Annotated in this window: 49 protein-coding genes (1 of these 49 cut by a window edge); 30 read left to right on the top strand and 19 right to left on the bottom strand. The window is 58.5% G+C overall.

What is annotated here, in order from left to right; translation table 11 throughout:
* Positions 1-77 precede the first annotated feature (77 nt).
* The 9 genes from queC (at position 78) to ybgF (ending at position 7,445) form a co-directional block, all read left to right on the top strand.
* Entirely contained in the window at positions 78-764 is a 687-nt protein-coding gene (gene queC, locus R2940_18060; GenBank protein ID MEZ4601699.1) for a 7-cyano-7-deazaguanine synthase QueC, read from the top strand.
* 3 nt (positions 765-767) lie between these two features.
* Positions 768-1,565 (top strand): GTP cyclohydrolase FolE2, encoded by a 798-nt coding sequence (gene folE2 / locus R2940_18055; GenBank protein ID MEZ4601698.1) that lies wholly within the window; start codon positions 768-770, stop codon positions 1,563-1,565.
* Positions 1,546-2,277 (top strand): TIGR04282 family arsenosugar biosynthesis glycosyltransferase, encoded by a 732-nt coding sequence (locus R2940_18050; protein ID MEZ4601697.1) that lies wholly within the window; start codon positions 1,546-1,548, stop codon positions 2,275-2,277. Before folE2 ends, R2940_18050 begins: the two co-directional genes overlap by 20 nt.
* A gap of 86 nt (positions 2,278-2,363) precedes the next feature.
* Complete coding sequence (tolQ, locus tag R2940_18045) at positions 2,364-3,038, top strand: protein TolQ (protein MEZ4601696.1); 675 nt, start codon at positions 2,364-2,366, stop codon at positions 3,036-3,038.
* Positions 3,039-3,476, top strand: coding sequence for a protein TolR (tolR, locus tag R2940_18040; GenBank protein ID MEZ4601695.1), 438 nt, complete (start codon positions 3,039-3,041; stop codon positions 3,474-3,476).
* 20 nt (positions 3,477-3,496) lie between these two features.
* The gene (locus R2940_18035; GenBank protein MEZ4601694.1) at positions 3,497-4,462 is read left to right on the top strand and encodes a TonB C-terminal domain-containing protein; all 966 of its coding nucleotides are present in this window, start codon (positions 3,497-3,499) and stop codon (positions 4,460-4,462) included.
* A 4-nt stretch (positions 4,463-4,466) separates the two neighbouring features.
* The gene (tolB, locus tag R2940_18030) at positions 4,467-5,759 is read left to right on the top strand and encodes a Tol-Pal system beta propeller repeat protein TolB (GenBank protein MEZ4601693.1); all 1,293 of its coding nucleotides are present in this window, start codon (positions 4,467-4,469) and stop codon (positions 5,757-5,759) included.
* 264 nt (positions 5,760-6,023) lie between these two features.
* Complete coding sequence (gene pal, locus R2940_18025) at positions 6,024-6,596, top strand: peptidoglycan-associated lipoprotein Pal (protein ID MEZ4601692.1); 573 nt, start codon at positions 6,024-6,026, stop codon at positions 6,594-6,596.
* Between the two features lie 57 nt (positions 6,597-6,653).
* The gene (ybgF, locus tag R2940_18020; protein MEZ4601691.1) at positions 6,654-7,445 is read left to right on the top strand and encodes a tol-pal system protein YbgF; all 792 of its coding nucleotides are present in this window, start codon (positions 6,654-6,656) and stop codon (positions 7,443-7,445) included.
* A gap of 366 nt (positions 7,446-7,811) precedes the next feature.
* Here the strand turns inward: ybgF and ltrA are convergent, their stop codons facing one another.
* Positions 7,812-9,080, bottom strand: a complete 1,269-nt coding sequence (gene ltrA, locus R2940_18015; GenBank protein ID MEZ4601690.1) for a group II intron reverse transcriptase/maturase — start codon at positions 9,078-9,080, stop codon at positions 7,812-7,814.
* A 493-nt stretch (positions 9,081-9,573) separates the two neighbouring features.
* Between ltrA and R2940_18010 the strand changes: the two genes are divergently transcribed.
* Entirely contained in the window at positions 9,574-9,894 is a 321-nt protein-coding gene (locus R2940_18010; GenBank protein MEZ4601689.1) for a hypothetical protein, read from the top strand.
* Here R2940_18010 and R2940_18005 read toward each other — a convergent pair.
* The 3 genes from R2940_18005 to R2940_17995 all read right to left on the bottom strand — a co-directional run bounded on the left by R2940_18005 (position 9,883) and on the right by R2940_17995 (position 14,155).
* Entirely contained in the window at positions 9,883-11,580 is a 1,698-nt protein-coding gene (locus R2940_18005; protein ID MEZ4601688.1) for a hypothetical protein, read from the bottom strand. The two genes, R2940_18010 and R2940_18005, sit on opposite strands and share 12 nt — an antisense overlap.
* Positions 11,581-11,776: 196 nt before the next feature.
* Positions 11,777-13,147, bottom strand: coding sequence for an alginate export family protein (locus R2940_18000; GenBank protein MEZ4601687.1), 1,371 nt, complete (start codon positions 13,145-13,147; stop codon positions 11,777-11,779).
* 489 nt (positions 13,148-13,636) lie between these two features.
* Positions 13,637-14,155, bottom strand: a complete 519-nt coding sequence (locus R2940_17995; GenBank protein MEZ4601686.1) for a TlpA disulfide reductase family protein — start codon at positions 14,153-14,155, stop codon at positions 13,637-13,639.
* A gap of 277 nt (positions 14,156-14,432) precedes the next feature.
* Here R2940_17995 and R2940_17990 point away from each other — a divergent pair, with 277 nt between their 5' ends.
* The 3 genes from R2940_17990 to R2940_17980 all read left to right on the top strand — a co-directional run bounded on the left by R2940_17990 (position 14,433) and on the right by R2940_17980 (position 17,224).
* Entirely contained in the window at positions 14,433-15,512 is a 1,080-nt protein-coding gene (locus R2940_17990; GenBank protein MEZ4601685.1) for a hypothetical protein, read from the top strand.
* Between the two features lie 132 nt (positions 15,513-15,644).
* A complete protein-coding gene (gene mqnB / locus R2940_17985; protein MEZ4601684.1) occupies positions 15,645-16,394 on the top strand; it encodes a futalosine hydrolase in 750 nt (249 codons plus the stop codon).
* The gene (locus R2940_17980; GenBank protein MEZ4601683.1) at positions 16,394-17,224 is read left to right on the top strand and encodes a 1,4-dihydroxy-6-naphthoate synthase; all 831 of its coding nucleotides are present in this window, start codon (positions 16,394-16,396) and stop codon (positions 17,222-17,224) included. The genes mqnB and R2940_17980 overlap by 1 nt, the downstream gene beginning before the upstream one ends.
* Positions 17,225-17,378: 154 nt before the next feature.
* Here the strand turns inward: R2940_17980 and serA are convergent, their stop codons facing one another.
* On the bottom strand, positions 17,379-18,989 hold the full coding sequence (gene serA / locus R2940_17975) for a phosphoglycerate dehydrogenase (protein ID MEZ4601682.1): 1,611 nt from the start codon (positions 18,987-18,989) through the stop codon (positions 17,379-17,381).
* 189 nt (positions 18,990-19,178) lie between these two features.
* Positions 19,179-21,203 (bottom strand): diguanylate cyclase, encoded by a 2,025-nt coding sequence (locus R2940_17970; protein MEZ4601681.1) that lies wholly within the window; start codon positions 21,201-21,203, stop codon positions 19,179-19,181.
* A 298-nt stretch (positions 21,204-21,501) separates the two neighbouring features.
* On the opposite strand from R2940_17970, the gene R2940_17965 reads away from it, so the two are divergent.
* The 7 genes from R2940_17965 (at position 21,502) to R2940_17935 (ending at position 30,962) form a co-directional block, all read left to right on the top strand.
* Positions 21,502-23,139: a PocR ligand-binding domain-containing protein gene (locus R2940_17965; GenBank protein ID MEZ4601680.1), complete on the top strand. Its 1,638-nt coding sequence runs from the start codon at positions 21,502-21,504 to the stop codon at positions 23,137-23,139.
* Positions 23,140-23,155: 16 nt separating this feature from the next.
* Positions 23,156-23,794: a response regulator transcription factor gene (locus R2940_17960; protein ID MEZ4601679.1), complete on the top strand. Its 639-nt coding sequence runs from the start codon at positions 23,156-23,158 to the stop codon at positions 23,792-23,794.
* Positions 23,795-24,206: 412 nt separating this feature from the next.
* Positions 24,207-24,953, top strand: coding sequence for a TorF family putative porin (locus R2940_17955; GenBank protein MEZ4601678.1), 747 nt, complete (start codon positions 24,207-24,209; stop codon positions 24,951-24,953).
* 87 nt (positions 24,954-25,040) lie between these two features.
* On the top strand, positions 25,041-26,180 hold the full coding sequence (locus tag R2940_17950) for an ABC transporter substrate-binding protein (protein MEZ4601677.1): 1,140 nt from the start codon (positions 25,041-25,043) through the stop codon (positions 26,178-26,180).
* Positions 26,181-26,261: 81 nt separating this feature from the next.
* On the top strand, positions 26,262-28,529 hold the full coding sequence (locus tag R2940_17945) for an ethanolamine ammonia-lyase (protein ID MEZ4601676.1): 2,268 nt from the start codon (positions 26,262-26,264) through the stop codon (positions 28,527-28,529).
* A 170-nt stretch (positions 28,530-28,699) separates the two neighbouring features.
* Positions 28,700-29,521, top strand: coding sequence for a hypothetical protein (locus R2940_17940; GenBank protein ID MEZ4601675.1), 822 nt, complete (start codon positions 28,700-28,702; stop codon positions 29,519-29,521).
* Positions 29,522-29,798: 277 nt separating this feature from the next.
* Entirely contained in the window at positions 29,799-30,962 is a 1,164-nt protein-coding gene (locus R2940_17935) for a hypothetical protein (GenBank protein MEZ4601674.1), read from the top strand.
* Here the strand turns inward: R2940_17935 and R2940_17930 are convergent.
* The 3 genes from R2940_17930 to R2940_17920 are packed head-to-tail and all read right to left on the bottom strand — an operon-like array spanning position 30,956 to position 33,506.
* Positions 30,956-32,155, bottom strand: a complete 1,200-nt coding sequence (locus R2940_17930; protein ID MEZ4601673.1) for a hypothetical protein — start codon at positions 32,153-32,155, stop codon at positions 30,956-30,958. The two genes, R2940_17935 and R2940_17930, sit on opposite strands and share 7 nt — an antisense overlap.
* A complete protein-coding gene (locus tag R2940_17925; GenBank protein ID MEZ4601672.1) occupies positions 32,156-33,043 on the bottom strand; it encodes a 3-keto-5-aminohexanoate cleavage protein in 888 nt (295 codons plus the stop codon).
* Positions 33,036-33,506: a GNAT family N-acetyltransferase gene (locus R2940_17920; protein ID MEZ4601671.1), complete on the bottom strand. Its 471-nt coding sequence runs from the start codon at positions 33,504-33,506 to the stop codon at positions 33,036-33,038. Before R2940_17920 ends, R2940_17925 begins: the two co-directional genes overlap by 8 nt.
* Before the next feature lie 205 nt (positions 33,507-33,711).
* Here R2940_17920 and R2940_17915 point away from each other — a divergent pair, with 205 nt between their 5' ends.
* Complete coding sequence (locus tag R2940_17915; protein MEZ4601670.1) at positions 33,712-34,944, top strand: bifunctional alpha/beta hydrolase/OsmC family protein; 1,233 nt, start codon at positions 33,712-33,714, stop codon at positions 34,942-34,944.
* Positions 34,945-35,156: 212 nt separating this feature from the next.
* Here the strand turns inward: R2940_17915 and R2940_17910 are convergent, their stop codons facing one another.
* The 4 genes from R2940_17910 to R2940_17895 are packed head-to-tail and all read right to left on the bottom strand — an operon-like array spanning position 35,157 to position 40,393.
* The gene (locus R2940_17910; protein ID MEZ4601669.1) at positions 35,157-35,729 is read right to left on the bottom strand and encodes a CAP domain-containing protein; all 573 of its coding nucleotides are present in this window, start codon (positions 35,727-35,729) and stop codon (positions 35,157-35,159) included.
* Between the two features lie 34 nt (positions 35,730-35,763).
* Positions 35,764-36,219, bottom strand: a complete 456-nt coding sequence (locus tag R2940_17905; protein MEZ4601668.1) for a response regulator — start codon at positions 36,217-36,219, stop codon at positions 35,764-35,766.
* Positions 36,216-38,474 (bottom strand): PAS domain S-box protein, encoded by a 2,259-nt coding sequence (locus tag R2940_17900; protein MEZ4601667.1) that lies wholly within the window; start codon positions 38,472-38,474, stop codon positions 36,216-36,218. Before R2940_17900 ends, R2940_17905 begins: the two co-directional genes overlap by 4 nt.
* Before the next feature lie 44 nt (positions 38,475-38,518).
* Positions 38,519-40,393 (bottom strand): ATP-binding protein, encoded by a 1,875-nt coding sequence (locus R2940_17895; GenBank protein MEZ4601666.1) that lies wholly within the window; start codon positions 40,391-40,393, stop codon positions 38,519-38,521.
* Between the two features lie 474 nt (positions 40,394-40,867).
* Here R2940_17895 and R2940_17890 point away from each other — a divergent pair, with 474 nt between their 5' ends.
* The 4 genes from R2940_17890 to R2940_17875 all read left to right on the top strand — a co-directional run bounded on the left by R2940_17890 (position 40,868) and on the right by R2940_17875 (position 42,892).
* Positions 40,868-41,251, top strand: a complete 384-nt coding sequence (locus tag R2940_17890; protein ID MEZ4601665.1) for a hypothetical protein — start codon at positions 40,868-40,870, stop codon at positions 41,249-41,251.
* Between the two features lie 83 nt (positions 41,252-41,334).
* Positions 41,335-41,865, top strand: coding sequence for an RNA polymerase sigma factor (locus R2940_17885; protein MEZ4601664.1), 531 nt, complete (start codon positions 41,335-41,337; stop codon positions 41,863-41,865).
* On the top strand, positions 41,862-42,320 hold the full coding sequence (locus R2940_17880) for a hypothetical protein (protein MEZ4601663.1): 459 nt from the start codon (positions 41,862-41,864) through the stop codon (positions 42,318-42,320). The genes R2940_17885 and R2940_17880 overlap by 4 nt, the downstream gene beginning before the upstream one ends.
* An 89-nt stretch (positions 42,321-42,409) precedes the next feature.
* Entirely contained in the window at positions 42,410-42,892 is a 483-nt protein-coding gene (locus R2940_17875) for a DUF3106 domain-containing protein (GenBank protein MEZ4601662.1), read from the top strand.
* Positions 42,893-42,930: 38 nt separating this feature from the next.
* Here R2940_17875 and R2940_17870 read toward each other — a convergent pair whose 3' ends face one another.
* Genes R2940_17870 through zupT form a run of 3 tightly spaced genes read right to left on the bottom strand, consistent with a single transcriptional unit; the run spans position 42,931 to position 46,586 of the window.
* Complete coding sequence (locus R2940_17870) at positions 42,931-43,356, bottom strand: tetratricopeptide repeat protein (protein MEZ4601661.1); 426 nt, start codon at positions 43,354-43,356, stop codon at positions 42,931-42,933.
* Complete coding sequence (gene mrcB / locus R2940_17865) at positions 43,353-45,659, bottom strand: penicillin-binding protein 1B (GenBank protein ID MEZ4601660.1); 2,307 nt, start codon at positions 45,657-45,659, stop codon at positions 43,353-43,355. The genes R2940_17870 and mrcB overlap by 4 nt, the downstream gene beginning before the upstream one ends.
* 21 nt (positions 45,660-45,680) lie before the next feature.
* On the bottom strand, positions 45,681-46,586 hold the full coding sequence (zupT, locus tag R2940_17860) for a zinc transporter ZupT (GenBank protein MEZ4601659.1): 906 nt from the start codon (positions 46,584-46,586) through the stop codon (positions 45,681-45,683).
* A gap of 195 nt (positions 46,587-46,781) precedes the next feature.
* Here zupT and R2940_17855 point away from each other — a divergent pair, with 195 nt between their 5' ends.
* From R2940_17855 to R2940_17835, 5 genes are all read left to right on the top strand, one after another.
* Entirely contained in the window at positions 46,782-47,669 is an 888-nt protein-coding gene (locus tag R2940_17855) for an alpha/beta hydrolase (GenBank protein ID MEZ4601658.1), read from the top strand.
* Between the two features lie 175 nt (positions 47,670-47,844).
* Positions 47,845-48,744 carry an alpha/beta hydrolase gene (locus tag R2940_17850; protein ID MEZ4601657.1) on the top strand — a complete coding sequence of 300 codons (900 nt, stop codon included), beginning with the start codon at positions 47,845-47,847 and terminating at the stop codon, positions 48,742-48,744.
* Positions 48,650-49,036, top strand: a complete 387-nt coding sequence (locus R2940_17845; protein ID MEZ4601656.1) for a pyridoxamine 5'-phosphate oxidase family protein — start codon at positions 48,650-48,652, stop codon at positions 49,034-49,036. The genes R2940_17850 and R2940_17845 overlap by 95 nt, the downstream gene beginning before the upstream one ends.
* A gap of 164 nt (positions 49,037-49,200) precedes the next feature.
* Positions 49,201-50,496: a radical SAM protein gene (locus tag R2940_17840; protein ID MEZ4601655.1), complete on the top strand. Its 1,296-nt coding sequence runs from the start codon at positions 49,201-49,203 to the stop codon at positions 50,494-50,496.
* Between the two features lie 12 nt (positions 50,497-50,508).
* Positions 50,509-51,657: a beta-ketoacyl-ACP synthase III gene (locus R2940_17835; GenBank protein MEZ4601654.1), complete on the top strand. Its 1,149-nt coding sequence runs from the start codon at positions 50,509-50,511 to the stop codon at positions 51,655-51,657.
* A gap of 112 nt (positions 51,658-51,769) precedes the next feature.
* On the opposite strand, the gene R2940_17830 is transcribed toward R2940_17835, so the two are convergent.
* From R2940_17830 to R2940_17820, 3 genes are all read right to left on the bottom strand, one after another.
* Positions 51,770-52,330, bottom strand: a complete 561-nt coding sequence (locus R2940_17830) for a hypothetical protein (GenBank protein ID MEZ4601653.1) — start codon at positions 52,328-52,330, stop codon at positions 51,770-51,772.
* Positions 52,331-52,404: 74 nt separating this feature from the next.
* Positions 52,405-52,680 carry a phosphopantetheine-binding protein gene (locus R2940_17825; protein MEZ4601652.1) on the bottom strand — a complete coding sequence of 92 codons (276 nt, stop codon included), beginning with the start codon at positions 52,678-52,680 and terminating at the stop codon, positions 52,405-52,407.
* A 58-nt stretch (positions 52,681-52,738) separates the two neighbouring features.
* Positions 52,739-53,043: the 3' end of an ABC transporter permease gene (locus tag R2940_17820; GenBank protein MEZ4601651.1), read on the bottom strand. Its footprint extends 1,027 nt past the window's final position; the window shows 305 of its 1,332 coding nt (coding positions 1,028-1,332); the start codon falls outside the window, past its right edge; it ends in the stop codon at positions 52,739-52,741.

Below are 53,043 nucleotides of genomic sequence, written 5' to 3'. Positions count from 1 at the left end.
GCGCGGGGGCGCAACCCCGCGGTTCTGACGCAGTTTAGCGGAAGCGAAACTGCGCGGTATTGAAAGAAAGGCCTTTCATGGATAAAAAAGCTGTCGTCCTCTACAGCGGCGGACTCGACTCAGCCACCGTGCTGGCCATCGCCCGCGCCGAAGGCTTTGCCCCACACACCCTCAGTTTCGACTACGGCCAGCGCCATAACATCGAGCTGGACCGGGCCGCCGAATATGCCACCCGGCTCGGCGCCGTAGACCATCAGGTGCTTCGCATCGACCTGCGCCAGATCGGCGGCAGCGCCCTGACATCCGACCTGGATGTCCCCAAGGACGGATCTGCCGCAGACCAGATTCCCGTCACCTACGTCCCGGCCCGCAACACCATTTTTCTGTCCTTCGCGCTGGCCAAGGCCGAAGTCCTTGGGGCTTTCGACATCTTCATCGGGGTGAACGCCCTCGATTATTCGGGGTATCCCGATTGCCGGCCGGAATATATTTCGGCCTTTGAAAACTTGGCCAATCTGGCCACCCGGGCAGGCGTTCAGGGTGGCCGGTTTCACATCCACACGCCCCTGATCCGGCTCACCAAAGCCCAGATCATCCGCCGCGGTCTGGAGCTGGGAGTGGACTATGGCCTGACTCATTCCTGCTACGATCCCCGGCCCACAGGCGAAGCCTGCGGCCTTTGCGACTCCTGCCGACTGCGATTGAAGGGCTTCCGTGAAGCCGGCGCCGAGGATCCCGTTGCCTATGCGAAAGAAGAACAGTAAACGATGAACGATATGCGCGACATGCAGATGGAGCGGGATACCCGCAACATCCCCATAGACAAGGTTGGCGTCAAGGATATCCGCTATCCGATCGTGGTGATGGACAAAAGCAGGGATCAGCAGCACACTGTGGCCCGGATCAACATGTACGTCGATCTGCCCCACCACTTCAAGGGCACCCACATGAGCCGCTTCATCGAGATCCTGAACCAGTACCGCGGCGAAATCACGATGCGCAACATGGGCAGCATCCTCCAGGAGATGAAGGATCGCCTGGAAGCCACCAGCGCCCACCTGGAGATGGAATTTCCCTATTTCATCGAAAAGGAAGCCCCCGTCTCCCGGGCGCGCAGCCTGATGGAATACCGCTGCCGGCTGCAGGGTACCCTGGGTGAGAAAAAGGATTTCGTCCTCGGCGTGGAAGTGCCGATGACGTCGCTCTGCCCCTGCTCCAAGGAAATCAGCCAGCGGGGAGCGCACAACCAAAGGAGCGCCGTGCGGGTGGAAATCCGGTCGAAAAAGTTCATCTGGATCGAGGACCTCATCGCCCTGATCGAAACCTGTGGCAGTGCTCCCGTCTATTCCCTGCTGAAGCGGGAGGACGAGAAATCGGTCACCGAACAGGCCTATGACAATCCCATGTTCGTTGAGGATATCGTCAGGGCGGTGACCGAAAAGCTGCAGTCCCTGGAAGAGATTCTCTGGTTTCGGGTCGAGTGCGAAAATTTCGAGTCGATCCACAATCACTCCGCCTACGCCCTGGTTGAACATTCCTCCGGACATGACGACGCGGCCGAATGAACAGGGTGCCGTGACCGGCAACGCTCTCGGCATCTTCGCCAAGGAACCCTTGCCCGGCCTGGTAAAGACCCGCCTCTGCCCTCCGTTGACGCCGGAACAGGCAGCCCTTCTCTATCGCGAATCGCTCATGGAAACAGTGGAGGCCGTGGTGGCCCACGTGCCGGCCGAGCCGGTTTTGTTCTATGAGGGGGATGAAGGTTTTTTCAAGACGTGCTTCCCCCGGCTGAAGTGCATTCCCCAAAGGGCCGGCGACCTCGGACAGAGAATGAGCCAGGCCTTCGCCTACCTGTTTGCCGCCGGTTGCCGCACCGCCGCACTGATCGGCAGCGACAGCCCCGATCTTCCTCCTGCTCTGATCACCGAGGCCCTCGTCTACCTGGAACGGACCGATCTGGTGGCCATTCCGGCTGTGGACGGCGGCTACGTCCTGATCGGAACCCGGCAACACCGGCCGCAGCTTTTTCTGGATATTCCCTGGAGCACATCCGGGGTGTGGCCGGCGACACGTCAGCGGGCCGATGCCCTCGGTCTGTCCTGGCGCCTGGTCGAGCAGTGGTTCGACCTGGACCGTTCGGCCGATCTGCTTCTCCTCATTCACCGCTCCCCCTCGAGCAGAACCGCCAGACTGGCCCGCCGGCTGCTGAATTCGGTGCCGGATGAAGATTCTTTTTCCGGAATGACTGTTGACTTGCCTGGCGGTGATGACAGATAATCGGCCAGAACTTTGACACTCCCGGTTCACCTCAGAACACACTTTTCCGAAGCCGGTCATCAATCAGGAATAAGGAGGGATCACCCTTGGACCTCATTTTTGCAGCGGGGCCTGTCGTCAAGCTGGTGCTGCTTGTTCTCGTTTATTTTTCCGTCGCCTCCTGGGCCATCATCTTCTTCAAATACCGCGTCATCAGCCGTGCCAGCCGCGATTCCGAAAGGTTTCTCAACTATTTCTGGACGCAGAAACGGTTCGATGCCATCAACAAGGGGCTGAGCAACTTCGCCCACTCCCCCCTGACCGTGCTCTTCCGGGAAGGGTACCAGGAACTGCTCCACAGCCAGCGCCCGCGCAACGGCGAAGAGGATACGTCCCAGTTCACCGCCGAAATGGGCAAGGCGGACAATGTTGCCCGGGCCTTGCGACGCGCCACCACGCAGGAAACCCATCGCCTGGAAAAGTATCTCACGTTCCTGGCCACCACCGGCTCCACGGCGCCTTTTATCGGTCTTTTCGGCACGGTTTGGGGGATCATGGACTCCTTCCACGGCATCGGCCAAACCGGAAGCGCATCCCTGGCCGTGGTCGCTCCGGGCATTTCTGAAGCCCTGGTCGCGACCGCCATCGGCCTGGTCGCCGCCATTCCGGCTGTTATGGGCTACAATCATTTCGTCAACAAGGTCAATGTTCTGACCGGCGAAATGGACAATTTCAGCCAGGAGTATCTCAATATCGTCGAGCGCATGCTGCGGAGGGGCTAGATGGAAGTCGGCCAGAGAGACAGCGGCAAACGCAGCAGTCTGTCCCAGATCAACGTCACTCCCTTCGTGGACGTCATGCTGGTGCTGCTGATCATATTCATGGTCACTGCTCCCATGCTGGAGCAGGGGGTCGAGGTCAACCTTCCCGAAGTGGCCGATTCCCCCGGACTCGAAGCCGCAAATGAACCCGTAGTGGTCACCGTCACCAAAACCGGCGCTATCTCCATCGGCCAAACGGCCGTTGATGATGCCGCCAAGCTCGGCCCCGTCCTGCAGCAGATTCTAAAAGCGCGCAAGGAAAAGCAGGTTTTTCTGGAAGCCGACCGGGATGTTCCCTACGGCAGGGTGGTGCAGGTCATGGCCGCCATCAAGGGTGCGGGCATCGAAAAACTGGGCATGGTATCCCAGCCTCCGGACCCGACCCAATCCTCGAAATGATTTAAGAACGATCTGCCGATATGAGCACCAAACAAAAACATAGGGCCGATGCGAATGTCCGTCGCGAACCGAATTTCGCGCGGTTCGCCCTGCTCTCCCTGGTGCTGCATCTGGCGACTGCGCTCTTTTTTTCCGGCGTGCTGAAGCCCCGCCCGGTGCTGGAACACCGTCCGGTCTATTTCGTCGACCTGAGCAAGATGCCGGTGGCCAATCCCCGTGCCGGCCGTCCCGACGGCGCGGAAAAGCCCGACGGAAAACCTGCGGCCCCGAAACCCGCGGCCACGGCCGCGCCAAAGGCGGCAGCGCCTCCTCAAAACGTCCCGCCGCAGAAACCAGCCGTATCGAAGCCTGAGAAACCGGCCAGTAAGGCCCATCCGGATAAGGCCGTCGCGGCACCCAAGCCGAAGGCTGAAAAGGCAACGGCGGCTACTGCGAAAACGGGAAAAACCGCTTCAGAAAAACCGAAGCCGACGGCTCAGAAAACGGCGGGAAACTCCAAAGCGGACGTTGAAAAGAGCTACCAGGAAACCCTCGGCGCCATCCAGGCCCTGCAGGCCAAAGCCGAGCGGGAAGCCATCAAGGAAAGACTGGCTGCTTTGGCCAGCATGGATACGCGGAATACCGGAGGCTCCGGCGGAACGGGCGGCCGAAATGCCGGAGGCACCGGCGAAGTCCCCCTCGGCATGCCCGACGGCACGGGGAATGAAGCCGGGGTCAGCCAGGAGCTCTGGCTGCAGACATTCCTGAAGCAGAACTGGAGTTTTTCCAAATACCAGGCCAGCCGTCGCGATCTCGAAGCCACAACCCGCATCATCTATGGCGCCGATGGCAAATTGATCAGCTATGAATTCCTGAAGAAATCCGGAGACAGCAACTTCGATGATTCGGTCACCAAAGCGATTTTGAAGGAAAAACAGCTGCCCTTTTCCCCAAAACGCCAGGTCAACGTCGAAGTCGTATTCAACCTTAAAGACCTTATGGACTGACATCATGCGTCGACTTTTCCTGTTGTTCGCCATCCTCTTCCTGATACCCGCATCAGCCCTTGCCCAGATCGAAATCAGGGCACCTGGCCAGCAGACCATTTCCCTGGCCCTGACCACACTCCTGCCCGGTCAGGGGCAGCAGCCGCCCCCAGGGCTGGCCGCCGATTTCAACAAAACCCTGGCCAGCCTGCTCGACCTCAGCGGCCTGTTCTCCCTGGTCAATCCCGCTTCCTTCCTCTCCGACGCCCGCCGCCCGACCATGAACAGTACCGACATCGATTTCGGCCAATGGCGTCTGCTCGGCACCGAGGCGCTGGTCAAAGGGACAGCGGGCATGCAGAACGGCCGCCTGGTTCTGGAAATCCGGTTGTTCGACGTCGTCAACCGCAGACTGCTCAACGGCCGTCGCTACGTAGGCGATCCTGCCGACATCCACCGGATGGCCCATCGTTTCGCCGATCAGATCCTGGAAAGCCTGTCCGGTCTCCAGGGTCCCTTCAACACCCGCATCGCCTATATCGACAACCGGACCGGGCGCAAGGAACTCTACATGATGGACGTCGACGGGCGCAACGTCGTGCCATTGACTTCCCACCGGTCCATCGTTCTCAATCCCGATTTCTCGCCCGTTGGCAAGGAACTGCTTTTCACCTCCTACAAGGCCGGCAACCCCGATCTTTATCGCAAGGATATCTATTCCGGCCGTGAAGTGCGCCTGTCGGCCAGAAACGGGCTCAACATCGCCGCCAGATATCGTCCCGACGGCAGGGAAGTGGCCCTGACTCTCTCCCGGGATGGCAATCCTGACCTTTATCTGTTGGGCACAGACGGCACGGACCGCAAACGCCTGACCGACCACTGGGGGATCGACGTCGATCCGAGCTGGAGCCCCGCCGGCGATCGCATTGCCTTTGTATCGGACCGGCTCGGCAACCCGCAGGTTTTCATCCTCGACGTCTGGTCCCGGTCGGCGAAACGACTGCCGACCAGCGGCAAGTACAGTGCCACGCCTGCCTGGAGTCCTCGCGGCGACCGCATCGCTTACACCCGGCTGGAAAGCGGGAGGTTCGATATCTTCACCATCAAGCCCGACGGCACCGACGAGCGCCAGCTCACTTTCGGCCCCGGCAACAAGGAGCACCCGCGCTGGAGTCCGGATGGTCGTTTTCTCGTCTACTCCTCCGATCAGGAGGGCAAAAAGGCCATCTACATCATGCGGGCCGACGGTACAGGCGCCCGCCGGATCTCCCAATCGGCTGGAGCCTGCAGTCATCCGGCCTGGTCCGGACAATGGTGAGACTGCTTACCTGTTTGTTTTTTTTACCGGTTTCTGTATAATTAGCCGGCTGACTGGGTCATATCGGCTCCAGGCCTCCAACCAAAAACACCTGGGTATTGATTTTATCGTGGTATTTCCTTTTTTTCGGGAAAGGAGACAGTAGAGGGAATCGAAAAGACGTTTCCTGATCGGCAAACTGGCTGTAAAAGCAAAAAGCTTGAAATTCACGCACGGAAAAAGTTTCAACTCACTAACATGTCAATTAGAAAAGGGAGCGGGAAAATGAAAGCAAACAGCAAGAAACTTATTTTTCCAACGTTTTTGATTCTGGTCCTGGTTTGTCTCCTGTCCGCCGGCTGCGCAAAGAAGCCTGCCGCCACCGATGTGGACACCACCACCGCCACGACTGATGGAATGGCGACCGAGCAGATGGATCAGCAGCCCATGGGAGTTGGTGATTCGGCTCTTGGCGAAAGCGGCCTTGGTGAAGCAGATATGGGTTCGATGGCGGGCACCGCAGTCACCGGGCTGGAGCGCATTCACTTCGACTTCGACCAGTACAATCTCACTTCTGCCGCCCAGGAGACTCTGGTCAACAATGCCTCCTACCTCAAAGCCAACCCCGGCACCAAAGTGCGGGTTGAAGGTTACTGCGACGAGCGGGGTTCAGACGAATACAACCTGGCTCTCGGACAGCGCCGCGCCGAGGCCGCCAAGAATTACCTGGTATCCCTCGGGGTTGCCCCGGAGCGCCTCGCGGTCATCAGCTATGGCGAGGAAATGCCTCTCGATCCCTCTGCCACCGAGGAAGCCTACGCCAAGAACCGGCGGGCTGAATTCAAGGCCGAGATGTAAACTCTGATCTGGCGGAGGCTCCCCGGAGCCTCCGCGCAGCTCGAAAGGAATGAAACCGTGAAACTCCTGATGACAGTGCTGTCAAGCCTTGTTTTGCTGGGGACTCTGTCCGGATGCATCGCCACCCAACGCCAACTGAGCGTTGAGAGAGACCTGGAAGAGATGAAACGCCGCCTCGCAGCGGCCGAACGCAGCCTTGCCGCCCAGGAGAACAATCGTACCGGTGAAACCCGCGACAGGCTGGAAAACCTGACCCAACGCCAGGCAGAGCTTCAGGCCGGTCTCGACGCCCTTCGCCTTGAAAATCAGACCCTGAACGGCCGACTCGAAGATCTGTCCCGGTCCGGTGCCGAACTGCGGGAAGAGATGGCGCTGGTTCGCGACGATCTCGGCCTCAAGATCACCGCCCTCGAGGATCAGCTGAAGGGATCGGCTTCGGTCCGGACACCGCAGCAGGCGGCCAGGCAGAACGTCGAAACACCGGAGGATATCTACCGGCGGGGCGTCGACCTGATTCAAAAGCAAGGCCGCTACGAGGAAGGCCGCAAGGCCCTGCAGCAGTTCCTGTCCGCCAATCCCAAGCATTCCTTGGCGGTCAACGCCAGCTACTGGATAGGCGAAGCCTACTACGGCGAAAAGCAGTACGAAAACGCCATTCTGCAGTTTCAGGACGTCATCCAGAAGTACGGAGACCATCCCAAGGTCGCCTCCGCCCTGCTCAAACAGGGCCTGACCTTCCAGACGCTGGGCGACAAACAGAGCGCCAAGGCGATCCTCCAGAAACTGGTCAGCTCGTTTCCCATGTCCGAGGAAGCCAAAACGGCACAGCAACGACTGAAGTCCCTCTGATTTTTTAAATCAGCCAGTTGCCAGAATTTTCGAAAGGGCGGTTCCCCAAAGGGACCGCCCTTTCTGTTTATGCAATCCAAAGCTTTCACCAACGTCATTCCCGAAGCGATTTTGATCGGGAATCCAGCCTTTTAGTCCTTGAAAGCATGGATACCCGATAGACCCTTTCGGGCATGACCAATCGAATTAGCAAATGCATCAACATGGTAAGTCTCGGGTTTCCTCTGTGCCCTGTGAGCACTGTGGTACAGGCTTTTGGTGTTTATTTTAATCGAGTAGGGTGAGGCGAACTGATCAGGTTCGCCTCATCCCTCTCACAGAACCGTGCGTACGGGCCTCGTACACGGCTCCTGTCTTTTCTTTCTCTCAGTAGTCCTGAGGCAGGTATCCGGTTTGTACCGAAGCCATCTCAAAAAGACCCAATTCCCTTAAATAGCTGTTGGGAATGGCGTAGTTAGCCAGATTGCTGGCGGCATTGCACCAAGAGTTCATCTTTATTGCCTTGAACTCCCCCTGATAGCCAAGCTGTCTCAATCTGCGGTGCAGCCTTTGGGGCTTTTTCCACTGTCTCAACTGCTTGGCTCGCAGGCGCCTTCTGATCCACTGCATCAGCGCTCCAAACTCTTTGCGGCAGTTGGCCACTCGGAAGTAGTTGGCAAACCCGCGTATCACCGGATTCAGGTCGGCAATGACCTTGGCCAGGTTGACTGGCGAGTTGCGCTGGGTGATTTTCTTCACCTTGTCCTTGAACTCGCGCACCTTCTCTCGCTTGATCCGGGTGTACTTGGTGTGGATCGTGACGCCAAGATAGCTGACGCCCTCGAAGCTGGAGACGATGCGACTTTTTTGTTCATTGACGGTAAGGCGAAGCTCCCTTTCCAGGTATTCTCTTGCCACCTTGAGGGCATGGTGTGCCGCGCTTTTCGAGCGGGTGAGGATCAGAATATCGTCCGCATAGCGGACGATTCGATACCCCCGACTCTTCATGAACTGGTCGAAGGCATCGAGGTAGACGTTGGCGATGAAGGGGCTGATGACCCCGCCTTGGGGACTGCCTTCTTCGCTCGCCTGCCACCCTTCCGTGGTCATCACCCCACTTTGCAGAAACATCCGCAGCAACCCCAGAATACTGCCATCGGCGATCTTCCGGCGAAAGCTCCGAAGGATGAGATCATGGTCCAGGGTGTCAAAGCACCGCGATAGGTCCATGTCCGCCACCCACTTGAACTCATACCGCCGGATGAACAGGCTGGCCTTGGCGATCGCCTGGTGTGGGCTTCGCCCGGGCCGATAGCCGTAGCTCGATGGATGAAATTCCGGATCGAATAGCGGCTGCAGAATGTTCAGCAAGGCTTGCTGGACAACCCGGTCGCGAACCGCGGGAATGCCGAGCAACCGCTTCCCTCCACCGGCTTTGGGGATTTCGACCCGCTTGACCGGTAAGGGGCGGTAGCTCTTCTGCCGCAGTTCGCGTACAAGCAGGGCGATCTCTTCGGGCAGATGCGCGGCAAAATCCTCCACGGACTGCCCGTCGATGCCGGGCTTGCCCTTGTTGGATTTGACCTTGGCATATGCCTGAAGCAGTCCCTTCTCATGCACCATGCGGTCATAGAGACTGTAGTATTTCTTCGCCATGCTTGTTCCTGCGTCTCCTTGCCCTGCCCCTTCCGCCGTGCCTCGCGCTCTTGGCCGGAAGACCGTCGCCTTTTATCCCTCATGGGCAATCTACGACAGCGTATCCCGGTTACTTCGCTGGACGACCATTACCGGCAGACCCCTGTCACGGGCTACCGCCGTTAGCGTGTCCCACCCCGTCGGGCGGCTTGTGTCCGGCGTGACGTGAAAATGCAGTTTCCGAAGACCTTCGAGTAGACGTCATCCCTTCGCATTCCGCTCATGGCTTTTGGCACATGGCGGCCCCCGCCGACCAAGCAGCGGATCATCCCGGTTTTACCCTCCAGTCTGTTACCAGCTTTCACAGGCCGGGACTTCATCACTACTACGGAATCTTCTGCCACCTCGCACCGCATCGCTTGGCCTTGAGTCTCCTCTTGTGCCGCCCTTTTCCGGAAATCGACCGCCGATTTTCGGAACGATACGAGGCTTCCCCAGTTACTACGAGTTCCCTGTGAGCTACGCCATCCTCAACCACGCCACGGGTCTGACCAGGTATCGGGCTTCGCGCTATTTAAGACGCTTGCCCACCCGCAGCGCCGAATCAGGTTCGCTTGCGCTATGTGCAGATCACTTCCTATCGCTTCCTTCAGACCCTGCCGTTGCCAGCAACGCCCTTGCGATTCGGATTGTCTTCCCCCTGGTCGGGGTGACGCCTGTTTCTTTCAACAGGCCGGGTTTGCCCGCTTCGCTGGGCAAACTAAAAAACAAAGCCCCGGAGTTACCCGGGGCTTTCTTCAAAAAAATTGGAACAGGAGTTTTTTCAGTTGGCTAGAGGGAAGACCAGCAACTGGCTTTCGCCGTCCTTGCCGAAGATGGTTCCTTTTTCCGTCGCGATGAAAAGGACGTCCTTGCCGTTGACGGTCAGCCCCTGCAGAGGCACTTCCAGCTCCTCGCCCAGGGTTCCCTTGACGAACATATTATCCCGGTATTTCAGGACCGCGAGCCAGCTTTTCTTCACCCCGGGGTCCAGACCGGGAGCCGACAGCAGACTGGTATCGGATGCTACGGCCAGCAGCTCAAGCTGACCGTCTCCATCAAGGTCGGCAGCCACCGGCGGTATCTCAAAAGCAGCGTAGTTGATGTTGGTTTCCCGGGCGTTGGGCTGCTCCTCGTAAATGATCCTCGCCAGAGTTCCGCCCATCATCTTGGGGGACTTGTAGAGCTGCTTGGTTCCGGAATAGATGTAGAGCAGCCCGTCTCGTACGAAAATGGTCTCCTGCTGGCCGTTGCCGGTGATGTCGGCCATCAGGCTGCCGGCGACTGTGAAACGCTGCGGCAATTCGAAGGAAACCTCCTTCAGCGACAGGCTTTTCCCCTTCAAAGTTCCTTCCTTGATGAGGGTGCCCCAAACCATGGATCGATCGAAGTTCTGGGCGAGGAGTAATTCCCGGCGGCCGTCGCCGTCCCTGTCGTAGGTGCCGAACATCTGCGGGAGGAATTTTTCGACAAGGGTCAGACGATTGCCATCGAGCTTGTAGAGAGCGGAGCTTAACTGGCTGTCCTGCCATCCGGACATGGCCAGATATAGCTGACCGGCGGCCGGCTGCCACCAGTGCAGGGCCAAAACCTGGGCCAAATCGGCAGTTTTGGTTTCGGCGACAGGGTTGAGGCTGGCACCGACTCCCATGATTTTGATGGTGACCCCGTCACTGGCGGCCAGCAGCAGTTTCGTGCCATCATTGATGAAATCGGAAGTTACGGTCGGAAAACCGATGGCACCAACGGCCTTGAAACCTGGAAAGGCCGCCTCGTAGCGGACCCCGGCCGGCGCAGCGGCAGCCGGCGCGGACTCGAGTTTGTAGGGTACGGCCGCCGCCTGCACAGGGGCGGAAGCAGCGGCAACCGGTTGCGCACTTTCGGGTGCCGGATAGGTGCGCAGAATGCCGAAGGAACCGTCCCGAACCGTCAGCTTATGGGCATCCAGAACCAGAACCAGATCGACACTCCCGGACTTTGGCGGAGCGGGTTCCCCCGGTTTCGTCTTCTGCGCTGAAGCATAATCCTGCCAATCGAGAGCCGGCAGGGCCTCCTTGACTTGGGCGAAAACGGACTCGCCCTTGCCGGTATAATCCCAGAAGGCGGCCCTGAGGTTTTCGAAACGGCGGATCTGGTCGCCCCGTTGGATATCCTTGGCGGCCCCGACCGGCCGGGCATGGGAATACCCACCCTTGACCTGGGTCACCTGGAGCACGCCTTTGGTGATATCGAGAGTTCCGAGAACCTTCCCGGTTACGGGGTGGGTTATTTTTTCCCCGGCCTGCACTACGGCAAAGAGGTCACCGGTTTTAACGCCCTGGCTCGCATCGAGGTCGATGAGAAATTCACCCTGGACCGGGAGCACCACATACCCGCTGACAGACTTGAGATCCTTGGCCAGCTCATCGATTGTTCCGGCCAGTGCCGGCACGACGGACAGCAGCAACAGCAGCGCCAGAAACGACATCCGTTTGATAAACAAGGCAACCTCCTATTGGTTTAGCGAAGCGGTCTGAAAACATTGCTACAGGAATTTACAGGATATACAGGATAACAGGGCCTGCGCCAACCGAGAGTATCCTGGAGATCCTGAACCTTCCTGTTTTTGAGCCCCTGAAAAAAAAGGGCCGGGCAAAAAGCCCGGCCCAATCTACCATAATGCCTGACGTCAGGCAATCTTAGAACTTGAACTGGATGCGGGCGTCGGTGCGGAATACGTCGTCGGCATCCAGGCCACTCGAAAGTTGATCCAGTGCATCGCCTGCCACCAGGTAGCCGGCATTGATGTCGGCGCTGACACCCTTCATGATCTTGTAGCTGGCGCCAACTACGAATTCATGCCCGATCTCGTCCTCGGACTCACCGGCAACATACTCCATGTCTTCAGCGGTATTGTGCCAGAAGTACTTGCCCCAGACATCGGTCTTGTCGTTGAGGGCGTATTTCACGCCGGCATAGATAATCTTGTAGCCCTTGTCGGTGACGTAAAAGGCCTGGCTGAGAGAGTTGTCGTCGGCATAGTTGTCGAAAATGACGACAGAACCGAGGATCGAGGTGGAGATATCGATATGATCGAAGTTTTCAAGGTCGCCGTCGGCGTTGTCGTCATCGCCGGAGGCGTAGAGGCCGCCAAGAGTGAAGGTGAACTTGTCCATCTTGTAGTCGCCCTGGGCATGAAGCAGGTAAGCTTTACGGTCCAGGTCTTCATCGGCGATTTTGGCTTCGCCGGTGAGATAGATGGCGGTAGCCATACCGGAGAGATTGCCCCATTTTCCTTTTCCGGACAGACCGAGCCACATTTCCTGATCCTGGATGTTTTGAGGACCAGCGCCGCCAAGCAGCCCCACCAAGTCTTCTTGTCCCTGATCCAGATAGATCACGAAAGCATTGAGGGCACTGCCGTTTTCGAAAACATAGGTCACATCGCCAGCATAGGCATCGTCATACTGGCTTTTTTTGTCGCCGCCTGCATCGTCGGGGTTGCCCCAGTCATCACGGAACCAGCCGAGGGAGTAGGCCAGATTGCCTTCCTTGCGGTACCACTTCACACCGGCCGCATTATCCGTCCAGACAAAATCGTTGTAGCCGACGGGCATCAGGCCAACAGCCAGGCGGGAGGCGGGATCGAAGGGCAGGGCGAGATCCGTGTAGGCCCAGCGCAGCTCGAAGTTGTTTTTGTCGCCGCCAAAGGGGGCTTCGTCGTTTTCACCGAATTTGGCGCTGCCGAATTCGAAACCGACCACACCCTTGATCTTCTGCTCTTCGTCGGAAGCGACCAGGTGCATGCGATACTTGATTTCACCGAAGAAATCGCTGTCGTTCTCGTTCTTGTTGAAATCGATAGAGGGCAATACAGCAAGGCTGTAATCGACGCCGCCAAAGCCGATGTACTTTTCGCTATCTTTGGAAACGCGGACCGAAGTATCGGCCTGGGTGCTGTAGGAGAAGCGGTTGTTGAGGTCTCCATGCCATTCCACATTGAAGGCCAGGGCGGGGGTCGCCACGGCCAGGGCGATAAACATCGCCAAAACGGGTTTGAACTGTTTCACGGTCTTTTCTCCTTCCATCTTTAAAATAATAAAAATAAAGCCTCTTCTTCTCACTGACCGAAAAGAAGAGCATGCCGCATTGCCTGCGGCGGGGTGCCGGACCCCATTGGCCCGCAATGCACCCGAAAGCGATTTGACAAGAGACAGCGGCAAAGACTCTGCTGAACGAATCCCCTCCCTTCTGTCAAATTTTGCCGCTTCCTGATTAACTTAATGAATCAACCGATTCAACCTGTTTACAATTATGGTGCCAACTGGGATAAAGGCGCCGCCAGGTTTGCAAGTGCCCGTAATAGAGGGGAATATACGACACTTCTACCTCTTCAAAAAAAACCCCGACACTGCCGAAAATCCTCGATTGTGGCGCAACTGCTACAGCCCGGTGTTGCCCTGCAACCACATCCCTGAAACCGACACGACGGGATACTAGTGATCAAATGTTAAGTTTGTATGAGGTGATGACCCGGATGAGGGCGTGGGAAATTTTTTTTATTTAACCTCTGCCATCCCCTGGGTGGAATTGAGGGCACTGATCTTTTCCCGCAGGGACTCTATCTGCATCCGCAGACCGTCATGGACGATTTTGAAATTCTGGTCGATGAGAACCACCCGGGGAATCAGGTAGACCTGGTAGGCCTGATGCGCCTGGCCGTTATCCAGGACGGGAACATAGGTGGTAACGAAATCCTTGCCTTTCAGATACTTGGCGACAGTCTGCTCGGTTTCCTGGATGAAAACGTCCACCACGACCACATCGTTCTCTTTGAGAAATTTCCCCTGGGCCAGGAGATCGGCTGCCATGCCGGAACAGTCCGGACACCAGGTGGTACCAAGCTTGAGGATGATGATCTTCCCCTTGTAATCCGAGAGGCGTACTTTTTCGCCAGTGAGAGTTTTCGCCTTGAAATCGGGAGCTTTTGACCCAGTTTCGAGATAAGCCGCTGCCGGCCCGAGGCAAAGAAGGAACAGAACCGCTGTCATCAGGACCGTTTTCCACGAGAACATCATTGGGCGGACTCCTTTTGGAATTGGGGACAGGGCGGGGAAGGGCCCTATTATTTGGGAATAGACGGGTGGTGTCAAGAAGGAATGCCCGGTGTCTCCGGCACCAGTCAAAACAGATCCTGTTCTTTCTGCTCCCTGTACGCCCAATCCCGAAAATTCCCGCACGTACGCCATATTGACTTTTAACCCTCAATCCTCTACCGTATCAAAAATTGTTTGCAAGCGCGCTGGCTGCATTTTTTTCAGGCAAAAAGTCAAATCAGCCAAAAAGGACCGACCATTGGCCCTAGACAAATTCGATTTTCCCCTGGGCATCGCCCCCTGGCCGAGTGAACTGCGGCGGCGAAGACAGATCAAAGAAGGGTATCATTTTTCCCTTCTCGAAAAATCCACCGATTCCTACCGCTTCAGCATCATGGCAGGCGCAGGACGAATCGCGGATATCTTTCAGGCTTTCGCTCCCGGCTTCGGAGAAGATGCTTTTTTCATTCTCGAGTTTTATGACGAGGAGCAGGAATCCTCGTCCAAGGAACCGCCCAATCCTCGACTCTACTACTCCCCCTACCTGCCCGTTACTGAAATCATCGACACACTGGAACCCTACCTTCCCCGTCTGATCCACGACGGCTTCGTCGGTTTCGGCCTGGCAAACAGTCATACCGGAATGGAGCTGTTCTATTCGGAAGAAAAAATTCTGACCTGCTTTACCGAAAATCATATCCGTGTCACCGACCTTCTGGGGAGGCTGGGCCTGAATTATGACGCCCGGCTGCTGCTGACCAGCGATCTGGGGCACGATCACCTCTCGCTGCTCTGCCATCATCCCAGCGCCCTGCCCAGATATTTCGCCGGGAAATCGGAGGAGTTTCTGGATTATGCCTCCTTTTGCGGAGAACTGGCGGATCTGCTCGACATGTATCCGGTCGAGGAGGGTCTTTCCTTTTTTCTTTCGAGACGGGAACAGGAGATCATCAGCCGAAGGCTCAAGGAAAATAACGACTTCGACTGCTTCGCCGACGAGGATTTTGGCGAACTGCTGCTCAGTTGGCATGACTTCGTTCAGGAATGCGAAGCTGGATTCGAGGGGGACTTGTGGGAATATCACCAGAGCCTGAAGCTTCGCGATATCATCCAATTCGTCCTTGAGGGCGTGCCGGATGTTCTGCGGGAAAAAATTTCCGACATCATTTCCGAAACCGACAGCCGTTTTCGTCAGATGTTGACGGATTGCCGGAAGCGTCTCGATCCACCGGATGATATTCCCCTACACGCCGACCGGTTCTGGTACCGGGGCATGGTCCGCAAGCAGGGCGCCTTTCTGCGCCGCGATCTGATCCGTCAGGACTGGTTCAAACCCTGAATAAAGATTTCTATCCCAATGAGCTCCCCTCGTCTCGCTCTCTCTGATGGTGAGGATCGGTGTGAGGGTGGTTTGGCAGATACCCCTGTCCCTCTCCCCGTCCGAGAGGAATGAATTGCCCGGATAAAGACCATGATCGCCATCGTTGCAGCGGTTCCCCTTGAAACGGCCCAATTACGTCGCTCCCTCTGGCCCTGTGAAGTCCGTCGGTGCGGTCAGCGGGAACTGTTTCTGGGGGTCCTGTACGGGCACAAGATCGCCCTTCTCCACAGTGGCATCGGCAAGGTGAACGCCGCCTCGGCCGTGACTGCCCTGTTTGAAAACTTCCGTCCCAAGGCCCTGATCGTGATCGGCTGCGGCGGTGCCTATCCCGACAGCACTCTGGAAAAAGGCGATCTGGTCCTGGCGACCGAAGAAATATCCGCTGACGAGGGGGTGGTCACCCATGAGGGCTTTCGACCCTTCTCCGAACTTGGCTTTCCCCTTTTGTCCGATCCCAACCCCCGTCTTGAAAGCCGCTTCCCGGTGGACCAGAACCTCCTGAACATGGCCCGGCCGTTTTTTGAACAGGTCGCTCAACAGGAGGGCCGGAAAATGGTATCGGGATCGATCGTGACCGTTTCCACCTGTTCCGGCAACGAGCAGTTGGGCCGGGAGATCGCCCGCCGCACAGCCGGTATCTGTGAAAACATGGAGGGGGCTGCCATTGCCCAGGTGTGCCGGCTCTACCGGATACCCTTCCTCGAACTGCGGGGGATTTCCAATCGGGTGGAGAATCGCGATCTGACCAACTGGGACCTGCCGGGAGCGGCGGAGATCGCCCAGCTTGCCCTGCGGGCCTTCCTGCAGGGCCGAAACCTGTTGCCCGAGGAAACCGCCTGATGCGGGGTCTGTCCCTCGGCTATTCCCCCTGCCCCAATGATACCTGCATCTTTTTTGCCCTGGTCCACGGCCGGATCCCTCTGCAGGATCTGGCTTTCCAGGAGCGGCTGGAAGATGTGGAGACCCTCAATCGTCTGGCCTGCAGCCGGCGTCTCGACGTCACCAAAATCTCCTACCATGCCCTCGGCCATCTTCGATCCGACTATGCACTGTTGCGCAGCGGAGGCGCACTGGGCCGGGGCTGTGGACCGCTGCTCGTGGCCCGTCACGCCCTGACCCTCCCTGATCTGGAGCAACGAAGGATCGCCATTCCCGGCAGGTTGACGACCGCGACCCTGCTGCTGCAGCTGTGCGGCCGATTCGAAAACCTCCTGGTGATGCCCTTCGACCGCATCATGCCCGCCGTTCGGGACGGGTTGGCGGATGCCGGGCTGATCATCCATGAGGGGCGTTTTACCTATCATGAACTGGGGCTTGTCAGCCTGCTCGATCTCGGACAGTGGTGGGAGGAAACGACCGGACTGCCGATCCCTCTGGGAGGCATCCTGGCCCGCCGTGATCTGGGTCCGGAACGGATCAAAAGGATTGAAGAAGCGGTGCGAAAGAGCGTCGCCTTCGCCCTCGCCCACCCTGGGGAAGCGGCCGCCTACATACGCCGGCACGCTCAGGAGCTGGACGAGGAGGTGATCCGCCGCCATATCGGTCTGTATGTCAACGACTATTCGCTGGATCTGGGGGACGAGGGTCTGGGTGCGGTGCGGGAGTTGCTGAAACGGGCCGAGGAACGGGGTTTGATTCCCCGATATGCGGGACCGCTGTTTGCTGAATAGACAGGGCAGACACTTAGGTCTAGGGCAGACACATAGGTCTGCCCCTACACAGCACGTGGAATTTTGATACCGATGTAGGTCTGCCCCTACAAAACCTGTAAAATCCGGTTTCGATACCGATACCGATACCGATACCGATACCGATAGGAAAATTTTAACAGATTGCCATGGTCTCCGGGCGCATGTTGACCGACCGGATGAAGTGGGCATCGACGGCGGCGGCGATGGTGTCGATGGTTTCGGAGTTTGCCGGGGTGTCGATGGACAGCACCACCATGGCTTCACCGGCTTTTGAACGCCGGCCGAGATTCATCGAGCCGATGTTGATGCCCGCTTCGCCGAGAATGGTGCCGATCCTGCCGATGGAACCCGGGCGGTCGGCGTAACTGATCACCATCATGTGTTCCTCGGGCCGGAAATCGGTCATGAAATCCCGCATCTTGACGATCTTGGGGATGCCTTCGAAGAGGGTTCCGGCTACGGTCCGCATTCCCTGGGAGGTCACCAGGGTCATGGTGATGAGATTGGAGAAGGAATCCGATTCGGTGGAGCGGCTCTCTTCGACGACAATTCCCATCTCCCGGGCGACCAGCTGGGAGTTGACCAGGTTGACCTCGTGCTCGGTATGGCCGTTGAGCAGGGCCGAAAGGCCGCAGACGGTCAGGGGCGTGCAGTCGTGGGACGCCAGTTTGCCGTTGTAGGAAAAGAGGACCTTGCTCGGATTGGCGGGAGCGAGCTGGACGATGAATTCCCCCATCTGCCGTACCAGATTCATGAAGGGCTTCATGTGGCGCATCAGTTCCGGATCGAAACGGGGAATGTTGACCACATTGTCCAGCGGCTGATCGTCGAGGAAGTTGATGATCTCCCGGCTGACGTCCACTGCCACGTTCTTCTGGGCTTCAAAGGTGTTGGCCCCCAGGTGGGGCGTGACCACCATGCGCGGATGGTCGATCAGCTTTTTCAACACGTCGCTCTTCGGCGGCTCTTCACTGAAAACGTCGAAGGCCGCCCCCGCCACCTTGCCGCTCTCCATCGCCGCCAGCATGGCGGTCTCGTTGATGATTTCGCCGCGGGCGCAATTGACGATGATGACATTGTCCTTCATGTACTGGAAATGGTCGCTGCCGATCAGGTCGATGGTTTCGTCGTTGCGGGGGGTATGGACGCTGATGATGTCGCTGCAGCGGATCAGCTCCTCCAGGGACACCAGGCGGGCGCCCACGTCCTCGGCCCGTTTTTCCGAGATATAGGGATCGCAGGCCACCACTTCCATTTCAAAGGCCTTGGCCCGTTGCGCCACCCGGCCTCCGACCTTGCCGAGCCCGACAATCCCCAAAGTCTTCCCCTTGAGTTCATATCCGGTAAAGGGGGCCCGCTGCCAGCCGCCGTTCTTCAGGCAGGCATTCGCCACAGGAACGTTGCGGCACAAGGTCAGCATCAACGCCATGGTATGCTCGGCGGCGGAGTTGATGTTGCCGTAGGGAGCGTTGACCACCAAAATGCCCCGGCTGCTGGCCGCATCGACATCGACATTGTCGATGCCGACCCCGGCGCGGGCGATGATCTTGAGCTTCCGGCCGTGCTCGATCAGAGGCAGGTCCACCTTGGTGCCGCTGCGGGTGATGATAGCCTCGTAGCCTCCGATGATCGAATGAAGCTCGTTTTCGGAGAGTCCCAGCCTGATATCCAGTTCGATTCTCGGATCGTCGAGCAGAGGCTGCAGCCCTTCCTGCGAAATTTCGTCGGTGATCAGTACCTTCATGCCTCATTCCTTTCCTGTCCGGGCCGATTTTTCGCCCGCAAATTGAGAGGCGGAGTATACAAAAAAGCCTTGCCCCCGGCAACACCCGAATGAACCAACTCCGGCACCTGCATCGGCTGGTGGTTAGGTGAGGAGTGAGGAGTGAGGGGGTAAGGCGAAAGGCAGCGCCTGTTCGATTTTGATCTCGCTTTATTCGCAGGATTCATCAATCGCCCTGACCCGGTTGCGGCCCTCTTTTTTGGCCCGATAAAGCGCCTGCACGGCCGCCGCGACCAGTTCTTCCATGGCGCTGGCATCCTTCGGCGTCATGGAAGCCACCCCGATGCTGACGGTGACCGTGCCGGATGCACCGTCGCCGCAGTGAGGAATCGACAGCCCCTCCACCTGCAGGCGGATCTGTTCCGCCATGTCGATGGCTGGGGCTTTGTCCGTATCGGGGAGGATGATGGCGAACTGCTCGCCGCTGAAACGGGCGAGGTGGCCTTCGTGGTCCCGGAATCCCTGGGCCAGCATTTCGGCGATATCTTTCAGACACTGGTCGCCGGTCTGGTAGCCGTAGGTGTGGTTGAACTGCATGAACAGGTCGATATCCACCAGGAGCAGAGCCAACGAGGTGCCGCGTTTGCAGGCAGTGCTCCAGGCTGCATTCAGTGCCGCGTCGAAGCTGCGGCGGTTGGGGATATTGGTCAGCGGATCGAGCAGGGCCTGGCGGCGCAGATAGTGCTGGGCACGACGGCGCTGCTGAACTTCGAGCTCAAGTTTGATATTGGCCTGCTCCAGCTTGTCGGTGCGTTCCGCCACGCGCCCCTCAAGATCGCTCCGTGCGATGCGCAGCTGTTCCAGAACGTCGGCCAGTTTGCGGGTGCGGCGATTGAACCAGTAGGCAAAGGCGCCGATTTCGTCCGGCCGGTTGTAATCCAGACAGAGCATCTCTTCGGCATTGGTGTCCACCGCCGTTTTCAGCTGATGGGTGACCCTGGCCAGGGGGCGCATGAGAATCCGGTTCAAAGCCAGAAAGGCAGCGATGACCGCCGCCGACACCCCGACGATCAGGGCCAGCAGAAGCGCCCGATTAAGGGCCGTGGCGGCCGAAATGGCGTGGCTGACTGGGGTGACGGTCACGATTTTCCAGTGGGTGCTCGGCACGTGGAAAATGGCGACGGAGCAGGGTTCCTTAAGCAGCAGATCCCTTTCGGTGGTGAAATGCTGCAGCAAAATGTCCCTGTCCTGGCCGGTTTGGGGGCTCTGCAGCACGGCGGCGATCCTGCCGGCCTCGACGGCGGATATCATGTCACTGGCCCGGGCGATGTCTTCGGCAACGGATGGATCGGGTGGACTGGCCCTGCGCAACAGGGCCGCGGAGGATTCCTGCAGGGCCGCGGCAATCGGCTGAAAAACCGGCTCCCGTTCGGCCAGCTTCGCGGCCTGAATGTATGCGACATGCTGGCGGCCGAACTTGTCCTGATAACGGTCCTGACTGAGCGGGACGTCCGGAAAGGAGAGAAAAGTGCCGTTGCGATCGACGGCAAAAGCGTAGCCCCCCATTTTGGTGGCTTCACCCTCGAAGAAGGACTCCATGCCTTCCAGCTTCAGGTCGACGGTGACCACTCCGAAGAACCGGTTCTCACGGTAGATGGGCACCGTACAGGTGACCATCGGCACGTAGGTATGGGGATCCATGTAGGACCGGGACCAGAAGATTTTGTTGGGCGACAGAAAACGCCCGGGGACATACCACTCCTCGCGATGGTAGCCGGCGCCTCCCGGATCGTTGTAGTCCGCGACATATTCGAGAATGCCGGCGGGGTTGCGTCCCCAGAAGAAACTGCGCCGTTCCAGTCCCGGAGCGAAGGCGTACGGTTCGTACCAGACCCCGCCGCCGATAATGTAGGACGAGGGCCCCAGCCGATCCATGAGGCGTGGGATCAGGCGCATGTGGTCCTCCACCTCCAGGGGCAGATCGGCAGCCGTCGTGGCCATGGCCCGCGCGAGCGTTTCGGCGACCGCTATCCGTTCGCCGAGCCGCGCAACCATGGTGTTGCCGATCTGGTTGACCAGGCGGAAGGACTGCTCCTCGAGGCGCGGCCGGCCGATCCGATCCATGATCAGAGTCAGGCTGCCAATAAGGACAGTCAGCAGAAAGACGAACACCAGGGGGGTACGAAACAGAAGGCTGTGATACCAGCGTACCGAAAAGGATGTTTCTTCGTTCATTTGGGACCTTGAAAGGCTGGCGGGAGGCAATGATGCCCGCTTTTGTCGGCGAGAATAGCACAGGGGGTTTGCGGGCGCCCAACATTTTTTCCGGCCCCACCGGTTCTGGCATTCCTCAGCGGCCCGGGTAAGCAAACTCTAACTGGACAGCCCCTTGTCGGCTCCTATACGATGAATGGTGCTCCATTAACAACGCGTCCTTACCACTGCCGAGAATGTCCGGCAAGGGCAAGAGGCGTTATCCGGTCCGACTGCCGAATCCGCGCTGGCGGAAGGATGAATCGATGACCCGGACTTCATGATCAATCTACTCGACCTTATCGACCGGTCCACCCTGGACAAGATCATGACCGCCTATACCAAGGCCACGGGCATGGGCGGCAGCATTTGCGATACCCAGGGCAACATTCTTGCCGGACCCTACAATTATTCCGATTTTTGCCTCAACTTTTGCCGGGGAAGCGCCAAGGGGCGCAAAAAATGTATGGCCAGCGCCCGTTTCGGCGCCCATGAGGCCATGCGCCCGGGCGCCAATGCCATCTACGCCTGCCTCAATGCCGGGCTGGTGGATTGCGCGGCTCCCATTCTCGTCGAAGGTCAGCTCATTGCCGTCATCATTTGCGGACAGGTACGGACCGAAGACTATGAAATCGACCGGGACCTGGCCGCACACCATGCCATCGATATCGGCATCCGGGATATTTCCGGTTATCTGGAGGCCCTTTACCGGATTCCCAGGATCAGCTACCGGCAACTGAAAGACTATGCCACCCTCCTGAAGATCATCGCCCACACCACGGGCACGCTGGCCACCAACAACAGGCGGCTGAAAAATCTGTCCCGCAAGCGCTTGTTTCAGCTCTACAACAGCGTCTCCGACTACATCATCGCCACCGATATCGACGGCAACATCGAGATGCAGAACAAAGCCATGCTCAGAGCGCTGGGGCAGACCGGCACCGATCTCACCGGCCGATCTCTGCCCTCGCTGTTTCTGGACGAATCCCGCATCGTTCAGGAGCTTGACAAGCTGCGTCAGGTGCGGGACGTCTCCGACCGACTCAGCCTGGGGCTGCTGCTTTCGGAGAAAAAGCTGGCCCAGGTCGACGCCTCCTTCTCCCGGATCGAAAACGAGCAGGGCGAGCTGCAGGGATATGTGGCGGTCATGCGCGACCTGTCGGAAGAGAAAAACCTGGAAAAAATGAAAAGCGATCTCTTCGGCATGCTCACCCACGACATGATCAACCCCATTCTGGCGGTCAAGTCGGCCCTGAAACTGCTGCTCGACGGGCAGGTGGGATCCCTGACAAACGACCAGAAGGATATTCTGCAGATGGCGGCCAGCACCAACCAGGACCTTATGGGCATGGTCTCCGACTTTCTGGATGTCTATCGGCAAAGCTACGGCATGCTGGTGCTGCGCCGGTCCCGGTTCGACATTCATCAGGCTTTGCAGGAGGTCATCAACCAGTCCTACTATTTCTGCCAGGACCGTCAGGTCAACATATCCTATCAGTCTGATTTAAAAAAGGAACTGACCTTTTACGGCGACCGCATCCGCCTGCTGCGGGTATTTTCCAACCTGTTGGACAACGCCATCAAGTTCAGCCCGGAAGAGGGCCTGATCACGATCGAAACCAGGACTCTGACGGCGGCCGGCAGCGCCGACGCTGTTCCGGACTTGCAGAACGCAGACTCCTGCATCCAGATCTCCTTTCACAATTCAGGAGACAGGGTTCCCCGAGAGGAACTCGACCTTCTGTTCGACAGGTTTTTTACCAGCAACCACAAAAATCCCAGCGGCAAGAAAGGGCTGGGACTGGGGCTGCATTTCTGTAAATTGGTGGTGGAGAGCCACGGGGGTCGAATCTGGGCGGAAACGACCGGGGACGGTCTGCGTATCAGTTTGACGCTGCCCGTGTCCCCGGAAAATTGAGGAAGGGGGAAATTTTATGCATGACAAGCCGTTCAAAGTCTTTCTCGCCGACGATCACCCCCTGTTGCGGACCGGCCTGCGCATGAGCCTCAGCCAGCAACCGGACATCGATTTTATCGGCGAGGCCAGCGACGGCTTCAAGGCTGTGGAAAAGATCCAGAAAAATCCACCGGATGTGGCCCTTATCGACGTCGACATGCCCGGTCTTTCCGGGACGGCCGTCATCCGCATGCTGCGCAAGCAGTATCCGGAGATGAAACTACTGATCCTCTCCTCCTACAGCGACCGCCACTATATCGAAGAAGCGATGCAGGCAGGCGCCAACGGCTATATTCTCAAAAGCATCGACATCAACGAACTGATCGACGTCATTCGTGCTTTCGCCCGCAATGAGCAACCGATGTCGCCCTATCTCATGGATCTGGTGATTGAATGGGACACCTGCTCGCTGGGCGAGCACGGGGACCTGACCAGCCGGGAAAAACAGATCCTCGCATGTCTCGCCCGCGGGCAGGGCAACAAGGAGATCAGCGACTCCCTCTACATCAGCACCGAAACCGTCAAAACCCACATCAAGAACATCTTCAGAAAGCTGGATGTGAAAAGCCGCCTGGAAGCGGTGGCCGCCGCCAGGGAGAAGCACCTTATCGGTTGATCCGGAGGGGAAGGCCGTCCCTTTCACCGGGAGCCTGCCGCCAAGCCCTGGTTTTCCCTCTCAAGGTGAGAAAAAATCCCCCCTCCAGGGGATATCCCTCTCCCCCCGCAAGGGGATATTCTGCGAACATCGCAGATTCCGAAGAATCCCGAGACAACCCACAGATAGCAATAAAATCCGTTTCGCTGTCAGTGAAGCGTCAGCGGAACGGTTGTCGTTGTCGTCATCGTCAGTCGGGGTTCGATTACGATTACGATTACGATTACGACAACGATAAAGACAACAACGATCACGATTTTGCGTCGATTTTTGAATTTTCATGCTGGATCGAGGGTAATGCAGCGGGCGAACGCTCTGGGGGATGGCCCGCCAGGCCGCACGCCCATTTTCATCAGAATGGAGGTAGGCAGTCATGAAAAAATGGAGCGTATTGTTTTTCGTCGGCGTCCTGATGCTGTGTGCGGGCTTCAGCAACAGGGCTCAGGCCGCCATCGAGGTGGAAGGGGATGTGTACGTCGGACTCTGGGACAAGTACCTGTGGCGTGGATTTGACCTGAGCGACGGCCGCCCCACCATCCAGGGCGGCATCGATCTCAGCGCGGGCGGCTGGTCCCTCAGCACCTGGCACAACTGGCAACTGAAAAGCAGCGATGACATCAATTCTGGTGAAATGAACGAGACCGACATCATCCTGACCTATTCCTTCAATGTCGGCGAAATGGTCTCCATCAGTGTCGGTGACATCTTCTATTCCCTGGACTTTGAAGGCGCCGAAGACACCAATGAACTCTTCGTCCATACCACCCTCAACACCCTGCTCTCGCCTACCCTGAAAATCTGGTGGGACTGGGACGCTGCCGAAGAGGATGGTCTCTACTACACCCTGGACATCAGCCACAGCTTCGATCTCGGCCAGTGGCTGCCAAAATCGACTCTCAACCTCGGGGCCCTGGTTGCCTACAACCAGCACAGCGACTATGCGGTAGGGGATTTCGGCGGGTTCCACAACTATGAGCTGAGCACCAGCATCGACTACGCACTCACCGATCAGCTGACACTCAGCGGAATCGGCATTTTCTCTTCGGGCATCAGCAGCGCGGCGAAAGAGGCGATCGACACCGAAACAGCCTTTGCCCTGAACCTGACTTTCACGTTCTAACTCTCCCTGGAAAAAAGATCCTCCAAGGGGTTGCCGGCCTTGGGGGATCTTGAGGATTCCCGCCGGCAATCCCCTTGGGAGGGGTCGATGAAAGCTGACAGGAACAGCATCATGAAAAAGGTTTCGTTCGCCGTCATCCTCTGCGCGGTCCTTCTGGCGCTTCTGTTCTCGGCAGGCTGCAAGCGGAAGGAGGAGCCGGCGCCGGCGTCTCCCCAGATTCTGCGCATCACCTGCTGGGCCGGCTATGCCAAGCCCTACGAGACGGCCTTCAAGGAGATGATCAAGACCAAACACGGGATCGATGTGGAGCTGCAGATCTTCAATCCGACCGATCAGGATGAATTCTTTCAGGCGGTGAAGAACAATACCGCGGACCTCATCTCGCCGCCCATCGAACTGCCCAAGATCCCGCGGTTCTTCTCCTATCAGGACGGCAGTCAGTATCTGCAGCCGGTCGATGAGAACAACATTCCCAACCTCGCGAAAATGATGCCGGTGTTCGCCAACGACCAGACGCCTTTCTACGACGGGGTGCGCTACGGCGTGCCTTACAACTGCGGTCCCTACGGTCTGGCATACAATCGCGACAAGGTTGCGGCCGCTCCGGAGAGCTGGAACGTCTTGTGGGACCCGCAGTATGCCGGCCAGTACACCATCAACAACAACTTTCCGAAGGTCAATGTCTGGATCTCGGCGCTGGCCCTCGGCTACGGCTACGAGGAGATCTTCGACATCAACAAGCTCGACCGCGCCAAGGTCCAGGAAAAACTCAACGTTCTGGCCAAAAATGCCAAGAGCCTGTGGGACGGAGCGGCCAATCCCGATGAATTCCCGGAACTGTCCCTTGCCACCACCTGGGGCTTTGCCGCCCAGCAGGCCAACCTGAAGGGCGGCAACTGGCGCCTGGCCACTCCCAAAGAAGGGGGCACGGCCTGGATCGATGCCTGGTATATCGGGGCCGGCGCCCAGGGCATGACCAAAACTTTGGCTGAAGAGTGGATTAATTTCATGCTCGACCCCGAGCGCCAGGCTGACGTGGTCAAATCCCAGGGCGTCTCTCCGGTCATGGCCGACACCGGCGATATCCTCAATGCCGAGGAAAAAGCCATGTTCCATGTGGGGGACGAAGGCTACTTCAAGACCGTGGCCCTGTGGCGGGTCCTCAGCGAAGAAACGGAGCAGGCCTTCAACGCCATGTGGGAAGAAGCAAAACAGCAGAGACAGTAATCGATTTTCAACCCATGCCCCGCCCGCGGAACTCGCCCGGGAGGGATCGCATCCCCCATCAGACGAGACGGAGGTAACCGAATGTTAAAGAAGGGAAAATTTCTGGCAGCCATGACCGGTGCCCTGGTAATGACTTTCCTGGCAGGGGTGGCCGGGGCCGTCACTATCAGCAGCGTCAAGCCGGGTGAAGACGTACTGCAGTACGTCAAACGCAGCAAGGGACAATTCGACCACACCTTCTATCAGCAGGTCATCGGCGCGGCCAATGCCTTCAAGGAAGGGGACGAGGCCATCGGTGTGGCGGCGGACAGTGAATCGTCCCGGGAAAACGCCCGCAAACTGCTGGCCAACACTAAGATCAAGGACCTTCACGAAAATCCGCTGTTCGTGGACGGCCAGGAAAAACTGATCCGCAACACCACTGACAAAGCCGCCTACGACAAGATCAAGAACATGACCATGGGCGAGCTCAAGACCTTCCTGCTCACCCAGCCCGAGGCCAAGATCAAAGCCATCATGGGCGGACTGCACAGCGATGTGATCGGCTCGGTGGTCAAGCTGATGTCCAACGACGAGCTGATCCGCGTCGGCCAGAAGATCTTCACCACCCTGCCCGGCTCCCAGATCGGCGCCAAAGGCTACCTGAGCGCCCGCATTCAGCCCAACTCGCCGACCGACAACGTGGAAGACATCCAGTGGCAGGTCCTGGACGGCTTCGCTTATGCTGTCGGCGACATCGTCATCGGCACCAACCCCGTCGACAGCCAGCTTGAGGCGACCCTGCGGGTCCAGAATGCCCTGAAGGAGATCGTCACTGCCTTCAAACTCGAAGATACGGTCCCCTGGTGCGTGCTGGCCCACATCGACGGCCAGGCGGCCGCCGAAAAGGCACAGCCTGGCTCCACCGCCATCTGGTTCCAGAGCCTTGCCGGCACCGAGAGCGCCAACAAGACCTTCGACCTGACCATCCAGAAGATGCTCGACTACGCCAAAATGCGTACCGGCCCCTACGGCCTCTATTTTGAAACGGGCCAGGGCGCCGACTTCACCAACGGCCACGGCCATGGATTCGACATGGTGGTGCACGAGTCCCGCAAATACGGATTCGCCCGTGCCCTGAAGCAGGAAATCGCCAAAACCAAGGGCATTCCCGAAAGCGAAGTCTGGCTGCACCTCAACGACGTCGCCGGCTTTATCGGCCCCGAGGTGTTCAAGACCCGTGAGCAGCTGGTACGCTGCTGCCTCGAAGACATCGTCATGGGCAAACTGCACGGCCTGGTGCTGGGCCTCGACATCTGCTCGACCCTGCACATGCCCGTCACCCTGGATGATCTCGAATGGTGCCAGGATCAGATCGCGCCGGCCAACCCCGCCTACCTGATGGGGCTGCCGACCCGCAACGACCCGATGCTCAGCTACCTCACCACCGGCTATCAGGACCATGTCCGCCTGCGTGAGAAGTTCGGCTTCAAGGTCAACGACGCCATGTGGGCCTTCTTCAAGAAGATCGAAGTTATCGACGCCAACGGCAAACCCACCAAGCACTTCGGTGACCCGGCCTGGGTTTACTACAAGTTTCTCCAGGCCAAGGGCGACAAGCGCCCCTTCGACGCCATCTATGCCGAAGGTCAGGACGCCATCAAGCGGGTGCGCGGGCGCGGCGTCGATCTGGCCGTGGGCTATGGCGAAAACATCTGGGATCTGGAACCGGTCACCAGGAAACGCATTCACGACCTGTATGACGACGCCAAGGTCAGCCTGTGGGCGGAATTCACCCCCGAATTCATCAACTCCATCCCCAACGCCGTCAGCATCGCCAGCCAGTCGCACGACCGGGAAAACTACATAGCCGCTCCGGCGACCGGCGAGGAACTGTCCGAATCGGCCGTGGCCACCCTGGATAAACTGGCCGCCTCCTGGGGCAGCAAGGTCCCCGATGTGCAGGTCGTGATTTCCGACGGCCTGAATGCCAGGGCGACCATGGATGAAGGGCACCTGATGCCCTATTTGAACGAACTGAAAAAACAGTGCAAGAAGGCCGGCCTGACCCTGTCCGATAAAAATATCGTTGTCACGGGCGGCCGTGTCCGCGCCGGGTACAAGGCCGGTGAGATCCTGTTCGACCAGGCCGGCAAGGCACCCAAGGCGATCATCCATATCATCGGCGAACGCCCGGGCAGCGGCCACAGCGCCTATTCCGTCTACCTCACCAAGGTGGTACCCGCCACCTGGGCCCAGAAAGGCGCCGTCGACCACGACCAGACCAAGGTCCTTTCGGGTATTGCCGACACGGGACTGCTCCCTGCGGAAGCAGCCCGCCAGACCGTCAACCTGCTCAAACAGATGTAACATCCTCCTCGCTGCAAAGGCCCGGGACCACTGGCATGGGGTCCCGGGCCCCCTCCCTCGGCTCCTGCCCGGCGCGGACCTTCGGCCCTCCCTCCCAACCGAGGGGCCCCGTCGCCAGAACCCAAATGCGCGTCAATACAATGAGTACCGGTCATTATCGGATGGCAGACATGGCAAACTCCGCAATAGAGATCCCGGCGACCGAATCGCGCCCCCGCCCTCAGGCCCTGACCCGGGATGTGTGGGACAAAACGCGGCTATGGGTCCGGACCATGGCCGCAAGCCCCTATTACCGCTACGGGGAGATCGGCAACCTGGCCTACACCTTCGGCAAAAGTATCCTCGAGGGCGCCATTCTCTACTCCATGTTCTCCATGGCCCAGAACCAGTTCAAGGTGGCGGCTCTTCTCGGTGTACTGACCAAGTACTTCTATCCGGCCATCACCTTTTTCAGCAGTCTCCAGGTTTCATCTTTTGTCGACTACCTGGAGGGTTTGGCCAGCGAAAATCATCAGGTCCGGCGACTGATCCGCGCCCTGGTACTGGTCGGTGGCGGTCAGGCGCTGGGAGCCGGATTGCTTCTGCTCTGTTACCCGCCGCTGTTCACCGGGCTGTTTGGCGCCAGCGCAGGCAGTGGCTACCTGCTTATCGCCTTCTACCTGCTGCACCATATCTGCGACGGTTCCGCCCAGGTTGCCGAGGGTCGGGTGTGGTTCAAGCTGATCGAAATCAAGCTGCGTCACTGCCCCTTGCGTCAGATCTCCGACAACTTCTGGGGCATTCATGCCATGAGCCAGAACATCCAGATGCTTTCGGGACTGGCACTGCTCTGGATGACCACCCTGGCTACCGGGCTTTTTCAGGACCGCCTCGGCCACATCGTCATGTGGGCCATCGTGCTGGGAGGTACCTTGCTGACCGGCATCGCCAAATTCAGTCTGCCGCTGGTCTGGAAACTCGTTCTGCAACCTCAGGACAAAAAGGCCGCATGACCTTCCAGCAAAATCTATCCCTCCGGTTTCATCTCCCGCCCCCGGTTTAGCGAGAGCGAGAACCTGACTGACAAAATTGGTCCTCTTCCGGGTTTTTAATACCAACGAAAAAGGTGGGAATCACCGATTTTCCGGTATTGCCGCAGATGGTTTCCTGCTGGATCAAAGCTTGCAATAAGCGATGATCATCGGGTCCTGCCAGCCATCCATCGCCCGGGAAACAGTGACATCCATGGCCTTGGCCGTTCCGGCCACCCCCTTTTTGAAGGAAACATCCTTGAAGACCTCAGGAATAAGCTTAAACAATCCGGTTGTTTTCACCCTGGTCCTGACCCTGCTTGCTTCCCTTCTTGCCGTGACGGGTTTTCGTCACGAACTCCTGCACTGGTCAAAAAGCCGTCGTGCCGCTCGTCCGGCCCCTGCACCCCAGCCTGCCCCACCCGTTACCGTCAGCAACAAACCGGTTGTAGAAAAGAGCCTGCCGGAGCCGGGTCCTCGGGTCATCGAGGAGAAAGCCGTACCATCCGCACCGGCCGTTGCGGAGGAACCGGTGACCCTGGCAATTCCCGGCTCACCAACCAAATACCGGGCCGGCGAAGACCCCGAGTTCGCTCGCCGGAGCGGGTGGCCCGTGACGGGTCCGGCGCCGCTTCCGGGAGCCATCCTGCCGCATAAACGGATCGTCGCTTTCTACGGCAACCCTCTTTCCTGGCGCATGGGAATTCTGGGGAAATCCCCCAAGGAGGAGATGCTGCGTCAGCTGCAGGAGGAAATGGCGCGATGGCGGGCGGCGGATCCGTCCATGGACATTCAGCCTGCCCTCCATCTGATTGCGGTCACGGCGCAGACCACCCCTGGACGAGCCGGCAAGTATCGCATGATCATGCTGGATGAAGTGGTCACCCAGGTTTATGAGTGGGCCAAGGAGGCAGAGGCCCTGTTGTTCATCGACATTCAGACGGGGCATGACGACATCCGCAACCTTTTGCCCCGTTTCGAGTGGATTTTGAAAAACCCTGACGTGCATCTCGGAATCGACCCGGAGTTCAACCTGGTCAAATCAGGGGCGGTGCCGGGGACGGAAATAGGGACATTCGATGCCGCAGACGTAAACTACGTGACCGGCTATCTGCGGGATCTGGTGCGGAAACACAATCTTCCACCGAAGGTGCTGACCGTGCATCGCTTCACCAGCAACGGCGTGACCAACTACCGGGATATCGAGCTGACCCCCGAAATACAGATTGTCATGCACATGGACGGCTGGGGAGGACCCTGGCTGAAACGGGATTCCTACAAGAGGTATGTTGTCGCCGAACCGGTCCAATATACCGGCTTCAAGCTCTTCTATCACAATGATACGAAAAAGGGTGATCCGCTGATGACGCCGGAAGAGTTGCTCCGGCTGCAGCCCAGGCCTCTCTACATTCAGTATCAGTGACGGGAGGAAAGCAGGAACATTCGTTTAATCCAAAAAAATTTTCGCTCAAGGGCATCCAGAAGCCGGATGACCCGAAAAACTCCCTTTACTCCCCTTCGCCCGGCCCATTCCATGCGGTTCAACAGCTTGCTGCGCCGTTTCAGGGCGCGTATCGCCCGTTCAGCCTGGCGGTCGACCCCACCCCTGCGGATCTCGTCGAAGGCCGGGATGAAGACCGGCGGAACCTTCATGACGCGGTCGAGGTGCATAGGCAGGTCGGTCTTGTTGGCAAAGACCGCGAAATCCTCCAAATGACCCTCCTGCTGGAGCACAAGCATAGTACGGATGCATTTCTGACAGCATCCGCAGTTCAGGAATTTTTCGGACAATTCAAAGGAACCATAGAAATTCTGCTGACAGATCCGGAGATTTTGCTGAGCCAGGCGACTGGCGGCTATCGCCCTGATTTTCTGGTTCTTGGTGAAATCCCCCCCGTAATGGTCGACCTTCATCACTTTTGAGGACCAGAGCGGATCCGTTTCGCAGTTGCTTCCGTTGAAGGACGCTTCCCTCCTCGGCAGCCCCGAGGAAACAACCAGTTCCCCGACCCCGTCCAGAAGATGTCCGATCGCTGCCAGGGCCCCTGCATAGGAAAACCTGTACTTCCTCCCGGCAATCGGATGGTCTCGGTAGTTGGTCCGGATCAGGGCGGCATGCAATCCCTTTTCGGCAGCGACCCGCTGCACGGTTTCAAAAACAACCCGGGCGCCCTCTTCGTCGTTTAGCCAGATATCGTAGCCATGGATGAGAACCAGCGTGTCGATCGGCTTCGGATAGGTCAGCAGCGAAAAAAAAGAGTCCACCCCGCCGGAAAAACAGAGGGCTCTCCGTACCCCTGGCGATGGTTCGGGCCGCGCCCCCGAAAACCGGGACTCGATTCTGATCGGCTTCCAGCCCATCCATCGGGAAAAATAATCCATGATCCTGCCGGTGTTGGCCAGCCATTCAGGACACAGCGGATCTTCGAAAACCAGATTCCGCCCGTGGCTCATGGCCGGAATCAGCAGTGCGCTGGCAAAACCTTCCGGAGACAACCGCAATTGCGCGTTTGAGGATTCGAACCAGAGCAATTCGGCGCCAACCCTGGCCGAAACCCTGTGAATCCCCGCTTCCGTCTCTTCATGAAAAAGCTCGCCGACCAGAATCTGTTCCATCTACTCCCCCAAAAAAACCGCCGGCAGGCCGAGCATGGCCCGCGCCTCGGATGGCTCCGCCACCTTTCGACCGATTTCGACACTCAGCCGCACAACCCTTTGAATGAGCTGCTCGTTGGTGGCCAGTTGCTCCCGGTCATAGTAGAGATTGTCTTCCAGACCGACCCGGACATGTCCGCCCATCAGGATGGCCGCAGCATTCATGGTGAGTTGAAAGCGCCCGATCCCTGCGGCCGCCCAGTGTACAGCAGGGGGCAGGTTCTTGACCATGCAGCTCAGGTCGAACAGGGTGGCCGGGGTGGAAAAGAGCGAGCCGAGCAGGATGTTCATATAGAACGGTCCCGTGAGCACGTTCCGCATCATCAGCACCTTCGCGGTATGGATCATTCCCGTCTCGAAGACCTCGATTTCCGGAACGATCCCCCGTTCCTTCATTTTCCGCGCCAGCGATTCGATCATCTCCGGGGTATTTACGGAAGCCTGACCGGGGAAATTCAGCGAGCCCAAAGTCAGACTGGCCATGTCGGGCCGGGCTTCCCCTTCCAGTTCCAGCACCTGGGAGCGGCACTCGAAAGTGTTATGCCGACGCCCGCTGGTGGAAACGCACAGGATCGCCTCAGGGCACTGCTCCCGGATGCCGAGAATTATCCGGGCAAACAGTTCCTTACGGTAGGTGGGCTCCCCCTCCTCATCCCGGGCATGCAGGTGAACGATGGATGCCCCCGCGCGGATGCAGCGCAGGGCATCGGCAACGATCTCCTGCGGCGCAAGGGGAACGTGTGGTGAATCTTTGCGCCCCGGAACCATTCCGGTAATAGCCGCATTGATGATCAGTTTCGGATAAGGGGTGACGGGATGGGGAATGCCCAAATCGTATACGCTATTCATCTTTCACGGCCATTCCGGTTCGAGCCCACTTCTCCAGATCGACGCGGAGGGTCGTCCAGTAATCGATATCCGGCGAACCGAATTCATGTTCTTTTTTCAGATGTCCCACCTCCTCGTAGCCGAAATGCTTTTTGTACCAGGCAATACTGTCCGGCAGATCGCAATTGGTGGTCAGGGTCCTGATTCCCCGGCGGGCCATCTCCATCATCCGGAAGGCCTGCAGCTTGAGGCCCAGCCCCAACCCGCGGCAGCTTTTGTCCACGGCCATCAGCTCGGTTTTTGCCTCCGTGTCCGAAAGGATCTTGTAGCCGCAAAACCCCACCACACGGCCCTCCCTGCGGATCACAACGTAATTTTCCCAATTGATTTCCGGCATTTCCGGAGATGGCACGTGATGCATGTTCACCTGCTTTAGCAGGGCCATCACCTGCGGCTTGTCTTCTTCACGAATTTTTTCGATCACCGAATGCACAATGCCTCCTAACCAGCAACAACGCGTGATTCCGATACTGATACTTGAGATTTATATCTCACCTCGATCGGTGATGACAACGGCTGATATCTGATGAATCCCTTTGTTGCCAACCGCAACTCCGGCTCCGGTGATTTTTGTTAGAATGAATGGAAACCTCTTCGGATGGAGCCCTAAAGATTTCAGGAGTTTGCCCATGAAAGTGCAGAAAATTTCATTTTCCAATGCCGGGGGAGAAAGACTGGCAGCGGTCCTGACCCTGCCCGAGGACGAAAAGCCGATCGCCTTCGCCCTCTTTGCCCATTGCTTCACCTGCACCAAGCACATCTCCGCCGCAGCCCACATCGCCCACGCCTTGACCCGACAGCGCATCGCCGTCCTCCGTTTCGATTTCTCCGGACATGGCGAAAGTGCGGGGGAATTGTCCGAAGCGACCTTTTCCTCCCAGATCAGCGATCTGGTGGCGGCTGCCGGCTTTCTGGAGGAGAGGTATGAAGGGCCCAAAATCCTCATCGGCCATTCCCTTGGCGGGACCGCGGTGCTGCATGCCGCCGAAAGAATCGCGACCACCAGGGCCGTGGTGACATTGGCCGCACCCAGTGATCCGGGGCATATCGCCAAACTGGTTGAAGAGTCGCGGGACGAGATCGAACGCACGGGGGAAGCGACCCTTTTGCTCAACGGCCGTCCCTTTACCCTTCAAAAGGAGTTTCTCGAAGATATCGAGGCGCAGGACACGCGGGACGTCATCCGCCGCCTGGATGCGGCCCTTCTGGTGATGCATTCTCCGCGGGATCTGGTCGTGGGCATCGACCATGCCGCCGAAATCTACCTTGCGGCCCGGCACCCGAAAAGCTTCATCTCCCTCGATCCGGCGGACCACCTGCTCTCCCGCAAGGAGGATTCCCGCTATGCCGGAGGGATGATCGCGTCCTGGTCCCGACGCTACCTCGACGTCACCGAACAGGAATCCCCGGCTCCGCCCCCGGTGACAGACAACCGGATCACCGTTCGCACCGGCACCGAAGGCTTTCTGACCGACATGTTCGTCCGCGGTCAGTCCCTGATAGCGGACGAACCCGAATCGATGGGGGGAACGGGGCGAGGGCCTTCCCCTTACGACTATCTCCTCGCCGCTCTCGGATCCTGCACCAGCATGACCGTCCAGATGTACGCCCGGCGTAAAAAATGGCCCCTGCAGGCGGCGGTGGTCCGACTCGATCACCGCAAGGTTCATGCGGAAGACTGCGCGGAATGCGAAGAACCCGGCCGAAAAATCGACCGCTTTGAACGGGAGCTTGATTTGATCGGGGATCTGACCGAGGAACAGCGCCGGCGACTCCTGGAGATCGCCGAGAAGTGCCCGGTGCATCGAACGCTGAAGGGAGAACCTGTGATCGAGACGCTGTTGCGGGAAGAAAATCAATAGGACCAGGCAGTAAATACCACCACTTTAAATGGAGCCAAACCTAAAAACTTGACTGCAATATACCAGCACACAGAGAAAAGCCGTTAAGTTATACGCAAATTCAATCCAGATGGCCTGATGGCTTTTTTGGCATGCTTGACGTTCTCTGTGCCCTCTGTGCTGTGGTAAATGCTTTTGATTTTTTCAGGTTTTTAAGCCTTTTTTCGGTGCCCTTAATAGGGCTTTTGCCCCAGCACGTTGCCCGGGGGGTTGTAGTTGCAGACGATGATGACCTTCCCCTCGCATTGGGCCTTGCCGCAGCCGATCTCGCGGGTTTCCGACCAGACCATCTGGGTGTAGTGCCCGACCTCCTGAAAATTCGAGCGGTCGATCGGATCTCCTTCGTAATCCCGCTTTTCGCTCTCCCAGCCTCGCGCCGCATCGACCACCCCGTAATAGCCGGCCGTGCCGATGAACAGGTTTTCCCCGTAAGGGCCCGCCCATTGACCCGTTGCCGGCCGATGTTTCATCCGGCAGGCACCGGCGGCAAGATGATCGGCCCACTCCTGGGCATGGGCGGCGACGGAGGGGGACCAGGACACCGGATTCGTTCCGACTTCGGCCCGCACGCGGTTGTGTTCCTCCAGCAGCTGTTGCACTTCTTCTTGGGTAAGATCGGAACCGGTCCGCTGCCCGGAGATTGCCCCTCCTGCCGCTGTTTCGGACAGGGATGCTGGAGGTAAAATCCAGAGAAAGAGCAACGCCGAAAGGACGGCAAGCATGGAAAAAAATTTTTGCCTGTTCATACCAGCCTCCAGCATTCTTTAAGGAAGAAGACCATCACTCCGGACATATCTGGCCACTGTCGGGAGCCTCGTTGACAAGAACCCAGAATGTGCTTATTTCGCGAATAGCCTTGGTAAAATCCTGAAAACCGGCTGGTTTGACCACATAGGCGTTGACGCCCAGACAGTAGCTTTTCACCAGATCCCGCTCCTCGCGAGAGGAGGTCAGCATGATGACGGGGGTCGCCCTCGTCACCGGGTCGGTCTTGATCTGTCGCAACACCTCCAGGCCGTCGACCCGGGGCATTTTCAGGTCGAGCAGGACAGCCACAGGGTTCCCGTCCGGTCGGTTGGACCAGCTTCCCCGGCGATACAGATAGTCGAGAGCTTCCTGCCCATCCCGAACGACATCCAGCTTGTCGGCCAGGCCGAACTCGGCGAACACCGTCAAGGTCAGCTCCACGTCGTTGGGATCATCCTCGGCCAGCAGAATCCGCTTGTGCAGGGTCATGTTCCCCTTCCTTCCCTCGGCAGAGTGAAATAGAATGTGGCCCCCTTGTCGACCTCTCCTTCGGCCCAGGCCCGCCCGCCATGGCGCTGAATGATGCGCCGGACGCTCGCCAGTCCTATGCCGGTTCCCTCGAACTCTTCCTGAGGGTGAAGCCGCTGAAAGACACCGAAGAGCTTGTCCGCAAAACGCATGTCGAAGCCTGCGCCGTTGTCCTTCACGAAGCAGACGATTTCGTCTGTTGACTCACTGCAGCCGATCTCGATCCTGGCAGGGTTCCGGTGCCGGGTATATTTCAGGGCATTGGCAACCAGGTTGGTGATCACGTTCCGCAACAGCACCGGATCGGCCTCAACCTGCGGCAGTTCCTCTATCCTCCATTCGATTTTTCTCCCTTCCACCTCATAAGTCAACTCCTTGCAAACCTCCCTGACTAAGGTCTTCAGACTGATTTTCCGCTTGTCGAGCGACGCCCTGCCGATACGGGAAAATGTGAGCAGGTCATCGATCAGCGAGGACATCCTGCGCCCCGCATCGCCGATGATCCGGATATACCGGTTGCCTGTCTCATCCAGGGATTTTCCATATCGATTCATCATCAGGTCCACGAAGCTGGTGATGTGGCGCAAGGGAGCCCGCAGATCGTGGGAAACCGTATAGGTGAAGGCCTCCAGTTCCTGGTTGACGGCCATCAGCGCGGCGGTTCTCTCCTGAACCCGCTGTTCGAGTTCGAGGTTGAGCCGGTGCAGCTCTTCCTCGGCCTGTTTCCGTTCCGAAATATCCTCGATGACGGCGATTTCATAATCGGGACGGCCTTCGGCATCCCATACCAGCGAAAGGGTCAAACGCGCCCAGACAAAATGCCCCTTTTTATGCAGGAAGCGTTTCTCCACGGTATAGTTGTCCAATTCGCCGGCGGCCATTCTCTTGAAAGGGATCAGGTCGAGATCGACGTCATCGGGGTGGGTGATCTGCGGCCAGGGCGTGAGGCGCATCTCCTCTGCCGAATAGCCCAGCATGGCACAAAAGGCGTCGTTCACATCGATCCAGCGGGCATCGTCAAAGTTCACCCGACCGATACCCACCCCCGCCTGCTCAAAGATGGCGCGGAACTTCTCCTCGCTTGCCCTCAGGGCCGCGGCCCTCCCCAGCAGCTCGCCTGCCATGCCCGCCACGGTTTGCCGCAATTGCCGCACCTCAGTGGACGCTTCAAAGTCATCCTGCCGGGGGATCTTCCCGGCCCCCATCGCCCGGGCATCCCGCTCCAGTCGAAGGATCGGCCCGGAAATGGTCCGGGACAGATGCCAGGCCAGCAGAATGGCGCCTGATGTGATCAGTAAGGCCAGGCCGGCATCGCGGACCAGGCGCTGCCGCAAGGGGGCGATGACCATCTCCGAAGGACGGGCCGACCCGGCGATCCACCCGATCCCCCTGACCGGCACCCGGGCGGCGAGCCAATTCCCCCCCGGGACCTCGAGACCCACTTCTCCCGCCTGCGACTGATCCCCTCTCAGGGCACGGATCAAAAGCGCATCCGTCTCCCGCCAGCGCAACCGTTCCCCCCAGGTAAATCCGTTGGCCTGGGTGCCGTTCGTCCCGCTTCTGAAGACGAGAACCCCCTGGTTATCGAAAAGGGTATAAGCTCCTCCAGCGAGGCGCTGTTGAAAAACGGCTTCATCCAGAAATGTCGGATCGATGACCGCCACGACCACCCATCTGAGACCCAAAGCGGTACGAACGGCACTGGCGATGGCGAATCCCCAGTCGGACTTTTCCTGTTCCAGGCGTTCCAGGTCGCCGACGGCCCAACTGTTGCCGGCCCGTATTTTTTGAAAATAGGACTTTCCGGTCAAGTCCCGGCCCACCAGTGCGGGATCGCTGGAAACCATGACTTTACCGGCGGGACTGACCCAGCACAGATTCCGCATGACACGATACTGATTGGCATTGAAAGCGAGAATCCGCCTCGCTTTGGACTCGGTGTAAGGGGACAGGGTCAGAATGGCATCGCCCACGGCCAGGCTCTGCCGGTGAATATCCTCCACCTTGGCCGCGAAGGTGGTTGCGATGCCCTGGGCCACCTCCAGTTCGGTTTGGATCGCCGCAGCCCGGCGGTTCTGATAGGTCCCGACATACATCAGCACCAGAAGCAGCAGCATGGGCACCAGGACAAGAGCGATCAGAAGATACAGGCGACCCCGGATACCCCTGGGCAGAAGATGCATTGTTTTTTTGTAGGGGCCGCCTCCCAAAAACATCTCTTTTCCTTGTCCCTGTTTGCCTGGCTTATCTGTCACATCCATTACAGTGAAGGTCTTTCATGACTATTGTCGGAGGCGGTCGGAAGGGTAAAGGAAAAAGTCGATCCGACCTCCCGTCTGCTGTCCACCCAGATCCGGCCGCCGTGCGCCTCCACCAAAGATCGTGTAATATACAGCCCCAATCCTACGCTGCCGGCAGACTGGCCATTTCGGGAGCGGTGGAATCTTTCGAAGATATGCGGGAGATCTTCGGGATCGATGCCATACCCGCGATCCCGCACGGAAATAACAATCTCCCTCTCAGACGATCGGGCGAATAGATCCACCGGGCTCTCATCCGGAGAATATTTGAGGGCGTTGGTGATCAGGTTGATGAGGATTCGCTCGAGCCTTGCAGGATCGGCGTTGACCAGCGGGAGATCCTCAGGCACATCGACGAAGATCCGGGAGATGTCCAGAGCCGAGGAATTCTGGCGCAGCATTTCGGGGAGAAAACGATCCACCCGGACCGGAATTCTGTCCAGGACGATTTTCCCCCCTTCCAGTCGGGCGGCCTCCACCAGGTTTTCAATCATTTTCGCCATATTATCCACCCCCTTGAGTATCGCCTCCACATGCATCCGCGATTCCGGGTCCCGGCAGTGAGCTTCAAGCAGCTGGGCATAGCCGTGAATGACGGTGAGAGGGGTGCGCAGATCATGGGAAATGGTATGGACATAAATTTCACGCTCCCTCTGCAGCTCGTGCAGGGGAGTAATATCGGTCACGGTCGAGACGGCGCCGAGGATAATTCCCTGAGCGGTGAGGATCGGAGAGGCGCTGACGGCAACCCAAAGAGGCTGGGCGAATCCGGCTGGATGATAGACCAGGACCTCGGACATCGTCGTTTCTCCGTTAAGCGCCCGGAAGGCGGGATGGTTTTTCAGGGGATAGGGCTGACCATCAGGCGTTTCCGGGCGCAGGGTCGCCTTGCGCTTGAGCATGGGCCAGTCCTTCATCTCTCCTGTATAGTGAAGCAACTGTTCGGCGGCCGGATTCATCCGCCGGATTCTGCCCCGGGCGTCATAGGTCAGGACAGCGTTGGGCATGCTGTAGAAGGTGGCATCCAGCTCCGCCAGCAGCCTTTCCCGTTCGGCCTCCACCTGTTTGAGATCATGGATATCGGTGGCGGTACCGTACCATTTGACGACCCTGCCCTGCTGGTCCCGAACCGGTGTGGCGCGGCTCAGATGCCAGCGAAAGGAACCATCGGTGCACTTGATGCGGTGTGCCACCTGGTATGCGCTGCCCTTCTCAACCGCCTGGCTCCAGGCTTTCAGAGTGGGTTTAAGGTCCTGGGGATGCAGCACCGGTGTCCAGAACCAGTGCCCTTCGGCATTTCGGGAAAACCCGACAAAATCTTCCCGCTTGCGGTTGTAGTAATCGACCCTGCCTTCCGCATCCGCGGTCCAGACCAGTTGCGGCATGGAATCGGCCAGGTGCCTGAAGCGTCTTTCGCTTCTCTCCCTTTCCTCCTCGGCCTTGCGGCGTGCCCGCCGCTCCTCGCGACTCGCGAGTTCGCGCCGGATGGCCGGCGCCAGCCGCGAAAGATTGTCTTTGGTGATGAAATCACCCGCCCCCGCCCGCATCGCCTCGACCGCGAACTCCTCCCCCCGAACCCCGGACACCATGATGAAAGGAAGATGGGGATCGTGTGCGTGGACCATAGCCAGTGCCGCCATACCGCTGAAGCCCGGGAGGGAATAATCGCCCAGGACGATGGACCATTCCCTGTCCTTGAGGGCCTGGGCGAGTTCGGATTCTTCGGTTACACGAAGGGCCTCCATGCGAAGACCGGCATCTTCCAGTTCCTGCAAAACCAGAAGGGCATCAACCTCGGAATCTTCAACAAGCAGCAGGTTTATCGCATTTTCCATAAACGTGAGGGCCATCAAGTGTGATGAGCAGACCGGGTTCAACCATTATAGCTTCTTTTAAAACCGACGTATAATTCGAGGATTAGCCTGAGGATCCCGCAAATCGCCTCAGGCCCGATGGCACAAAGTGTACCGAGGGGAATGCTTTTTCGAAGTTCGAAAAGCCCGGTATAACCGGTAGTGGGAAAAACAGCAGTATGATCAGCCAAACCCCCTTCAGGCCGGCATGGCTACCCCCACCCCTCACGCAGTCACATTGGAGAACAACTATAAGAGAAACTTTATAAGACCTGAGTCGCCTGTCAATCCGCCTCATTCCCAGGAATTCGACGGCAAGGCTTTTCGACCCGCTTGTTTGCGCTCAATTTGGCGCGGGTTCTCTTTTTATGTCAACCGATCCCCCCGATATGCGTTGTAAAGGGTAGAGACAGCAGGTCATCTACCACTCAACATCTATTTACAAGGAGGATCGAAATGAAGAGAATAATGGTTCTTGCTTCACTGCTTCTGATCGGAATTTGTGGACAGGCCTCGGCAGGCGACTTCGGCGACCGTACCGAACAAAGGCTGGATCGAAAAGGGGATCGGATTGAAAACCGATTGGACCGCAGGGGGGATCGGGTCGACAACCGCCTGGACAACCGAGGTGACAGGATAAACGATCGGCTCGACCGCCGGTCGGACCGGACCCTTGAAAACGGCTTTGAACGGCGGGCAGCCGCTCTCGATGGGCGGGGCGACCGGATTGAGAACCGCCTCGACCGCAGGGGCGATCGGATCGATAGCCGGCTGGATCGCAGAGGCGACAGGATCGACCGGCGGCTCGATCGACGGGGCCAGAGGATCGGACAGCGCTAGCCGCTCCCCGGCCGCGTTCGCTCAAGATTGGAAAGAGGCCGGCCGTCCCTGGGGCCGCCGGCCTCCAACTTGATTGGCTGTCCATGGAAGCCTTTTTGACATCGATTGAGCGCCGGGCCTATCGCATGGCGCTGATTGCCAGCAGCAACCGGGAGGATGCCCTCGATCTGGTACAGGAGGCCATGTGCCGGTTCGTCGCCAAATATGCCGACAAGCCCCGATCGGAGTGGAAGCCGCTGTTTTATCGGATTCTGCACAACCAGATTCGCGACTTCTATCGCCGCCAGTCGATTCGCTCCCGTTGGAGGATCTGGTTCAAAGGTCCCGATGAGGAAGAGAGCGGGGATTGCGATAATCCTCTGGAAGCCGGCTCCGATCCGAAGGCAGTGACTCCCGAGGGACAGATCAGTCTGGACCAGGCGGCCGAGGCCCTGCAGAAGGTGCTGCGCACACTTCCCCTGCGACAGCAGCAGGCTTTTCTGCTACGCTGCTGGGAAGAGTTGAGCGTTGCCGAAACCGCCCGGGTCATGGGCTGCTCGGAAGGCTCCGTCAAAACCCACCTGTCCCGCGCCGTCAAAACCTTGCGGGATAACCTCGGGGATTATTGGCCATGAATGACCAGGACAAGCAATTCATCGATCGCGCCCGAAAAGTGCTGGACGAATCGGTCGAGCAACTGGACGGGGATACCCGTGCGGCCCTGACCCGCGCCAGGGCTCGAGCACTGGACCGTCCCCGGCACGGGATCGGCCGATATCTCAGAATAGCCGTCCCCGCTGTCGCCCTGGCCCTGGCAGCAGTTCTGCTGTTTTTTCGGGAGGCGCCCCTGGTGCCCGTTGAAAAGACCTTCGTTCACGATCTCGGCCTGCTGGCCTCCGAAGATCCCATCGAATTTTATGAAGAGATCGAATTCTGTCTCTGGCTTGCCGAGGGTAATGATGAAGATCCTGATTTCTCTCACGCTCCTGCTCTGCCTGCTGAAAACCCCCTCGGCCCTGGCCGGGGAACCGACCGCCCCGGAAGAGGAGCTGCCAGACATGGAGCTGCTGGAGTTTCTCGGATCATTTGAAGATGGCGATGTCGGTTGGATCGACCCTTTCGAGATTCCCGAGGGAAACGGGGGAGCCCGTCAAGATAATACGGTGGAGGACAAGAGCGATGAATCCTAGATATTCAACATGGCTCCGTTTACCTCTGGTCCTGCTGGGGATGCTGGTGCTTTTCATCGCCCTGGGATCCGGTCCTGCATTGGCCAAAAGCTTCGATGAACTCTCAGCCGAGCAGCAGCGGCTGCTGCGCCCCCTGTCCGACCGCTGGAACACCCTGACTCCCGAACGGCAGGAGCAGTTGGCCGCCGGTGCCAACCGATGGCTGCAACTGTCCCCGGCGGAACGGAGGGCGGCCAGGGAAAAACTGCAGCGATGGAAATCCCTGTCCCCGGAGCGGCGTCAGGCCATCCGCGAACGCCTGCAGCGTTTCAATCAGCTGCCCCCGGAAAAGAAGCAGCAGTTGCGAAGCATATGGAAAAAATTCAGGGAGTTGCCGCCGGAGAGGCGGCAGTTGCTCAGGGAACGGTGGCGGAACATGACTCCGGAACAGCGTCGCCAGTTCCGGGAGAGACTGGAGGAGAGGCAACCGTGAGGCATGGCAACTGGGGATGGAAGATCCTTGGCATTCGATCAGGGCATCTGTTCTGCCCTTTCGAAGGCCGCCTGGGATCCCCGCAGGTCGCCCCGCCGGCTGCGGGCCTGGCCGATGATCCGCCAGTTTTCGGCTTGCAGACTCCGGTTGGCACCGGCCAGGGCGTTGGATTTGGCCGCCAGGTTTTCCGCCTGGCCGTACTGGCCCTGGCCGAGCCGGGTTTTGGCGAGTTCCTGCCAGAGGACAGGGTTGCGGGGTTCGATGCGCAGGGCCCGCTCCAGGTTGGCGGCGGCCGGATCCCACTGTTCGGCTCCGGCCTGGGCACGGGCCTTGTTCAGCAGGGCCAGAACCGCCGTATTCTGTGAAGCCGGCGGAGGCGGCGCGGGAACCTGGAGGGCGGCGCAACCCGTAAGAAGCAGAACCAGGACGGCTCCCGCCAAGGGACGGAAAAAAACTCTCATCATCGGAATAACCTTTCAAACCAGCTTTTGACGGCCTCCACCGGCGACGGGGAACCGCAACCCCCGTATTCTGTGGGCGCTGTTCCCTGGACGAAAGGCAGCTCCACCGCTCCGGGGCAGCCCCTGTCGCTCAGCAGACCCGTTTCTCCATCGATCCAGACCTGTTGAATATCGTCGGGCAACGGCAGGACCAGAGGCTGGGGATCGAGCGCGGCGATGGTCTCTCCCCAGATGGTCAGGGCGCCGCTGGATCCGGTCAGGCCGGTCGGCTCGTTGTCGTCCCGGCCGACCCAGACGACCGCCAGCCGATCTCCGGTAAAACCGGCGAACCAGCTGTCGCGAAAATCGTTGGTTGTGCCGGTCTTGCCGGCAACGCCTAGATCCGGCGGCAGATAGCCCTTCAGGCCGTGCCCGGTGCCCTCGGAAACGACGTCCTGCAAGACCCGGGTCAAAAGATGGGCTGGAGCCGGGTTCACAACCTGCTCGACGCGCAGGGGATAGCGCTGCAGCTGCTCTCCATCGGCCGTCAGGACCTCCCGGATGGCTCTCAAGGGCGTTCGGAATCCGCCGGCGGCAATGGATTGATAGACCTGCGCCACCTCCAGCGGCGAAAGGGCATTGGCTCCCAGCAGACTGGCCGGATAAGCCGCCAGATCCCGTTCCAGACCGAGTCGCTGCAGATTGTCCATTATCGGGTCCAAGCCCAGGGAGAGGCCCAGACGGACCGTTGCCAGGTTGTAGGAATGGATCAGGGCGGTGCGCAGGGGGACCGATCCGTGGGCCTGCTTGTCGTAGTTCTGCGGACTCCAGTCGCCGGTTCCCGCCTGTTTCAGGACCAGAGGGGTGTCTTCCAGCAATGTCGTCAGGGTGTACTGGCGGGTCTGCAAGGCAGTCAGAAACACGATCGGCTTGATAAGGGAACCGATGGGCCTCTGCGCATCCATCGCCCGATTGAACCCCTCGAAGCGGGGGTCGCGGCTGCCAACCAGCGCCTGCACCTCCGCATTCTGGGCATCGCTGACCACCATAGCCCCCTGCAGGTTGCGGGCTTTGCTCCGGGCCTTTTCCAGGCGTTTCAGGCCTTCGGTGAGGGATTTTTCGGCGGCCCGTTGAACCTGGGGATCGAGAGTGGTGAAGATCTGCAGACCTTCCGAACGCAGATCCTCATCCCGGTAGTCGCGCTGCAGCTGCCGCCGAACCAGATCGAGAAAAGCCGGATAGGGGGAGGTGCCGCGCGGCGGCCGATCGATGATGCCCAGCGGCGCCGTACGGGCCGCAAGGAGCTGTTTTTCGGTGATGAAACCCGCTTCGGCCATCTCCTGCAGAACCAGATTGCGCCTTTTCAGGGCCCTCTCCGGGTGGCGCCGGGGGCTGTAGTAGGCCGGTCCCTTGAGCAGACCGACCAGCAGGGCGGCTTCGGGGAGACCGATCCGGGTCAGCGGCTTGTCGAAGAAAAATTGACTGGCCAGGCCGAAGCCATGGATGGCCCGGTTGCCGTCCTGCCCCAGGTAGACCTCGTTGAGGTAGGTCTCGAGGATCTCCTCCTTGCTGTAATGAACCTCCAGCAGGACCGCCATGATCATTTCGGTGAATTTGTGGCGCAGGGTCCGTTCGGAGGTCAGGTAGAAGTTTTTGACCAGCTGCTGGGTCAGGGTGCTGCCCCCCTGCAACCCGCGGCCGCTGGCCGTGGCGAACAGGGCCCGCAGGATGCCCCGCGGATCGATGCCGTGGTGAGTGTAGAAACGGTTGTCCTCCACCGCTATCAGGGCATGGACAACGTGCTCCGGCGCTTCCTTCAGTCCGATCAGCACCCGGTCCTCGTTTTTCCCGGGATAGATTCCGCCGATCAGGGCCGGTTCCAGGCGCACCAGGTCGAGAGGTGTTCCCTTCCCGCGATCGACCAGGCTCTGCACCCGATCCCCCGCAAACGCCACCCGCAAGGATTGGCTCTCCTGTCGCCCGTCCCCGAAAGTAAAGGGCCGGCTCACCAGTTCCAGCATCTGACTGCCAAATCTGCAGGTGCCTGGCTCCCGGGGATCGGACGTCTCGCGATATCCGAGCATGGCGAGTTCGGCGCGCAGCTCGCCGGCGCTCAGGGATCGACCGGGGTAGAGCTCCAGGGGCCGGGCATAGACCCGGGCAGGCAGGGCGAACCTTTTCCCCTCGAACCGGGACCGGACAGAAACGTCGAGGTAGAGGGTGTAGAGGGCCGCCAGCAGCAGGAGTCCGGCCGCTGTCAAAAAAAACAGCTTTTTGAGGAGGGGACTTTTCCGCTTTGTTTTTGATTTTGCAGATCTTCTAGCCATATCCTGTATTCCGGAACCAAATCATTTCATCAGCAGGAGGCTCATGGCCATGACGACCATGCCGCCGAGAAGACCCAGCAGACTGTCATGCCCCTTGCCGTAGGCCCGGCTCGTCGGCAGCAGTTCATCCAGGCTGATATACACCATGATCCCCGCCACCCCGCCGAAGAGGAAACCCATGACCTGTGACGGAATCTCGCCAGGCTCGCCGCCGAGGAAAAACCCCAGGATCACATAGGCGAAAAGGGCCCCGACCGGCTCCGCCAGGCCGCTGAGAAAGGAAAAGAAGAAGGCTTTGCGACGCTTTCCCGTCGCATAGTAGATCGGCACCGAGACGCTGATCCCTTCTGGAATGTTATGCAGGGCGATCGCCACGGCAATCGCGACCCCCACGCTGGGATCTTCGAGGGTAGCGAGAAAGGTCGCCAGACCTTCGGGGAAATTGTGGATACCGATGGCCAGGGCAGTGAACAGCCCCATCCGCATCAGCTTGTGGCCCCGGGCGCTATGATCGTGGAAACCAACGATCTCGCTTTTCTCGTAAACGGAAGAAACATCGGAAAAGTCGGGGTGGGGAGCCCTCGGGTTGCGCAAAGGGGCGGTCTCGGCCTCGGAAGGGATTTCGTGAGGGTTTTCGGCCGCCGGGATCAGGGCATCCACCAGACCGATCAGGAGGATGCCGCCGAAAAAGGAGGCGACGTTGATCCAGTGCCCCCAGTAATCGCCGTAACTGCCGATCAGGGCGTCCGCCCCCTTCGGAAAAATCTCCACGAAGGAGACATAGAGCATCACTCCGGCGGAAAATCCTGTCGCTATCGACAGAAACCGGAAGTTTTGCCGTTTGGCGACAAAGGCGATGATGCTGCCGATGCCGGTGGCCATCCCGGCAAACAGGGTCACCCCGAGGGCAAACCACACTTCCTGCATAAGGAAATCCTCCTGAAGAACACCAAGGGTTGAGACTCAAGTCGGCCCGGTCAAGCCCGTACAGGACCTTCTATTGATAGCCTTTCGTCCTCATTACGTCAATGACTTACTGTTGCGGGTCTTTTATCGGCCGTTTTCGGAACGGCTGCTATAATTAGTTTTACCAACCCCACCTCAACTGACTCGGAGGGAAGAATGCCTGCACCCGGTTTTCGCTTCTTACTGTTTCTCAACCTCATGCTTGCAGGATCGATGACCCTTTCCGGCTGCGAATACGGGACGCGCTTTGTATTCCAATCCAGCCGGGATGTTCTGCAAACCCCGGACGCCCGGGGCATCAACTACGAGGATATCTGGTTCGAAAGCGATGACGGGGTTCGACTTCACGGCTGGTACGTACCGGCCGCTTCGCCCGGTCCGCTGATCGTGTATTTCCACGGCAATGCCGCAAACATCACTCACCGGGTAGAGAATCTGCAATATCTTAACCACCTGGGTCTTCCCGTTTTCATCTTCGATTATCGGGGTTACGGCGCCAGCGAGGGCCGGCCGCTGAAGGAGGAGGACCTCTACCGGGACGGCCGGGCGGCATTGCGTTTTCTGGAAACCCGAGGCTGGAATCCGGAGCGGACGATCTATTTCGGGCGCAGCATGGGGGCGGCGGTAGCTCTGCAGATGGCTCTGGAAAACCCGCCGGCCGGGCTGGTTCTGGAATGCTCTTTCACCTCGCTTCGGGACATGGCTCGCATAAAAACCCCGGTGGTCTACGCTCTGGTCGGCTGGTGGGCCATCGGGGAGAGGTTTGACAACCTGGGAAAGATTTCACGCCTGCAAAAGCCCCTGCTGATGATTCACGGAGACCGGGACCAGGTCGTTCCCTGGATCATGGGCAAGCAGCTTTTTGAAAGTGCGCCCGAGCCGAAGACTTTTTTGTCCGTTTCCGGCGCCGGGCACAGCGATTCTTATCTTGTGGGAGGGGCTTCCTATCAAGATGCATGGGAAAGCTTTCTGAAGCAGGTCGGGCAGCTCCCGATTAAGGAGTCTAAGACCACAGCCATGGAGAATCTTAACGGGAACATCTGAAAGCCGACACTGTCAATGACCTCAATCGGTCATAATCTCTGCGTCCCTGTCACGACGGGGATGAAACCAGGGAGAACAGGCTATGTTCTTGGCATTGCCCGGAAAATGCTTGTACCACACTTCTTCCTGTTTCATAACCTCTGTTATGATAATCCTGGCCGTAGCCGGATGCACCATGCCCGAACGTTTTATTTTCACCACCGATCGGGAGCTGACATTTTCTGAAGAAATAAAAAACCTTGAATTTCAGGAGGTTTTATTCCCGACCGGGGACGGGCACCTCCTTTACGGATGGTACCTGCCGGGATCGAACAAACGGCAGGTTATCCTTTTTTTTCACGGCACCGCCACCAATCTGTCCCACCTGGCGCCCGTCCTGGAAAAGTTCAAATGCCTCGATACGGGTATCTTCGTTTTCGACTACCGGGGCTTTGGCTTTAGCAAAGGAAAGCCCACTGAAGCAGGCACCTATCAGGATGCCCGCGGCGCCTTGAACTTTCTCACGCATCTCGGCTGGCAGTCGGATCAGATCATCTATTTCGGTCATTCCCTCGGTGCGGCGATCGCGTTGCAACTCGCCCTCGAACAACCGCCCGCCGGGCTGGTGCTGGAAAGCCCCTTCACCTCGATTCCCGACCTGATTCGCCACAGTTATCCCAGGCTGTTCTCGGCCCTGCCCTGGGCCTTTCCGCCCTATTATGACAATCGTGCGAAAATCGGCTCGGTGGAGGCCCCTATCATGATTTTTCACGGTCGGCGAGATACCATTGTCCCCCCCGATATGTCCAGCATTCTCTATACCCTGGCAGCGGAACCGAAATCCTTGCACTTCATGGCCGAAGCCGGGCATAATGACCTCTCCAGCTGCGGCGGCGAGGCCTACTGGCAAACCTGGAGGCAATTCCTGAACCGGGTGGCTGGAGACAAGAGAACCTGGACCGGAGGTTATTTTTGTGACCCTGGAAGAACTTTCCGCATTGATGAACGGATCCGATCGGATCACCACCCTGGGCACCAGCGGAACGGACAGTTCCCCCAACACAGCCATTATCGGCTCGGCTTTCATGACCGATGAGGGACAGGTCTGGGTGGGCCTGGGCGACAACCGAACCGCCGCCAACCTGCGGGCCAACCCCAGAGCGGTGTTGTCGATATTCCGTCCGGGAGCTACCATTCTGGACTGGAAGGGAGGTCGCCTCTACCTGGAACTGACAGCCCTCGAAACCGAAGGGGATCGTTTCGACCAGATGATCGACCGCATTCGAGCCACCGCCGGCCGACTCGCGGCCCGGTCCATCCATTACCTGGCCGTTTGCCGCATCTCCGAAGTGCGTCCCCTGGCCGAACTGGGCAGCCTGAAAGTATAATTATTCCCGAGAACGTCCGGTTTTTTCCAGCAATTGCAAGTTATCGTTCTCTGCAAATTGACATGTACATCGTATGCGGATATGATCCCGGGGCTATTAAAAAATGAGTTTATGCTTGTAAACCCACACCTTCGGCTATCCGCCAGTCTGCTATTTCCGGAATCATGCGCATACTGTTAATCAATCCCCCCAACTGCGGCCGCAGCATCCCCGAAGAAAGCTACGGCATCGACTCGCTGAAACAGATTTTCCGCGGAGAGCCTCTCGCCCTGGAAGTCCTGGCCGGAAACCTGCCGAATCATGAGGTTCGCATACTCGACCTGAAGGTCGAACCCGATGCCCTGGAGTCTGAAATTGCCCAATTTGTCCCCGACCTGGTGGGCTTTACCGGGATGACCTGCGAAGCCAACACCATGCTGCGCCTGGCAGGGCAGGTCAGGGAAAGCTGTGGCGCCAAAGTGGTCGCCGGGGGTGTGCACGCATCGAATGATCCGGAATTCTTCAACCGGTCGGAAATCGATTTCGTGGTCATCGGCCTGGGCAAGAAGGCCCTGCGCGAACTGGTCGACGCTCTGGAGAAAAAAGAAGATACGATGTCCATTCCGGGGATCGCCGCCACCAACCCGGGACGGCCTTTGGCCTGGCATCACAGGGACTACAGCCGGGAAGACCTGGTGGAGGACCGGCCGCCCCGATACGACCTTGTCGAGCGCTACCGCCCCCAATACATTCTGCCTACCCTGGGGCTGGAAATGGGATTCGTCGCTTCGGCCTGCGGCTGCCCCCACGACTGCGCCTTCTGCTGCATAGCTTCGATCACCGGCGGACGTTACCTGACCTGCAGCATCGAAACCGTGCTGCGCGACATCCGCTGCCTGGGAAACACCCCGGTTATCCGACTGGTGGACGCCAACACCTTCGGCAGCCCGGTGCACGCCCGGCATCTGGCCGAAGCCATCCGCAACGCGGGCATCCACAAGCACTATCTGGCCGACGTCCGTGCCGATACCGTTGTGCGGCACCCCGAACTGCTGCAGCTGTGGAAGGACATCGGCCTGCGGGCGGTGATCATCGGTTTCGAGGAGATCAGCGATACGGTCCTCGCCGAAATGAACAAAGCCGGCACGGCCGCCGTCAACCGGGAGGCGATCCATATTCTCAGGCAGATCGGCCTGACCATCATCGGAGATTTCATCGTCTCGCCCGACTATGACGAACGCCGATTCGATGCCCTGGCAACCTGGACCGAGGCGAACCCCATCGATCTGCCCATGTATACCGTTCTGACCCCTCTGCCCGGCACGCCGCTGCATGCCGCCATGAAAGACCGGATCACCAATCACGATCTCGATTACTACACCCTGACCAATGCCGTGGTCCCTACCTTCCTTGAGGAGAGGACTTTTTATGAAAAGTTCGCCGAACTGATCAAAACCGGTCACGCCGGCGCCAGACTGTAAGGTTTAATTGAAATGGCCGTCTACATTACCGATCTGGCAGCTTTTCTGCCGAACGCCCCGATATCCAACGAGCAGATGGAACAGGTTCTGGGCATGGTCAACCAGGTTCCCTCGCGAACCCGGCGGATCATTTTGCGGAACAACCGCATCGAGTCCCGCCATTACGCCATTGATCCGCAAACAGGGCAGACCACCCACACCAACGCCCAGCTGACGGCGGAGGCGATCCGCCGCCTGCATCCGTTCCCCGGCTTTTCGACGAGCGACATCGAGTGTCTCGGCTGCGGGACATCCTCCCCGGATCAGATCATGCCCGGTCACGGCCAGATGGTGCATGGTGAACTGGGTGGGGCTCCCTGCGAGGTCATGAGTGCGGCGGGAATTTGCATGTCGGGCATGGCGGCCATGAAGTACGCCTATATGAACGTAGCCCTCGGCCTTACCCGGAATGCGGTGGCGGCAGGATCGGAACTGGCTTCGACCTTTCTGCGCTCAAGGCTGTGCGATCCGGTGGCTCCGGGCAGGGCCGAAGCCCTTGAGGAGCAGCCGGTGCTTTCCTTCGAGGCTGACTTTCTGCGCTGGATGCTGTCCGACGGAGCCGGCGCCGCCTTCCTCAGCGATCGACCGGCGGCGGACCGTGTGTCCCTGCGCATCGACTGGATCGATCTGGTCTCCTTCGCCAACGAGCTTGACACCTGCATGTATGCGGGGGCGACCATGAACGAAGACGGTTTGCTAACCGGCTGGCGGGACCAGCCTTCCCGGACCGAGGCCGCTGCCAACGGCACCTTCCTGATCAAACAGGACGTCAAGCTTCTCAACAAGGAGATCGTCATCACCGCAGCCGACCGGACCCTGCCCCGGCTGATGGATCGCTACGGGTTGCAGGCCGACCAGGTCGACTGGTTCCTGCCCCATTACTCCTCAGATTTTTTCCGCCTGCAACTCTACGAGCGGATGAAGACCATAGGCTTCCATATTCCACTGGAACGCTGGTTTACCAACCTGGCTAAAAAGGGCAACACCGGCGCCGCTTCCATCTTCATTATCCTCGAGGAGCTTTTTCATTCCGGCCGGATCGAGAAAGGCCAGACCCTGCTCTGCTTCATCCCCGAAAGCGGCCGCTTTTCCATGTGCTACATGCTGCTGACGGCAGTTTAGGTAACCTTGCACTGGATATAAATCGAGAACTGTAAAAAAGCCCGCCTGATTCATCTGGCGGGCTTTTTTCTTCAATCTAACTCATTTCGGCCATAGCCGACCGAAAGATTGGTTAGCGATAAAGGGTCGTGTAGGAGGTGACATCCATTGCAACTTTTTCAAGCATATGGTTGTCGGTCGCACCAATCGACCAACCGCCGGCAAAGGCACTGGCAACTTCGAGGAATTCCGGTTCGGCTATCACTTCACCGGTTTGACCATTACGATAGTCAACCTGCATCAGGACCGCGGAACTCCCAGCCATGGCGCCAAGCCAAAACCTGGCCGCCCCGCCGATAAATTTGATTTCCTTGATGACGGGGGTGATTTGCAATGAGCCCTTCGACCCTGAAAAGTCTTCGTTTGCTGCAAGAACTTTAAGTTTGGGAAAAATCACCTTCATATCCCGACAGATAATTTCATTGATCTTTTTAGCAGCTTTTTTGTTGGCCGCTGCATCGGCAAAATCAGGACTTATCTGAACCTCCCTCATCTCCACGGTAGAAAATGTGCCCAAACGGACTTTTGCGGGTTGAGGTTGACTTTTAGGTTTGGAAATCTGTGTAGCGCAGCCCGTGGTGACAAAAAGCAATAGCATGGAACAGATACAGGTCTTCATGATTGGCTTGAACATTTGTTGCCCCTCCGATGTTTTTGCTGACAAAATTAGGAACAGATAGCCTACCCATCTATTCCACAGTAAATACTCTACGCCCCCTTTTCCTTGCGGATAAACCCTGCCAGGGTTTCGATCGATTGCAGTATGGCCCGGCTGGCATCCTCTCCGCCGATGCGCACGCCATATTTTTTCTGCACCTCGACGACCACTTCCACCGCATCGAGCGAATCGAGCCCCAAAGGCGAATCCGGCCCGATCAGCGGCGCATCGTCCCGGAAATCCCTGGGCGGATCAGGCACGTTGCAAGCTTCGATGATCAAATCCTTAAGTTCCTGCTCCAGTGTTAAAGTCAACGTGTAAGACATGACTGATCCACTCCTGAAATTGAATTGAAATAAAAGGCCGATAGAGACCGCTCGAGAGCTAACCGCCGAGGCGTCCCTGTCGATGAAAAATCCCCCAGGCGACGACCAGGTTCGCGGCAAAAAAAGCCAGCAGATAAAGCGCATTATCGGTCACCTCCGCCACCCCTCCACCGCGTACGAAGATTTCCAGGAACCCGCCGAGTCCCCATGACAAGGGGGAAAAAGCGCTGAGCGACTGAATCTCCCGGGGCATCACGTAAACGGGCACCATGACCCCCCCCAAAGCCGCGGCCACCACCACCGAAACCGCGCCGGACATGGACGCCTGCTCATAGCTGCGGGCGGCGGTGCCGATCAGCAGGC

The organism is Syntrophotaleaceae bacterium, assembly GCA_041390365.1.
In the GTDB taxonomy this organism is placed as follows: Bacteria; Desulfobacterota; Desulfuromonadia; order Desulfuromonadales; family Syntrophotaleaceae; genus JAWKQB01.
This window is presented reverse-complemented; position numbering and strand designations above follow the sequence as displayed.

What these genes read in the sequence shown, in the direction of transcription:
- ltrA (MEZ4601690.1), bottom strand. Translation starts at nt 9,080, where the DNA reads ATGGCGAAGAAATACTACAGTCTCTATGACCGCATGGTGCATGAGAAG.
- R2940_17900 (MEZ4601667.1), bottom strand. Translation starts at nt 38,474, where the DNA reads ATGTTTTTGGGAGGCGGCCCCTACAAAAAAACAATGCATCTTCTGCCC.
- R2940_17940 (MEZ4601675.1), top strand. Translation starts at nt 28,700, where the DNA reads ATGGCAAACTCCGCAATAGAGATCCCGGCGACCGAATCGCGCCCCCGC.
- R2940_17895 (MEZ4601666.1), bottom strand. Translation starts at nt 40,393, where the DNA reads ATGGAAAATGCGATAAACCTGCTGCTTGTTGAAGATTCCGAGGTTGAT.
- R2940_17955 (MEZ4601678.1), top strand. Translation starts at nt 24,207, where the DNA reads ATGAAAAAATGGAGCGTATTGTTTTTCGTCGGCGTCCTGATGCTGTGT.
- R2940_17850 (MEZ4601657.1), top strand. Translation starts at nt 47,845, where the DNA reads ATGCCCGAACGTTTTATTTTCACCACCGATCGGGAGCTGACATTTTCT.
- zupT (MEZ4601659.1), bottom strand. Translation starts at nt 46,586, where the DNA reads ATGCAGGAAGTGTGGTTTGCCCTCGGGGTGACCCTGTTTGCCGGGATG.
- R2940_17930 (MEZ4601673.1), bottom strand. Translation starts at nt 32,155, where the DNA reads ATGGAACAGATTCTGGTCGGCGAGCTTTTTCATGAAGAGACGGAAGCG.
- R2940_17910 (MEZ4601669.1), bottom strand. Translation starts at nt 35,729, where the DNA reads ATGAACAGGCAAAAATTTTTTTCCATGCTTGCCGTCCTTTCGGCGTTG.
- R2940_17905 (MEZ4601668.1), bottom strand. Translation starts at nt 36,219, where the DNA reads ATGACCCTGCACAAGCGGATTCTGCTGGCCGAGGATGATCCCAACGAC.
- R2940_17835 (MEZ4601654.1), top strand. Translation starts at nt 50,509, where the DNA reads ATGGCCGTCTACATTACCGATCTGGCAGCTTTTCTGCCGAACGCCCCG.
- queC (MEZ4601699.1), top strand. Translation starts at nt 78, where the DNA reads ATGGATAAAAAAGCTGTCGTCCTCTACAGCGGCGGACTCGACTCAGCC.
- serA (MEZ4601682.1), bottom strand. Translation starts at nt 18,989, where the DNA reads ATGAAGGTACTGATCACCGACGAAATTTCGCAGGAAGGGCTGCAGCCT.
- mrcB (MEZ4601660.1), bottom strand. Translation starts at nt 45,659, where the DNA reads ATGGCTAGAAGATCTGCAAAATCAAAAACAAAGCGGAAAAGTCCCCTC.
- R2940_17870 (MEZ4601661.1), bottom strand. Translation starts at nt 43,356, where the DNA reads ATGATGAGAGTTTTTTTCCGTCCCTTGGCGGGAGCCGTCCTGGTTCTG.
- R2940_18035 (MEZ4601694.1), top strand. Translation starts at nt 3,497, where the DNA reads ATGAGCACCAAACAAAAACATAGGGCCGATGCGAATGTCCGTCGCGAA.
- R2940_17885 (MEZ4601664.1), top strand. Translation starts at nt 41,335, where the DNA reads ATGGAAGCCTTTTTGACATCGATTGAGCGCCGGGCCTATCGCATGGCG.
- R2940_17995 (MEZ4601686.1), bottom strand. Translation starts at nt 14,155, where the DNA reads ATGATGTTCTCGTGGAAAACGGTCCTGATGACAGCGGTTCTGTTCCTT.
- R2940_17965 (MEZ4601680.1), top strand. Translation starts at nt 21,502, where the DNA reads ATGATCAATCTACTCGACCTTATCGACCGGTCCACCCTGGACAAGATC.
- R2940_18050 (MEZ4601697.1), top strand. Translation starts at nt 1,546, where the DNA reads ATGACGACGCGGCCGAATGAACAGGGTGCCGTGACCGGCAACGCTCTC.
- R2940_17970 (MEZ4601681.1), bottom strand. Translation starts at nt 21,203, where the DNA reads ATGAACGAAGAAACATCCTTTTCGGTACGCTGGTATCACAGCCTTCTG.
- folE2 (MEZ4601698.1), top strand. Translation starts at nt 768, where the DNA reads ATGAACGATATGCGCGACATGCAGATGGAGCGGGATACCCGCAACATC.
- R2940_17830 (MEZ4601653.1), bottom strand. Translation starts at nt 52,330, where the DNA reads ATGTTCAAGCCAATCATGAAGACCTGTATCTGTTCCATGCTATTGCTT.
- mqnB (MEZ4601684.1), top strand. Translation starts at nt 15,645, where the DNA reads ATGATCGCCATCGTTGCAGCGGTTCCCCTTGAAACGGCCCAATTACGT.
- R2940_17925 (MEZ4601672.1), bottom strand. Translation starts at nt 33,043, where the DNA reads ATGAATAGCGTATACGATTTGGGCATTCCCCATCCCGTCACCCCTTAT.
- R2940_17950 (MEZ4601677.1), top strand. Translation starts at nt 25,041, where the DNA reads ATGAAAGCTGACAGGAACAGCATCATGAAAAAGGTTTCGTTCGCCGTC.
- R2940_17825 (MEZ4601652.1), bottom strand. Translation starts at nt 52,680, where the DNA reads ATGTCTTACACGTTGACTTTAACACTGGAGCAGGAACTTAAGGATTTG.
- R2940_17880 (MEZ4601663.1), top strand. Translation starts at nt 41,862, where the DNA reads ATGAATGACCAGGACAAGCAATTCATCGATCGCGCCCGAAAAGTGCTG.
- tolR (MEZ4601695.1), top strand. Translation starts at nt 3,039, where the DNA reads ATGGAAGTCGGCCAGAGAGACAGCGGCAAACGCAGCAGTCTGTCCCAG.
- R2940_17845 (MEZ4601656.1), top strand. Translation starts at nt 48,650, where the DNA reads ATGAACGGATCCGATCGGATCACCACCCTGGGCACCAGCGGAACGGAC.
- R2940_17960 (MEZ4601679.1), top strand. Translation starts at nt 23,156, where the DNA reads ATGCATGACAAGCCGTTCAAAGTCTTTCTCGCCGACGATCACCCCCTG.
- R2940_17945 (MEZ4601676.1), top strand. Translation starts at nt 26,262, where the DNA reads ATGTTAAAGAAGGGAAAATTTCTGGCAGCCATGACCGGTGCCCTGGTA.
- R2940_17840 (MEZ4601655.1), top strand. Translation starts at nt 49,201, where the DNA reads ATGCGCATACTGTTAATCAATCCCCCCAACTGCGGCCGCAGCATCCCC.
- R2940_17855 (MEZ4601658.1), top strand. Translation starts at nt 46,782, where the DNA reads ATGCCTGCACCCGGTTTTCGCTTCTTACTGTTTCTCAACCTCATGCTT.
- pal (MEZ4601692.1), top strand. Translation starts at nt 6,024, where the DNA reads ATGAAAGCAAACAGCAAGAAACTTATTTTTCCAACGTTTTTGATTCTG.
- R2940_17980 (MEZ4601683.1), top strand. Translation starts at nt 16,394, where the DNA reads ATGCGGGGTCTGTCCCTCGGCTATTCCCCCTGCCCCAATGATACCTGC.
- R2940_17890 (MEZ4601665.1), top strand. Translation starts at nt 40,868, where the DNA reads ATGAAGAGAATAATGGTTCTTGCTTCACTGCTTCTGATCGGAATTTGT.
- R2940_17875 (MEZ4601662.1), top strand. Translation starts at nt 42,410, where the DNA reads ATGAATCCTAGATATTCAACATGGCTCCGTTTACCTCTGGTCCTGCTG.
- tolB (MEZ4601693.1), top strand. Translation starts at nt 4,467, where the DNA reads ATGCGTCGACTTTTCCTGTTGTTCGCCATCCTCTTCCTGATACCCGCA.
- R2940_17915 (MEZ4601670.1), top strand. Translation starts at nt 33,712, where the DNA reads ATGAAAGTGCAGAAAATTTCATTTTCCAATGCCGGGGGAGAAAGACTG.